The 56,781-nt window shown below is 41.3% G+C and carries 56 protein-coding genes and 6 pseudogenes (1 of these 62 only partly in view); 32 read left to right on the top strand and 30 right to left on the bottom strand.

Annotated elements, in window-relative coordinates; genetic code table 11:
- Together recF and hemJ are read right to left on the bottom strand one after the other, a co-directional pair.
- On the bottom strand, positions 1–374 hold the beginning of the coding sequence (recF, locus tag ACLFKQ_RS27170; RefSeq protein WP_449002776.1) for a DNA replication/repair protein RecF. It extends 781 nt beyond the left edge of the window; only the first 374 of its 1,155 coding nucleotides appear in the window; it begins with the start codon at positions 372–374; its stop codon lies off the left edge, out of view.
- 5 nt (positions 375–379) lie between these two features.
- Positions 380–967, bottom strand: a complete 588-nt coding sequence (gene hemJ / locus ACLFKQ_RS27165; RefSeq protein WP_449002775.1) for a protoporphyrinogen oxidase HemJ — start codon at positions 965–967, stop codon at positions 380–382.
- A gap of 160 nt (positions 968–1,127) precedes the next feature.
- Here hemJ and ACLFKQ_RS27160 point away from each other — a divergent pair, with 160 nt between their 5' ends.
- Entirely contained in the window at positions 1,128–1,523 is a 396-nt protein-coding gene (locus ACLFKQ_RS27160) for a metallophosphoesterase (protein ID WP_449002774.1), read from the top strand.
- Here the strand turns inward: ACLFKQ_RS27160 and radC are convergent.
- From radC to ACLFKQ_RS27145, 3 genes are all read right to left on the bottom strand, one after another.
- Positions 1,511–2,242, bottom strand: coding sequence for a RadC family protein (gene radC / locus ACLFKQ_RS27155; protein ID WP_449002773.1), 732 nt, complete (start codon positions 2,240–2,242; stop codon positions 1,511–1,513). The genes ACLFKQ_RS27160 and radC overlap by 13 nt on opposite strands.
- 279 nt (positions 2,243–2,521) lie before the next feature.
- A complete protein-coding gene (pyrR, locus tag ACLFKQ_RS27150) occupies positions 2,522–3,058 on the bottom strand; it encodes a bifunctional pyr operon transcriptional regulator/uracil phosphoribosyltransferase PyrR (RefSeq protein WP_449002772.1) in 537 nt (178 codons plus the stop codon).
- Between the two features lie 132 nt (positions 3,059–3,190).
- The gene (locus ACLFKQ_RS27145; RefSeq protein WP_449002771.1) at positions 3,191–4,075 is read right to left on the bottom strand and encodes a tetratricopeptide repeat protein; all 885 of its coding nucleotides are present in this window, start codon (positions 4,073–4,075) and stop codon (positions 3,191–3,193) included.
- A 610-nt stretch (positions 4,076–4,685) separates the two neighbouring features.
- Between ACLFKQ_RS27145 and ACLFKQ_RS27140 the strand changes: the two genes are divergently transcribed.
- The 5 genes from ACLFKQ_RS27140 to ACLFKQ_RS27120 all read left to right on the top strand — a co-directional run bounded on the left by ACLFKQ_RS27140 (position 4,686) and on the right by ACLFKQ_RS27120 (position 9,625).
- Positions 4,686–6,110, top strand: a complete 1,425-nt coding sequence (locus tag ACLFKQ_RS27140) for an efflux RND transporter periplasmic adaptor subunit (protein ID WP_449002770.1) — start codon at positions 4,686–4,688, stop codon at positions 6,108–6,110.
- Positions 6,111–6,167: 57 nt separating this feature from the next.
- Positions 6,168–7,385, top strand: coding sequence for an ABC transporter permease (locus tag ACLFKQ_RS27135; RefSeq protein ID WP_449002769.1), 1,218 nt, complete (start codon positions 6,168–6,170; stop codon positions 7,383–7,385).
- 101 nt (positions 7,386–7,486) lie between these two features.
- On the top strand, positions 7,487–7,714 hold the full coding sequence (locus ACLFKQ_RS27130) for a hypothetical protein (RefSeq protein ID WP_449002768.1): 228 nt from the start codon (positions 7,487–7,489) through the stop codon (positions 7,712–7,714).
- 702 nt (positions 7,715–8,416) lie between these two features.
- On the top strand, positions 8,417–8,923 hold the full coding sequence (locus tag ACLFKQ_RS27125) for a GNAT family N-acetyltransferase (protein WP_449002767.1): 507 nt from the start codon (positions 8,417–8,419) through the stop codon (positions 8,921–8,923).
- A gap of 105 nt (positions 8,924–9,028) precedes the next feature.
- Positions 9,029–9,625, top strand: coding sequence for a DUF6151 family protein (locus ACLFKQ_RS27120; protein ID WP_449002766.1), 597 nt, complete (start codon positions 9,029–9,031; stop codon positions 9,623–9,625).
- A 95-nt stretch (positions 9,626–9,720) separates the two neighbouring features.
- On the opposite strand, the gene ACLFKQ_RS27115 is transcribed toward ACLFKQ_RS27120, so the two are convergent.
- Positions 9,721–10,296 carry a Uma2 family endonuclease gene (locus tag ACLFKQ_RS27115; protein ID WP_449002765.1) on the bottom strand — a complete coding sequence of 192 codons (576 nt, stop codon included), beginning with the start codon at positions 10,294–10,296 and terminating at the stop codon, positions 9,721–9,723.
- 44 nt (positions 10,297–10,340) lie between these two features.
- Positions 10,341–10,718, bottom strand: a pseudogene (locus tag ACLFKQ_RS27110) (GNAT family N-acetyltransferase); the annotation flags it as partial.
- An 85-nt stretch (positions 10,719–10,803) separates the two neighbouring features.
- Between ACLFKQ_RS27110 and ACLFKQ_RS27105 the strand changes: the two are divergent.
- The 4 genes from ACLFKQ_RS27105 to atpC all read left to right on the top strand — a co-directional run bounded on the left by ACLFKQ_RS27105 (position 10,804) and on the right by atpC (position 15,578).
- Positions 10,804–12,456, top strand: coding sequence for a cation:proton antiporter (locus tag ACLFKQ_RS27105; protein WP_449002851.1), 1,653 nt, complete (start codon positions 10,804–10,806; stop codon positions 12,454–12,456).
- Between the two features lie 258 nt (positions 12,457–12,714).
- Positions 12,715–13,473, top strand: coding sequence for a PD-(D/E)XK nuclease family protein (locus tag ACLFKQ_RS27100; RefSeq protein ID WP_449002764.1), 759 nt, complete (start codon positions 12,715–12,717; stop codon positions 13,471–13,473).
- A gap of 110 nt (positions 13,474–13,583) precedes the next feature.
- Positions 13,584–15,038 (top strand): F0F1 ATP synthase subunit beta, encoded by a 1,455-nt coding sequence (gene atpD, locus ACLFKQ_RS27095; protein WP_449002763.1) that lies wholly within the window; start codon positions 13,584–13,586, stop codon positions 15,036–15,038.
- Between the two features lie 126 nt (positions 15,039–15,164).
- Entirely contained in the window at positions 15,165–15,578 is a 414-nt protein-coding gene (gene atpC / locus ACLFKQ_RS27090; RefSeq protein WP_449002762.1) for an ATP synthase F1 subunit epsilon, read from the top strand.
- A 102-nt stretch (positions 15,579–15,680) separates the two neighbouring features.
- On the opposite strand, the gene ACLFKQ_RS27085 is transcribed toward atpC, so the two are convergent.
- On the bottom strand, positions 15,681–15,983 hold the full coding sequence (locus ACLFKQ_RS27085; RefSeq protein WP_449002761.1) for a 30S ribosomal protein PSRP-3: 303 nt from the start codon (positions 15,981–15,983) through the stop codon (positions 15,681–15,683).
- Positions 15,984–16,098: 115 nt separating this feature from the next.
- On the opposite strand from ACLFKQ_RS27085, the gene ACLFKQ_RS27080 reads away from it, so the two are divergent.
- Positions 16,099–16,884 carry a TIGR01548 family HAD-type hydrolase gene (locus ACLFKQ_RS27080; protein ID WP_449002760.1) on the top strand — a complete coding sequence of 262 codons (786 nt, stop codon included), beginning with the start codon at positions 16,099–16,101 and terminating at the stop codon, positions 16,882–16,884.
- Positions 16,885–17,002: 118 nt separating this feature from the next.
- Here the strand turns inward: ACLFKQ_RS27080 and ACLFKQ_RS27075 are convergent, their stop codons facing one another.
- Both ACLFKQ_RS27075 and ACLFKQ_RS27070 read right to left on the bottom strand, forming a co-directional pair.
- Positions 17,003–17,284: a GNAT family N-acetyltransferase gene (locus ACLFKQ_RS27075; RefSeq protein WP_449002759.1), complete on the bottom strand. Its 282-nt coding sequence runs from the start codon at positions 17,282–17,284 to the stop codon at positions 17,003–17,005.
- A 12-nt stretch (positions 17,285–17,296) separates the two neighbouring features.
- The gene (locus tag ACLFKQ_RS27070) at positions 17,297–17,587 is read right to left on the bottom strand and encodes a hypothetical protein (protein ID WP_449002758.1); all 291 of its coding nucleotides are present in this window, start codon (positions 17,585–17,587) and stop codon (positions 17,297–17,299) included.
- Between the two features lie 206 nt (positions 17,588–17,793).
- On the opposite strand from ACLFKQ_RS27070, the gene ACLFKQ_RS27065 reads away from it, so the two are divergent.
- The gene (locus ACLFKQ_RS27065) at positions 17,794–19,941 is read left to right on the top strand and encodes a Tex family protein (RefSeq protein ID WP_449002757.1); all 2,148 of its coding nucleotides are present in this window, start codon (positions 17,794–17,796) and stop codon (positions 19,939–19,941) included.
- 24 nt (positions 19,942–19,965) lie between these two features.
- On the opposite strand, the gene gor is transcribed toward ACLFKQ_RS27065, so the two are convergent.
- The 4 genes from gor to ACLFKQ_RS27045 form a co-directional block, all read right to left on the bottom strand.
- Complete coding sequence (gene gor / locus ACLFKQ_RS27060) at positions 19,966–21,315, bottom strand: glutathione-disulfide reductase (protein WP_449002756.1); 1,350 nt, start codon at positions 21,313–21,315, stop codon at positions 19,966–19,968.
- Between the two features lie 231 nt (positions 21,316–21,546).
- Complete coding sequence (dps, locus tag ACLFKQ_RS27055) at positions 21,547–22,053, bottom strand: DNA starvation/stationary phase protection protein Dps (RefSeq protein WP_449002755.1); 507 nt, start codon at positions 22,051–22,053, stop codon at positions 21,547–21,549.
- A gap of 57 nt (positions 22,054–22,110) precedes the next feature.
- The gene (locus tag ACLFKQ_RS27050; RefSeq protein WP_449002754.1) at positions 22,111–22,884 is read right to left on the bottom strand and encodes a ZIP family metal transporter; all 774 of its coding nucleotides are present in this window, start codon (positions 22,882–22,884) and stop codon (positions 22,111–22,113) included.
- 62 nt (positions 22,885–22,946) lie between these two features.
- Positions 22,947–23,477, bottom strand: a complete 531-nt coding sequence (locus ACLFKQ_RS27045; RefSeq protein ID WP_449002753.1) for a redoxin family protein — start codon at positions 23,475–23,477, stop codon at positions 22,947–22,949.
- Between the two features lie 108 nt (positions 23,478–23,585).
- Between ACLFKQ_RS27045 and ACLFKQ_RS27040 the strand changes: the two genes are divergently transcribed.
- Together ACLFKQ_RS27040 and hemL are read left to right on the top strand one after the other, a co-directional pair.
- Positions 23,586–24,707, top strand: a complete 1,122-nt coding sequence (locus ACLFKQ_RS27040; protein ID WP_449002752.1) for an NAD(P)/FAD-dependent oxidoreductase — start codon at positions 23,586–23,588, stop codon at positions 24,705–24,707.
- Positions 24,708–24,883: 176 nt separating this feature from the next.
- Positions 24,884–26,185 carry a glutamate-1-semialdehyde 2,1-aminomutase gene (gene hemL / locus ACLFKQ_RS27035; protein ID WP_449002751.1) on the top strand — a complete coding sequence of 434 codons (1,302 nt, stop codon included), beginning with the start codon at positions 24,884–24,886 and terminating at the stop codon, positions 26,183–26,185.
- Positions 26,186–26,400: 215 nt separating this feature from the next.
- Here hemL and ACLFKQ_RS27030 read toward each other — a convergent pair whose 3' ends face one another.
- Positions 26,401–27,735 (bottom strand): TrkH family potassium uptake protein, encoded by a 1,335-nt coding sequence (locus tag ACLFKQ_RS27030; RefSeq protein ID WP_449002750.1) that lies wholly within the window; start codon positions 27,733–27,735, stop codon positions 26,401–26,403.
- 47 nt (positions 27,736–27,782) lie between these two features.
- A complete protein-coding gene (locus tag ACLFKQ_RS27025; RefSeq protein WP_449002749.1) occupies positions 27,783–28,781 on the bottom strand; it encodes a glycosyltransferase in 999 nt (332 codons plus the stop codon).
- Between the two features lie 178 nt (positions 28,782–28,959).
- Between ACLFKQ_RS27025 and ACLFKQ_RS27020 the strand changes: the two genes are divergently transcribed.
- The 3 genes from ACLFKQ_RS27020 (at position 28,960) to ACLFKQ_RS27010 (ending at position 33,797) form a co-directional block, all read left to right on the top strand.
- Complete coding sequence (locus ACLFKQ_RS27020) at positions 28,960–31,797, top strand: tetratricopeptide repeat protein (protein WP_449002748.1); 2,838 nt, start codon at positions 28,960–28,962, stop codon at positions 31,795–31,797.
- 181 nt (positions 31,798–31,978) lie between these two features.
- Positions 31,979–33,439 (top strand): tetratricopeptide repeat protein, encoded by a 1,461-nt coding sequence (locus ACLFKQ_RS27015; RefSeq protein WP_449002747.1) that lies wholly within the window; start codon positions 31,979–31,981, stop codon positions 33,437–33,439.
- Between the two features lie 232 nt (positions 33,440–33,671).
- Positions 33,672–33,797 (top strand): hypothetical protein, encoded by a 126-nt coding sequence (locus ACLFKQ_RS27010; protein ID WP_449002746.1) that lies wholly within the window; start codon positions 33,672–33,674, stop codon positions 33,795–33,797.
- Between the two features lie 117 nt (positions 33,798–33,914).
- Here ACLFKQ_RS27010 and ACLFKQ_RS27005 read toward each other — a convergent pair whose 3' ends face one another.
- Complete coding sequence (locus tag ACLFKQ_RS27005) at positions 33,915–34,067, bottom strand: hypothetical protein (protein ID WP_449002745.1); 153 nt, start codon at positions 34,065–34,067, stop codon at positions 33,915–33,917.
- Between the two features lie 657 nt (positions 34,068–34,724).
- Here ACLFKQ_RS27005 and ACLFKQ_RS27000 point away from each other — a divergent pair.
- From ACLFKQ_RS27000 to hpsU, 4 genes are all read left to right on the top strand, one after another.
- On the top strand, positions 34,725–35,297 hold the full coding sequence (locus tag ACLFKQ_RS27000) for a pentapeptide repeat-containing protein (RefSeq protein ID WP_449002744.1): 573 nt from the start codon (positions 34,725–34,727) through the stop codon (positions 35,295–35,297).
- On the top strand, positions 35,233–36,384 hold the full coding sequence (gene nagA / locus ACLFKQ_RS26995; protein WP_449002850.1) for an N-acetylglucosamine-6-phosphate deacetylase: 1,152 nt from the start codon (positions 35,233–35,235) through the stop codon (positions 36,382–36,384). Before ACLFKQ_RS27000 ends, nagA begins: the two co-directional genes overlap by 65 nt.
- 260 nt (positions 36,385–36,644) lie before the next feature.
- Positions 36,645–37,454, top strand: coding sequence for a DUF6671 family protein (locus tag ACLFKQ_RS26990; protein ID WP_449002743.1), 810 nt, complete (start codon positions 36,645–36,647; stop codon positions 37,452–37,454).
- Positions 37,455–37,561: 107 nt separating this feature from the next.
- On the top strand, positions 37,562–38,167 hold the full coding sequence (hpsU, locus tag ACLFKQ_RS26985; protein WP_449002742.1) for a hormogonium polysaccharide biosynthesis acetyltransferase HpsU: 606 nt from the start codon (positions 37,562–37,564) through the stop codon (positions 38,165–38,167).
- A 144-nt stretch (positions 38,168–38,311) separates the two neighbouring features.
- Here the strand turns inward: hpsU and ACLFKQ_RS26980 are convergent.
- Positions 38,312–39,264, bottom strand: a pseudogene (locus tag ACLFKQ_RS26980) (transposase).
- A 23-nt stretch (positions 39,265–39,287) separates the two neighbouring features.
- On the opposite strand from ACLFKQ_RS26980, the gene ACLFKQ_RS26975 reads away from it, so the two are divergent.
- A complete protein-coding gene (locus ACLFKQ_RS26975) occupies positions 39,288–39,659 on the top strand; it encodes a hypothetical protein (protein ID WP_449002741.1) in 372 nt (123 codons plus the stop codon).
- Between the two features lie 43 nt (positions 39,660–39,702).
- Here ACLFKQ_RS26975 and ACLFKQ_RS26970 read toward each other — a convergent pair whose 3' ends face one another.
- Both ACLFKQ_RS26970 and ACLFKQ_RS26965 read right to left on the bottom strand, forming a co-directional pair.
- A complete protein-coding gene (locus tag ACLFKQ_RS26970; RefSeq protein ID WP_449002740.1) occupies positions 39,703–40,344 on the bottom strand; it encodes a HepT-like ribonuclease domain-containing protein in 642 nt (213 codons plus the stop codon).
- Entirely contained in the window at positions 40,328–40,657 is a 330-nt protein-coding gene (locus ACLFKQ_RS26965) for a nucleotidyltransferase family protein (protein ID WP_449002739.1), read from the bottom strand. Before ACLFKQ_RS26965 ends, ACLFKQ_RS26970 begins: the two co-directional genes overlap by 17 nt.
- A gap of 310 nt (positions 40,658–40,967) precedes the next feature.
- Between ACLFKQ_RS26965 and tnpC the strand changes: the two are divergent.
- From tnpC to ACLFKQ_RS26950, 3 genes and pseudogenes are all read left to right on the top strand, one after another.
- A pseudogene (tnpC, locus tag ACLFKQ_RS26960) lies at positions 40,968–42,426 on the top strand (IS66 family transposase).
- Positions 42,427–42,604: 178 nt separating this feature from the next.
- Positions 42,605–42,847: an AbrB/MazE/SpoVT family DNA-binding domain-containing protein gene (locus ACLFKQ_RS26955; protein ID WP_449002738.1), complete on the top strand. Its 243-nt coding sequence runs from the start codon at positions 42,605–42,607 to the stop codon at positions 42,845–42,847.
- Positions 42,841–43,173: a type II toxin-antitoxin system PemK/MazF family toxin gene (locus ACLFKQ_RS26950; protein ID WP_449002737.1), complete on the top strand. Its 333-nt coding sequence runs from the start codon at positions 42,841–42,843 to the stop codon at positions 43,171–43,173. The genes ACLFKQ_RS26955 and ACLFKQ_RS26950 overlap by 7 nt, the downstream gene beginning before the upstream one ends.
- 84 nt (positions 43,174–43,257) lie before the next feature.
- Here the strand turns inward: ACLFKQ_RS26950 and ACLFKQ_RS26945 are convergent, their stop codons facing one another.
- Entirely contained in the window at positions 43,258–43,854 is a 597-nt protein-coding gene (locus tag ACLFKQ_RS26945) for a hypothetical protein (RefSeq protein WP_449002736.1), read from the bottom strand.
- Position 43,855: 1 nt separating this feature from the next.
- Between ACLFKQ_RS26945 and ACLFKQ_RS26940 the strand changes: the two are divergent.
- Positions 43,856–45,139 (top strand): annotated as a pseudogene (locus ACLFKQ_RS26940) (ISNCY family transposase); the annotation flags it as partial.
- A 370-nt stretch (positions 45,140–45,509) separates the two neighbouring features.
- Positions 45,510–46,853, top strand: coding sequence for an IS701 family transposase (locus tag ACLFKQ_RS26935; protein WP_449000580.1), 1,344 nt, complete (start codon positions 45,510–45,512; stop codon positions 46,851–46,853).
- Here ACLFKQ_RS26935 and ACLFKQ_RS26930 read toward each other — a convergent pair.
- Positions 46,823–47,755 (bottom strand): IS1634 family transposase, encoded by a 933-nt coding sequence (locus tag ACLFKQ_RS26930; RefSeq protein ID WP_449002735.1) that lies wholly within the window; start codon positions 47,753–47,755, stop codon positions 46,823–46,825. The genes ACLFKQ_RS26935 and ACLFKQ_RS26930 overlap by 31 nt on opposite strands.
- Before the next feature lie 107 nt (positions 47,756–47,862).
- On the opposite strand from ACLFKQ_RS26930, the gene ACLFKQ_RS26925 reads away from it, so the two are divergent.
- On the top strand, positions 47,863–48,105 hold the full coding sequence (locus ACLFKQ_RS26925; protein WP_449002734.1) for a WGR domain-containing protein: 243 nt from the start codon (positions 47,863–47,865) through the stop codon (positions 48,103–48,105).
- Positions 48,106–48,122: 17 nt separating this feature from the next.
- Here ACLFKQ_RS26925 and ACLFKQ_RS26920 read toward each other — a convergent pair whose 3' ends face one another.
- From ACLFKQ_RS26920 to ACLFKQ_RS26905, 4 genes are all read right to left on the bottom strand, one after another.
- Positions 48,123–48,719: a hypothetical protein gene (locus tag ACLFKQ_RS26920; RefSeq protein WP_449002733.1), complete on the bottom strand. Its 597-nt coding sequence runs from the start codon at positions 48,717–48,719 to the stop codon at positions 48,123–48,125.
- Positions 48,720–48,744: 25 nt separating this feature from the next.
- Positions 48,745–49,092: a hypothetical protein gene (locus tag ACLFKQ_RS26915; RefSeq protein ID WP_449002732.1), complete on the bottom strand. Its 348-nt coding sequence runs from the start codon at positions 49,090–49,092 to the stop codon at positions 48,745–48,747.
- Positions 49,093–49,233: 141 nt separating this feature from the next.
- A complete protein-coding gene (locus ACLFKQ_RS26910; protein WP_449002731.1) occupies positions 49,234–49,812 on the bottom strand; it encodes a Uma2 family endonuclease in 579 nt (192 codons plus the stop codon).
- 95 nt (positions 49,813–49,907) lie between these two features.
- Positions 49,908–51,251, bottom strand: a complete 1,344-nt coding sequence (locus tag ACLFKQ_RS26905; protein ID WP_449000580.1) for an IS701 family transposase — start codon at positions 51,249–51,251, stop codon at positions 49,908–49,910.
- 236 nt (positions 51,252–51,487) lie between these two features.
- Between ACLFKQ_RS26905 and ACLFKQ_RS26900 the strand changes: the two are divergent.
- Both ACLFKQ_RS26900 and ACLFKQ_RS26895 read left to right on the top strand, forming a co-directional pair.
- A pseudogene (locus tag ACLFKQ_RS26900) lies at positions 51,488–52,021 on the top strand (IS1/IS1595 family N-terminal zinc-binding domain-containing protein); the annotation flags it as partial.
- Between the two features lie 181 nt (positions 52,022–52,202).
- A pseudogene (locus ACLFKQ_RS26895) lies at positions 52,203–52,451 on the top strand (IS1 family transposase); the annotation flags it as partial.
- A 101-nt stretch (positions 52,452–52,552) separates the two neighbouring features.
- Here the strand turns inward: ACLFKQ_RS26895 and ACLFKQ_RS26890 are convergent.
- Positions 52,553–52,744 (bottom strand): hypothetical protein, encoded by a 192-nt coding sequence (locus tag ACLFKQ_RS26890; protein ID WP_449002730.1) that lies wholly within the window; start codon positions 52,742–52,744, stop codon positions 52,553–52,555.
- A 112-nt stretch (positions 52,745–52,856) separates the two neighbouring features.
- On the opposite strand from ACLFKQ_RS26890, the gene ACLFKQ_RS26885 reads away from it, so the two are divergent.
- Positions 52,857–53,051 carry a hypothetical protein gene (locus ACLFKQ_RS26885; protein ID WP_449002729.1) on the top strand — a complete coding sequence of 65 codons (195 nt, stop codon included), beginning with the start codon at positions 52,857–52,859 and terminating at the stop codon, positions 53,049–53,051.
- A 221-nt stretch (positions 53,052–53,272) separates the two neighbouring features.
- Here ACLFKQ_RS26885 and ACLFKQ_RS26880 read toward each other — a convergent pair whose 3' ends face one another.
- The 3 genes from ACLFKQ_RS26880 to ACLFKQ_RS26870 all read right to left on the bottom strand — a co-directional run bounded on the left by ACLFKQ_RS26880 (position 53,273) and on the right by ACLFKQ_RS26870 (position 55,566).
- Entirely contained in the window at positions 53,273–53,608 is a 336-nt protein-coding gene (locus ACLFKQ_RS26880; RefSeq protein ID WP_449002728.1) for a hypothetical protein, read from the bottom strand.
- A 70-nt stretch (positions 53,609–53,678) separates the two neighbouring features.
- Positions 53,679–54,869: a CapA family protein gene (locus ACLFKQ_RS26875; RefSeq protein WP_449002727.1), complete on the bottom strand. Its 1,191-nt coding sequence runs from the start codon at positions 54,867–54,869 to the stop codon at positions 53,679–53,681.
- Between the two features lie 307 nt (positions 54,870–55,176).
- Positions 55,177–55,566, bottom strand: coding sequence for a phospholipid-binding protein (locus tag ACLFKQ_RS26870; protein WP_449002726.1), 390 nt, complete (start codon positions 55,564–55,566; stop codon positions 55,177–55,179).
- Positions 55,567–56,287: 721 nt separating this feature from the next.
- Between ACLFKQ_RS26870 and ACLFKQ_RS26865 the strand changes: the two genes are divergently transcribed.
- The gene (locus ACLFKQ_RS26865; protein WP_449002725.1) at positions 56,288–56,719 is read left to right on the top strand and encodes a DUF4383 domain-containing protein; all 432 of its coding nucleotides are present in this window, start codon (positions 56,288–56,290) and stop codon (positions 56,717–56,719) included.
- Positions 56,720–56,781 lie beyond the last annotated feature (62 nt).

Below are 56,781 nucleotides of genomic sequence, written 5' to 3'. Positions count from 1 at the left end.
ACCAGATCTAAGTCCAAACTAGAAAACTGTACGGCATTGAGTACTCCTAAAAAGTCTAGCTGGCGGCGTAACCCTTCTCGGTTAAGAGCGACCGTTCTTCTTCCTTGGCGACGCAATGTAATGCTGAGTTCTGTCGTTCCGTAAGCACGTTCTAAAGTTGCTTCGATTTGCCCGACTAAACTATTTTCCAAAATTAATTCGCGATCGCGACTGGTTCGATGGCTTTTTAAAGTTGCCAGTAATTCTACTGCCTCTAATAAGTTAGACTTTCCCTGAGCGTTGTTGCCAACGATAATTGTTTTTTGTGCCGTAAAATTAATCTGGCGATCGTCGTAATTACGAAACGACCGCAGACGCAGATTTTTTAAATACATTAAATTTATTTGCCCACCGAACTAGAAGCTAGTTCAGGTTGTTGCTCGAGCCGCTCTCTGTCTTGGCGACGTTTTTTGGCGTAAAGCTGGATGGTTACTACCATTGTTAATACTAAGCCTGCTATCAGCCAGGTAGTTAAATCTAACGGCAAACTGTTTTTAAATACCGCGAGAAGAACGATGAGCACCAGAAAAATTGACGGAGCTTCATTTAAGGCTCGAAACTGCTGTCCCGTCCACTGACATTCGTTATTAGCCAGCTTTTTCATAATACGACGACAGTAGTGATGATAGCCAATGAGCAATAGAACTAAACCTAACTTGGCGTGTAGCCAGCCAGATTTAAGCACTTCTGGTTCTGTATATATCAGCCCCCCTGCCATTACTACAGTCAAAATCATCCCAGGAGTAGTAATGATGCTGTAGAGGCGTTTTTCCATCAACTCATATTGTTTTTTTAAAATACTTCTTGCGGGCTCGCTTTTCTGTTCTGCTTCGGCATGATAGACAAACAGGCGCACTAAATAAAATAATCCTGCGAACCAAGCTACGATTCCCACAAGATGAAATGCTTTAAACCAGTAATAAGCCATAAATAAATATTTTTAAGTTTTCTAATCGTGTATGTATTCTTCTGATGTGAGTTTATATTTTTCTCAGCTACTGGATACTGCTTTGCAATAAAATTTTAAGTCTGCAGTTAGAATAAGAAAGCTTTTGCTCGTTAAATAATCTAACAACAATAACTCGAATATGGCTTTAGTAATTAGCGAACCGCTCGAGGTCGAACGTATAGCGATCGGGATCGCTAATCTTCCTGCTTCATACCTAAGAACCAAAATCCTGCAGCTATCAGACTTGCATTATGATAGCGTTCACTTGTCTGAAGAACTATTAGCACGAGCGATCGCCCTAAGCAATTGGGAAAATCCCGACTTGGTAGTAATAACAGGAGATTTTGTCACTGACGATCCTCGTCAAATTGTCAGGCTAGCACGGCAGCTTCGATCTCTGATTAGTAACAAAGGTTGGCATCAGATCCGCAGAAACCAGCTTTATGTCAATCGGGGTTTGGGTACTTACGCTCCCGGTCGAATTTTTTGTCCTCCAGAATTAACCGTAATCACTTTAGAATCTCAATCTTCTTGAGGATAGCGAATCCATAAATCTGTTTGTTGTCTGAGACTCTGGTAATCACCATTACCTAAAATTAAATGATCTAGTAAGGGAATCGCCAGACAGTCTGCAGCTTTTAGTAATTGTTCGGTTAAATCGATGTCCGCCTCAGACGGTTCGAGATTTCCCGAAGGGTGATTGTGAGCGACAATTAATTTAGTCGCACCTTGGCGTACCACTTCCCGAAATACTTCGCGGGGATGCACCAAAGTTTCTGTAGCCGTACCAATGGTGATAGTTTTGCTAGCCATCAACCGATTTTTGACATCTAACAGCAGTACGGCAAACTTTTCGCGATCTTGCCACATCAAATCTTGACTTAATGCTGCTGCTGCTGCCGCACAATTATCTACCAAAACTCTTTCGTTGGGTCTAAATTGAAAAGTTCGTTTGCCTAGTTCTACAGCGGCTACTATAGTTGCGGCTTTGGCAGGTCCGATGCCGGGAATTTCCATCAACTCTTGAGGGTTGATATCACGCAGTACTTCGAGAGAAGAACGTTTGTCTGCCTCCAACTGTTTGAGAATATATTGTGCTAAACCGATCGCCGATAGCTTTCCTTTACCTTGACCCGTTGCCAGTAAAATTGCAATTAATTCGGCAGTGGCTAAATGTCTCGCTCCCAAAGCCAGTAATCTTTCACGAGGACGTTCGCCTACAGGAATATCGGCGATTCTCAAACTATAGCTCATGTCAGCGAACTGAGAACAGCAAGCAAAGACAAGTAAGCTTAGTCAGGGAAAAATTAATTATTAAACATAAATAGAATAAATAGAAGTGTATTTTCACGACTTGGCGCTCGTAGCTAAAAAATAGTTTATCGGCGTTATATTTAAGCGGTTTTACCTAATATTGATAATTTAATGCCAATATAGCCTATTTATTCTAAGTTCGCAGCTTTTTACAGCATATTTAAACTTGTTAATTACCTGTAGTCAATCAACTATTAACTATTAACCATCAACAAAAAATTAATTTCTAATTAGTTCGACTCCATCTTTGCCATCAGTATCTTTAAGATAGACTTTAACTTTTTCTTCAGAGGCAGTAGGTAGTTTTTTACCTGTAAAATCGGGGTGAATGGGTACCTCTCGATGTCCGCGATCTACCAACACCGCCAAGCGAATTGATTCTGGTCTACCATATTCAGTAACGGCATTAAGTGCGGCACGAATAGTACGACCTTTGAAAATTACATCATCGACTAAAATTACTGTTTTACCCGTCAGATCGACAGGAATTTTGGTTCTTTCCGGAGTACGAGTCCCAATCCGATCGAGGTCGTCGCGGTAAAAAGTAATATCAATTGCTCCAACTGCAATCGGCAAATCTTCTAACATTTCGATTTGTCGTGCCAACAAATGAGCTAAAGGCACACCTCTGGTGTAGATCCCAATTAAAATTACTTTAGACAGATCTCCAGTTTTTTCGGCTATTTGAGAAGCCATACGAGTTAAAGTACGGCGAATTTCTTCAGCAGAGAGGATTTCTACTATTTTGGCAGGCATTCTATTTAGTAAACAGCACTCGGCAAATGGTTGTCAGTTCGGGAGTTATAGTTTATTTGAGTTAGAGCTCGGAACCAAAAATCGACGGGAGGTAGGAAGTAGACAATCGAGATAATTTAGCTCTTACTTTTTTTAAGGAGTAAAAGTAGGTTCTGAGTTGGGATTTTGGCGACTGCGAACTACGATAGCCTGTATTCGGGGCGTATTTAATAATTTTCGCGTGTCTTCAATCAAGCGATCGCCCCAAAGATTATCTCTTAAAAATTGGATATCTGCATAACGTTCGTCTAAAGCCAAAGCTGCTTCGGCTAATTCGATACCTTTTTCTTCTTCACCTCTGGCATAGTAAGCTACTGCCAAAGCCAGGCGAGGTTCTGCTTGTTCGCTATCTACCTCTAAAACCCTCTGCCATTTATCGATTGCCGCTTCGGTTTTTCCTTGCTCGTACTCTACCAAACCCACGTTGTTCAAAGCAGGCCAAAAACTCTCTTCTAGAGCAAAAGCCCGTTCGTAAAAAGCGATCGCTTTTTCTGGTTGTTCTAACTTAAAATAGGTATTGCCTAAATCGAATAAGGCTTCAGGTGACTCATCGTTAATTTCTAGTCCCGATTCTAGTTTTTCTTTGGCTGCTTGATAATTCCCTTTTTGAAAATAAGCATTACCCAAACTAAACAAGATTCCTTCCTGCTCTGGTGCTAGAGATTCAGCTTTTTGTAAAACTTCAATACCGCGATCGAGGTTATCTTGCTGTAAGTATAAACTGCCTAGAATGAACCAAACTTCATGATTATTAGGAGCCAATTGAGCAGCTAATTCTGCTCTGGGTACTGCTAGTTCGTATTGTTGAAATCTGATTAGTTGAACCACATCTTGTAACAGCTGCAACCCCTGCAACTCTAGCTTTTCAGAATTTAATTTAGGTACATAGGGCAGCACGGCTTGCCCTCTAACTGGAAGAGCAATACTTGAAATACCAGCACAGGCTATTAATGATATGAACCAGTTAAGTTTCGGCACGATTTCGCCTCAATTGCAATTGAATAAAGTTTGGCTCTTGCGACCTTAATCATAATCGCTTCGAGCATGTTGTTTTAAGATAGTCGTTTTAACTTTCTAACCAATATATATATAATGAGCGTTCTTAGCGAGCGTACTTTCAAGAACGCAGACTTAAAACATTAGTATCTCTAACTGACAGGAGATGCCGAAATTAAGGCACGCGATCGTTAGTTAGATTAATTATTTTCAATCTTAAGTGCATTTTTCCCTGATTTAAACGTATAAATTTTTAGTTGACCGGTCATAACACGACTATTTGCGAATTTCACTCTATTAAGTTTTTATTTAAGTTAGCATATGTATATATGTACATATGTAAAGTTAACTTAGTTTGTCAAAGCTTAATTTGAGCGAACTCGAGAGCATAAATTGGGCATTTGTTTATTTTTTTATTATTAAATTTTTGACCAACGGTCAGAGGTTTCCTCCGATACGGGAATGTCCGTCAAGATAGGCTCCGTCGAGGGCGCGGAGTAATCTCTGACTCGCGCTGAAAAAGCTAGCTTGCCTTAGCTTCAGAACTTTTGCGATTAATCCCAAATCTTATTTTATTTTTATCAAGCTAACAATGGAAATTCCTGTTATCGGCAAAGTAAAACATCCCTTACCTTGGTTGTTGGGTTTGACAACTGCTGGTTTAGTTTTAGTCGGAGGAACCACTTACGGTATCTTACAAAATCGCTCCAAGCCCGATCTAGAAGCTCTAACCGTAGCCGCAACTCAGCAAGATTTAAGTGTAGAAATTGAAGCCAGTGGTAGAGTCGAGCCAGTTAAAAGCGTGAATATCAGCCCCAAAGAGCCAGGACGTTTAGTAAAATTGCTGGTAGAACAGGGCGACCGCGTCTCTGCCGGACAAACTCTAGCAATTATGGAAAACTCCGAACAGCAAGTAGAGACGGTTCGGGCTGAAGCCGAACTCAGGCAAAGTCGCGCTAACTTAGCTGAAGGTAGAGCCAAGATCGAAGCTGAAATCGCTCAAGCGCAAGCCAGACTGGAGCAAGCAGAGGCACGTTTGCAGCAAGCCAAAGCGAGAATTCCTAGAGATATCGAACAAACTAAAGCGCAACTTGATGCCGCCGAGTCCCGACTTCAATTAGTAGAAGAGCGTAAAAGACGCAATCAATATCTTTTAGACGAGGGCGCAATTTCTGAAGATACCTATGACGAAGCTTTTAACGACTATCAAAATGCTCTAGCGAATATTAATGAATTAAAGCAAAGATTACAACAGTTAGAAATAACTGGCAGTTCGGAAATCGGACAGCTAGAAGCCGAAGTAAACGAAGCCAGAACTGCTTTAGAACAAAGACAGCAAACCGCCGATGATGAAATCGCAGCTTTAGAGGCTAGCAGCGAGATTTCCCAGGCGGCTTTAGAAAGAAGCCAAATTCAATATGCCGACACCATCATTAAAGCACCTTTCGATGGCATTGTCACTCAAAGATATGCCTTTGAAGGATCGTTTGTCACTCCTTCTACTTCAGCATCTACTACCGCCTCAGCTTCTGCTACTTCAATTTTGGCGTTAGCACAGGGGTTAGAGGTAGTGGCAAAAGTTCCCGAACTAGATGTGGGACAGTTAAAACCAGGGCAAAAAGTTAGAATTATTGCTGATGCCTATCCAGATGAGGTGTTTTTTGGTGAAGTAGAGCGAATTGCTCCTGAAGCAGTTATCGAAGATAATGTGACTTCTTTTGAAGTTAAAATTCGTTTGCTAACGGATCAAGACAAGTTGCGCTCGAAGATGAATGTGGATGCGATTTTTCTCGGGCAAGAATTAAACGATACTTTAGTAGTTCCCACAGTGGCGATTGTTACTCAGGAGGGAGAAACGGGAGTGATGATTCTCAACGCCAACGACGAACCAGAATTTAAACCTGTCAAAATTGGACTGACAATTGAGGACAAAACTCAGGTTTTAGAGGGATTAGCTGCCGGCGATCGCGTATTTATCGACCTACCAGAAGAACGAGAGGACAACGAAGATAATTAGTAGCTAAAGCTTAATAGAAGCGATCGATAGTCGAAAATTAATTTTTATATTTTATCAATGAATCTAACAGAAACCTTTAAAATGGCGACTTCAACTTTGTTCGCCAATAAAATGCGTAGTACTCTAACTATGTTGGGAATTGTAATTGGTAATGCTTCGGTAATTGCCATGGTGGGGGTTGGAGAAGGTACGCAACAATTAGCCTCGGAGCAGTTCGAGTCTTTAGGTCCTAACACGATTTTTGTCGTACCTGGTGCAGAGGACGAAAGGCGAACCAGTTTCAATCTGCCAAAAACTTTAGTCTGGGAGGATGCGATCGCCATTGACGAACAGGTACCGACGGTAAGTAAAGTCGCCCCGCAAATCAGTGGCAATCAGTTAATTACTTATCGCAATCGCAACGCTAAAGAATCGGTTATCGGTACGACTCCAGAATATTTATCTGTCAGAAGTTTCGAACTCGCTGAAGGTAGATTTATTAGCGATAGCGACCTCAAACGCAACGGTCGAGTGGTAGTTTTGGGTTCGGAAATTGCCGATAAATTTTTTCCCCAACAAAGTCCTTTAGGCAAATCGATTCGGATTAAAAACATCAGCTTTAAGATTATTGGCGTGTTAGAAGCCAAGGGTGCTTTTTTAGGAGACAACCAAGACCGCAATGTTTATATTCCCCTCAGCACGATGGCAAGTCAAATTGTCGGGGAAACCTCTCCTTACGGTACGCAGCTGACCTTTATTTCCATTACGGCTAAAAACGAGCAGAGTATTCGCGCTGCTAAATTCCAAATTGAAAATTTACTGCGTCTGCGCCATCAAATTAGCGGTGAAGACGATTTCAGCGTCCGGACTCAAAAAGATATTTTAGAAGTCGTCGGTACGATTACCAATGCCTTGACGATTTTACTCGCGGCGATCGCGGGAATTTCCCTATTAGTCGGCGGCATAGGAGTAATGAACATCATGCTAGTAGCCGTTACCGAACGCACCCAGGAAATTGGCTTGCGTAAGGCGATCGGTGCTAAAGAAGGCGATATTTTAACCCAATTTCTCATCGAAGCGACTATTCTCTCCGCAGCAGGCGGCATCGTCGGCACGATTATTGGCGTGAGCGGTATTTTAATCGTCGGCGCCGTTTCTCCTCTCTCTGCTACGGTATCTCCTGTCGCGATCGTTCTTGCCATTGGGGTATCTGGCGGTATCGGTCTATTTTTTGGTGTTTTTCCCGCCAGAACAGCAGCTAAGTTAGATCCAATTGTGGCATTGAGGAGCGTTTAGGAGCAAACATTATCCCAATATCCTTGGTTTAGGTAATAAACAAAAAACTCATCGTCAAAATCCCATAATTAAAGTTTTATCGATCGATATATATAGAGCTTATGGATAATCTTAAAGGCTACGCTGTTATTCAAGACTTGCATATAGCGCAATCTCTTATTAAAAGAATTGAGGAACGTAAAAATTTTTCGGGCAGCTGGTCTCAGCCGATACCTCATCCGACTGATAATGAATACTTAATACTTGTTGACTGGGGACAGCTTAAAGGATGTGAAGAACTGTTTTCTGGCTTTGAAATAATTTCCAAAAAAGAAGCTAAAGATAGGTGATGGTACTTTGGTCCTTTCACTGGAACTTTTGCGAGAAAAATTCAAAAGATGGAGTCCAGTGGGAATTCATGAAGCAAAGTATGAGATTACTGTCTTAAACCCTCCAAAAACACATTTAGGTAAAACAATATCTGGTGCCTTATTGCTTCAAATGCTCCAACTCATTCGAGATTACTACGCAAATTTATTGTTTGAGGCACGATATTGTATTGGAGAAGGACATTCTCCTCAATCGGCGGGAGTCAATTTCACTGAGGACGCAAGCATGCGTGTTAAAAATACAGACCCTTGATTAATCCGGCACAGGCTTACACTTTTACTGCACCTGACTGGTGAGTGAAGAAATACTTGGTAAATATTTTATCTATGTCTGGTAAACTTAGTCGTAAAAATGAAGTCGCATTCTACCTAGAGAATATCAGCTAAATATACAATTAATTAGAAGCATTTATGGTCTTTTCAATTCTGAAAAATATTTTGATTCGGGAACGAAATATCTTGAATTGGGAAAGCTTTCAGCAAAGCACTCACAAAATACGGCCACAACATTTGTTGCAGGGCAACTTTTTATTTATCAAGCTGCTACTTTCACTCTATGGTTATTAGTCTGTCCTATTTCTAGGCTCTCTGCTAGAAACAAAGTTGATTTCATAGGCATTGTTTTTCATAGCTTAACTTCGACTGAGTAAGGAGCTACACATCATGCGAATAGAAACAGAGCGGCTTATTCTTCGAGAATTTCAGCGGGAAGATCTCCAAGAACTTGCACCAATATTTGCAGATCCTAAAGTTATGCAATTCTCTCCAACTGGGGTTAACTCAGTTAAGCAGGTACAGGAAAGGATAGAAGGTTTTATCGCCTGCTACAACCAGTTTGGCTTTGGAAAATGGGCTGTTATTCTCAAAGATAGCAAACAGTTGCTTGGGTATTGCGGAATAGCAGTAGAGCAAATCGATGGCAAGGACGAAAAAGAACTTGGCTATCGGCTCGATTCAAGGTATTGGCGACAGGGCTTAGCGACCGAAGCTGCATCAGCGTCAATTAAATGTGGATTTGAGCGATTTAATCTTCCATACGTTTTTGGTATTGTTGAACGGGCAAACACAGCTTCAGTTAGAGTTCTTGAGAAGATAGGTATGCAACATCAAGGAACAACGATATTCCATGAAACAGAGATGGAGCTCTATCGAATCGATGCCGCTGCATAACAACCTAGATGGAGCGGAATAAGAACGGAGCATGGGTTCGAGCCGCTCATCTGGAACCTTATACTTCAAGCAATAACAAATTTTTCATGAAGAGGAACAATAACTATGACTCATTTAATTCGTTGTAATTGTGGTAAGCTCAATGGCAAAGTCATGCGCACTAAAAATGTAAATAGGTGTGTATGCTACTGTGCAGATTGCCAAGCATTCGCCCGTTTTCTGAAACGAGAAAATGAGATCCTCGATAAAATGGGCGGTACTAGCATCATTCAAACCATCCCTAATAATGTCACCTTTTCCCAAGGAATCGAGAACCTAGCTTGTATGCGCCTTACGACTACGGGGTTACTGCGATGGTATGCCGCTTGTTGTAATACACCAATCGGTAATACACCTCCAGATCCCAATATATCCTTTATTGGTTTAATCCATAATTGCTTGAGTTCAGATCGAAATTCACTAGACAAAGTGTTTGGCGCTATACGTATGCAAGTAAATACCAAATATGCGATTGGAGAAGATAAGCCAAAACCGACGGGAGTTTTATCTGGCACCTTGCGCGTGATTGGCATGATACTTAAAGCACGTCTTGATGGTAGTTATAAACGTACTCCCTTCTTTGCTCCAGAATCTGGTGCTCCCATAGTTTCCCCAAAAGTGCTTAGCAAGCAGGAGTTTAAAGATGTAATGGATGCCGTATGACAAAGGTATTGCAGCGGATAACATCGAGCTCCGGGCACGAAAATAAAGTTGCTATCTGCTGCTGAACACGACCGTTAAATTTAGTCATGTCATATCTAGAAAATGTCAGCTAAATCTACAATTAATCCTGGCAATAACTCTTCCCCAGATAAACTATCAGCATTATTAATTATTTCTCCTTCGCGACCCTGACGATAAATTTCGACTTCTCTTGCATCGGGGTTAATCAACCAACCGAGTTTTACACCGCAACTTATATATTCCTTCATCTTTTGCTGCGTGGTTGACAAATCGTCAGTCGGTGAGATTAGTTCGATCGCAAAATCGGGGTCGATAGGTGCAAAACCTCGTTTTTGTTTGTCGCTTAAGCTGTTCCAGCGATCGCTCGTAATCCAACTTACATCGGGGGAACGAATCGCGCCATTGGATAATTTAAAACCCGTCGAAGAATCAAAGACAACTCCCAGCTTAGTCTGACGATTCCAGTACCAAATTTGTCCAAATAAATCTCCATTGCGTTTTCCGCTTTCGCTTCCTGTAGGGGACATAACGATTAGTTTTCCATGAGCATCGGTTTCAAACCTTAAATCGGGATTTTCACGACATAACTGCTCTAAGGCGCGATCGCTTATAGCATCAGTAAAGGCTCTGATATCGATGGTGTAAGTCATTTTGTCTGGCTCAAAGCGTTATTTAATAATTATAAAATTGGAAATTAAAGTGTAATGTTTTCATCCCGATCGACGCTCAGAGCGATCGCACCTTTAGTTTCCCAATCCGGTCGCTTCAAGCGATAAACAAAGTACTCATCTTTACCAAACCGCTGCTGCTCGACAAATTGGAAGCCGAGACGTTCGTAAAAACGGTGGGCGCAGGTATTGTTGGCAAGTGGATCGACAAGTACCGCCGTCACCAGCGGCTCTCTTAAACATCGCTTAAGTGCGAGCTGCATCATTTTCGTACGATAACCTTTACCCAAATCTCTCTCGTCCCCAATCCAAATGACAATAGCGTGAAGATTCGGTGTGACATTACCCCAATAGTGACTATCTTCAAGTGCTGGATCGATAATCTAGATAAATCCGATGGGACGATAGACGAAGGGAAGTCTTACAGCTTTGAACTATTATGGATTAGTAGCCTTAGCGAAAATCGACTGCTCCGCGAATGATTCAATGATGGAACTACTCACTAACCCCTTCTATGAAACAGCTTTTGTCTTAATGATTTCCGCTATAATCGGAGCAATTGGTTTAGGGCTGCGTCAGCCGTTGATTGTAGCGTTCATTGCAGTGGGCATTCTGGTTGGACCTTCAGCCTTCAGCTGGGTTATCCCCAGTGAAGAAATGGAACTGCTTGCCGAGTTGGGCATTGCCCTACTGCTGTTTGTGGTGGGGCTGAAGCTTGACCTACATCTGATTCAGAGCATGGGATCGGTGGCACTAGCGACGGGGCTGGGACAAGTAGCCTTCACCTCAATTGTGGGTTTTTTGATTTCCCTTCTGCTGGGGTTTGCTCCCCTAACAGCAGTGTATATTGCCGTCGCCTTGACCTTTTCCAGCACGATAATTGTTGTCAAACTCCTCTCGGATAAGCGAGAGATTGATTCTCTACACGGTCGTATTGCGCTAGGCTTTCTGATTGTGCAAGATCTGGTCGTGGTGCTGGTCATGATTAGTCTGTCGGCTTTGGGTGGTGAAGCCGATCTTTCTCCAGGGATGACCCTGCTGCAACTGTTGCTGAAGGGGGGACTATTGCTTCTAGGGGTAGGAGGCATGATGATCTTTGTGCTGCCGAAGTTACTCAACCATTTGGCGCGATCGCTGGAATTGTTGCTAATCTTTGCGATTGCTTGGGCTGTGACTCTTTCTGCTCTGAGTGAAATTTTGGGCTTCAGCAGCGAAGTAGGGGCGTTTCTGGCGGGTATTTCTATAGCTTCTACACGCTATCGAGATGCGATCGGGTCACGATTAGTCAGTATTCGAGACTTTCTGCTGCTGTTCTTTTTTGTTAATCTGGGTGCTCACTTGGACTTGCATCTGCTGGGGGCGCAGATTGTGCCTGCCCTGATGTTGTCACTGTTCGTGCTGATTGGCAACCCCACCATTGTCATGACTATCATGGGCTACATGGGCTATCGCAAGCGTACTAGTCTGCTTTCCGGGTTGACGGTAGCCCAAATTAGCGAATTTTCCCTGATTCTCGCAGCACTTGGACTAAGCCTGGGTCATATTGATGAAGAAACTGTAGGGCTGATCACATTAGTGGGTTTGATTACCATAGGCATATCTACTTACATGATCTTGTATTCCCATCTGCTTTATGAACAGCTATCACCCATGTTAAGTATCTTTGAACGTAGAATGCCCCACCGAGAAGAAGCAGGAGATACCAACTTCGATGCTACGGGAGCTGATGTGATTGTCTATGGCTTAGGTCGCTATGGTGGCTGGTTGGTGAATAGCTTAAGCAGCAAAGGACTAATTGTTCATGGTGTGGACTTTGACCCTGAAAACGTGAGGCGTTGGCGGCGACAGGGGTTCTCAGTCCACTACGGTGATGCAGAAGATCCAGAGTACCCTAGCCACCTTCCCCTCAACACGGTTAAGTGGGTAGTCAGCAGTATCCCAGGGCTTGAGGTTAACCTAACCCTGTTACATGCTCTCCAGCACTACGGCTATAAGGGTAAACTAGCAGTCACCATACATCAAAATCGCGAAGATGCAGCACTACAAACCTCTGAGGTGGATTTGATTCTGCGCCCTTTTGTAGATGCAGCAGAGCAGGCAGCAGAGGAGCTATCAAAGGATCTAAAACGACAGCGGGAGTAGTTCAATGTTTTTCTAGAGTGAACAACTTGGTTAATATCGGCTTAAATAATCCAGAAGCATCGGAATCAGGCAAAGTTCATGCCTTTTTCTTGTTATACCAATTGGACAAGTAATGAGAGACTTAAAATGAGCTAAATTTTGATATATTGTCATTTCAGCCTTACCATTCATCATTTGACCAATGAGTTCTCAACGGTAAATCAAGGTTTACAATGCTGAAGTGCGTAAGTCCTGGCTAAGTAATTTTTGAGATTGAGTATGACCGAAACATCTTCTTTAGTTCGCCTATCCCAAGCGCATTTAAACTTGTTAGAGATTTGTCCGCCCAAGTTTCAACAGGTTTATTTAGAACAGTTGAGTTCCCTGCCCAATACTCAAACGCAACAAAACATAGCTTGGGGTAGTCGCTTTCACCTGCTGATGCAGCAAAGAGAACTAGGTTTACCCATTGCTCCTTTATTGGATGATTCTTTAGAAACTGCGATCGCCACCGTCTCAGAACTTTTAGGCGACTTAGGAGATAGTTGGCGCGAGGCAGAACACTGCCGCACTCTAGGCTGGAATAATTTTCTCTTGACGGTAATTTACGACTTGTTAATTGCCGAACCCGGACGAGCCAGAATTTTAGATTGGAAAACCTATCGTCAGCCAGCTAAACCCCAACTTCTAGCAAATAACTGGCAAACTCGGCTTTATCTTTACGTTTTAGCAGAAACTTCCAACTATTTACCCGAACAGATTTCGATGACCTATTGGTTTGTCAACGGCACTCCTAGAAATCAAACCTTTAGTTACGATTGCGATCGCCACCAGCAAACCAAACGAGATTTAACCTACTTGCTGAGTAATCTCCAAGATTACCTCCAACGCAATCGAGCAGAAGGCATCGATTTTCCCCATCGTGCCGACTGTCAGAGCAACTGTCCCTACTACCAAAAACTGGTAGCGAGCGATCGCATCCAGAATAGGGACTCTGAGTTAACTTCCCTAGCGGCGATCGAAGAAATATCAATATAGCAGATGGCAAGATTAAATGATAATCTAAAAGATGGCAAAATTTTACACTTAAATAAGATTTTCCCTGCCAAATATAAATAAAAACAGCTAACCACCGAGTAAATTTAAGCATGGTAGCCACAACAGATAAAACAAACATTGGTAAAATTATTCAGATCATTGGACCCGTTGTCGATGCCGAATTTTCTAGCGGCAAAATGCCTCGAATTTACAATGCCTTGCGTGTAGAAGGTAAAAATCCCGCAGGGCAAGATGTTGCTGTTACCTGCGAAGTACAGCAGCTATTAGGAGACAACCAAGTTCGAGCCGTGGCGATGAGCGGTACTGATGGCTTGGTCAGAGGAATGGAGATTAACGATACTGGCGCACCCATTAGCGTTCCCGTCGGTAAAGCCACCCTCGGTAGAATCTTTAACGTTCTCGGCGAACCCGTTGACAATGCGGGTGAAGTTAAAACCGATGAGACTTCACCCATTCACCGTCCCGCTCCCAAACTGACCGAACTGGAAACCAAACCCAAAGTATTTGAGACTGGAGTTAAAGTTGTCGATCTGTTAACTCCCTATCGTCAAGGCGGTAAAATTGGTCTATTTGGTGGTGCTGGTGTTGGTAAAACCGTCATTATGATGGAATTGATCAATAACATCGCTATTCAGCACGGTGGTGTATCGGTATTCGGCGGCGTAGGGGAACGCACTCGTGAAGGAAACGACCTCTACAACGAGATGATTGAGTCGAACGTCATCGATACCGAAAACCCTGAAAAATCGAAAATTGCCTTGGTATACGGTCAGATGAACGAACCACCTGGAGCGAGAATGCGCGTCGGTCTATCGGCACTGACGATGGCTGAATACTTCCGCGATGTCAACAAACAAGATGTTTTGTTGTTTATCGATAACATTTTCCGCTTCGTACAAGCCGGTTCTGAGGTATCGGCTCTCTTAGGTAGGATGCCATCTGCTGTAGGATATCAACCTACTTTAGGTACTGACGTAGGAGACTTGCAAGAACGCATTACCTCTACTAAGGAAGGTTCGATTACCTCGATTCAAGCAGTTTACGTTCCTGCCGATGACTTGACCGACCCCGCTCCCGCGACTACTTTTGCTCACTTAGACGGAACCACCGTACTATCTCGTGCTTTGGCTTCTAAAGGAATTTATCCGGCGGTAGACCCCTTGGGTTCTACTAGCACGATGTTGCAGCCCAATATTGTTGGCGGTAAGCACTACGATACCGCTCGTGCAGTGCAGTCTACTTTACAACGTTATAAAGAACTGCAAGACATTATTGCTATTTTGGGTCTAGACGAACTTTCTGAAGACGACCGTCTTACGGTAGACCGCGCCCGCAAAATCGAGCGTTTCTTATCTCAACCTTTCTTTGTTGCCGAAGTATTTACCGGTTTACCAGGTAAGTATGTAACTTTAGAAGAGACAATTGCTGGCTTTGAAGCGATTCTCAGCGGCGAATTAGACGATTTGCCAGAGCAAGCCTTTTATCTAGTAGGCAATATCGACGAAGCTAAAGCTAAAGCTGAAAAACTTAAAGCTGAGGCATAGAAAGTTGTTGTAGGCGTTCTCAGTGAACGCCTACTCCGTTTTACTTAAAATAATTGGATTTCACTAACCGATAACTGGAAACCTCACAGGGTTTTACTATAAATTGATTGAGTAACAACAAAACAAATGGCATTAAGTTTGAAAGTCATTACCCCAGATAAAATAGTCTGGGACGATACAGTTGAAGAAATTGTTTTACCTAGTACTACTGGACAATTAGGAATTTTATCGGGTCACGCGCCTCTGTTAACTGCTTTAGATATTGGTGTAATGCGAGTGCGTCCTACTAAAGAGTGGAGCAATATTGCCCTGACGGGAGGTTTCGCTGAAGTAGATAACGATCGCATCAAAGTTTTGGTTAACGGTGCGGAAATGGGAGAGAACATCGATAAAGAAGCCGCCCGTAACGAGTACCAACAGGCTCAGTCTAAAGCACAAGAATTAAGTAGTAGCGACGATCGCGCTGCTAAACTACAAGCTGAGAGAGCTTTAAGAAGAGCGCGAGCGCGCTTTCAGGCAGCGGGAGGTATGGTTCAATAGTTGCTAAAAAAAATAGGGCAGATCTCAAATTAATGTTAATCTGTCCTATTTTCCTTACTTTCTTCTAACTAAAAATTTTAATTAAGTTACTTTGCCGTAACACTAATTAGTTCCACTAAATACGACATCGGGAAACTTAGTCTGTGCTTGAGACATGGGTGTGGTTTTACCCCGCTCTTGCCAAAAATTAATTACCTCTGTAGCTTTGTTGAGGATTTGAATTCGTTCTGCTTCTTCAATCCAATGCTTTGCTTCTAATTCGTCTTTTAGTTGTTGCCATGCATCATTGCGCGGCCAGAAAAAGTAAGCAGTTAAAGGACTGGTGCCTTTACCTACTACTTGGTCTACTGCAATGGCAACATCTTTATCTAACCAAAGAACTTTTAAGGTAAATCTTGACTCCAATTACGCCTCCAAATTTAACTCTAAATCAATAAATTTATGTTTCAAATCGCGATCGCCAATTGCTTTCCCTGAAGCCATGCGGTGTGCGATAATATTCCATCTTTTATCTTACCTCATGAAAACAGACAAATTAACCGCAATAGTAATCTTTGATATTGATGGTGTAATTAGAGATGTCAGTAATTCCTATCGTAGAGCGATCGCCGATACGGTAGAGTATTTTACTGACAGCGCTTGGCGACCCACTTTAGATGACATTGACGTATTAAAATCAGAAGGGATTTGGAATAATGACTGGAAAGCCTCTCAAGAACTAATTTATCGCTATTTTGAAGGTTTGGGTAAATCGAGAAGCGATTTAAATCTCAATTATTCAGCAATTGTCGATTTTTTTCAGGGACGCTATCGCGGTAAAAATTCAAAGCATTTTGATGGTTATATTACCCAAGAACCCTTGTTAGTATCGGTGGATTACCTGAGGCGATTGAGCGAGCGCCAAATCGGTTGGGGTTTTTTTAGCGGTGCCACTAGAGGTTCGGCAGAATATGTCCTCAAGCAGCGTTTGGGTTTAACCGATCCAGTTTTAATTGCCATGGAAGATGCTCCAGGCAAACCCGATCCTACAGGCTTATTTGCTACAGTTGCCCAAATCGCCCCTAATTCTAACTGTTCCGTATTTTATCTCGGCGATACGGTAGCGGATATGTATACTATAGTTCGCGCTAGAGAAGTCAACACCCAACTTCAATGGATCGGAGTTGGTATCTTACCGCCTCACGTCCAATCAACCCAGAGCAAAAAGGCGAGCTATACAGATAAGCTATTAGCAGCTGGTGCTACTCGGGTATTTAATAATGTAGAAGAATTAGATGTTAGGGCGATCGAGCAGTTGATAAAGTAATCTCAACGAGAATTGTGTAGTAATTGTAATGATTTTAGAGAAACTTTGCTCTCTAGTTCACTGTATTAAAAATTCCATGATGCTTATCTAACCGTTCGTCTGTTGAGTAGGATTTTAGTTAGCGTGGATAGCGTAGCATGGGAAAAATAGTTGGTGACTTTCCAGCTTGAATTTTACCAATTGCCTCAAACCCATGCCGCTCGTAGAATGGAATATTTTTCAGATTAGAAGATTCGAGATAAGCGATTGTATTATTGCGATCGCATTTTTTCAGGATATGCTCAATCAACCTCGAACCGTATCCTTTTTTTTGTTGAGTCGTTTCTACACCCAGTATCGCTAAGTACCAATAAGGCTCATGGGGATGGTAATTGTCTAACTGCTCAAAAACTGCAAACACTTCTTCTTGCTGCTATTGAGATATTGTTTGCTGTAACAATGCAGCTAATGCATTATCGTCAGGCTTACTCTGAGGAGAATACCAAAAAGCAGCCCCAGAATACCCCTCAGTATAGTATATAGTTTTTTCTTTTAATGCTCGATCGCCAATTGTCCTTACAAAATTGGGGAAATGTTTGAAGTATTGGTAAGTTGCAAGATACAACCAACGTACTACTGGGTCGGTACTAAATGCAAGTAAGATTGATTCGATTATTCGTTCTATATCGTCTTTTGCTGCAGTCTTTATCGCTGGTGTTGCCATAATTTCCCTTCACCCATTCTCACCAAGAATCGAGCGGTACCAACGCGCTGGTACTTAATAATAATATATATATACGTTAAATATGTAAACAAATAAACTGTTTTTATGTGAAGTTAAAAATAACAGGTAATTAGAGACTAGGAAATTTCAAAACCTAGCGGTAGTGTTACCTTCAGAGAAGACAGTTTACATATCAGATAAGTAATATGACCAAGATCGCACGAATTATTGCCCAGGAATTTTCACTTCCCCCGAGTAACATTAACAACGCTTTAGAACTTTGGCAGGAGGGGGGAACGATTCCATTTATCGCTCGCTATCGCAAAGAACGTACGGGTTCCCTAGATGAAGTTCGGTTGCGGGAAATTTTTGAACGCTATACTTATCTCGAAGAATTAACCAAGCGTAAGAAAGCAATACTTGAAGCGATCGCTTCACAAAACAAATTAACTAAAGAACTACAGGCTAAAATTGAGTCTTGTCTCAGTAAAACCGAATTAGAAGATCTTTATTTACCCTATAAACCCAAACGGCGTACCAAAGCGACGGCAGCGAGAGAAAAGGGTTTAGAACCTCTGGCAGAATGGATCGAGTCTCTAAATGAGTCTGGAGTTAAAGCAGAATTAATTAAAGAAGCAGAAAAATATCTCAACCCAGAGCAAGGCGTAAATACGGCAGAAGAAGCATTAAATGGTGCGGCAGACATCTTAGCGGAAATTGTTGCGGAAAAAGCAGAAATTAGGGCTTATTTGCGAAAATACCTCCTAAAAAACGGAATTTTTACTGCTAGCATCAAAGACGACTATCCCGAAGGCAGCACCAAGTATGAAATGTATCGAGAATATCGCTATAGCGTTAATAAAATTCCACCCCACAATATTTTGGCACTGTATCGCGGCGAAGCAGATGGAGTTTTAAAGGTAGATCTTGCTTTTGAAGAGTCGGAAGTAATGTCTTATTTAGAACGGCAGGTAATTAAAACTAAAGTAAGAGAAATACGGGATTTTTATCGGGTGATGCTAGAAGATGCCTTTAATCGGTTGCTCGAACCCGCTTTAATTAGAGAAGTGAAAAGCGATCGCAAAGATTATGCCGACTTAGAATCGATTCAAACCTTTGAGGCTAACCTGCGTAATTTGTTACTGGCACCACCTGCGGGAAGAAAACCCACGCTGGCGATCGATCCTGGTTTTCGTACTGGTTGTAAAGTAGCGGTGCTGTCCGATACGGGAAAGTTTTTAGAGAATAAAACCATTTATCCCCATTCGGGAGATAAACAAAGACAAGAAGCAGAGAGAATAATTAAAAAATTAATTAGTAGATATAAGATCGAATTAATTGCGATCGGTAACGGTACTGCTTCTAGAGAAACCGATCGCTTTATTGCCGACGTTTTGAAAACAATTAATCCCAAACCGATAAAGGTAATAGTCAATGAATCTGGCGCATCGATTTATTCTGCTAGTGAAGTAGCCAGAAGCGAATTTCCAGAACTCGATCTTACCGTAAGAGGAGCAATTAGTATCGGTAGGAGATTGCAAGATCCTCTGGCAGAACTGGTAAAAATCGATCCCAAATCTATCGGCGTGGGACAGTATCAGCACGATGTCGATGGAAAGTTACTCCAGCAAAAGTTAAGCGAAACTGTAGAAAGCTGCGTTAACTACGTGGGAGTGGATTTAAATACTGCATCTTCCCAATTGCTGACTTATGTATCGGGAATTTCCAGTGCGATCGCCAATAACATCGTTAGCTATCGTAACGAACGAGGCGCATTTAAAAATCGTCGCCAATCGTTAGAGGTTGCCAAGCTAGGCAAAAAAACTTACCAACAAGCGGCGGGTTTCTTACGGATCCGCGATGGCGAAAATCCTCTAGACAATACCGCAGTGCATCCAGAAAGTTATGGAGTAGTCAAGAACATGGCGGCTGCTTTACAAGTTCCGCTAGCAAAAATTATTCAAGTAGGCGATCGCTTAAAAACTTTAGACTTAAACCAGTTTGTTACTGAAGATACTGGTATACCGACTCTTGAGGATGCGATCGCCGAACTCGCTAAACCAGGTAGAGATCCCAGACAACAATTTCAATATGCCACCTTTGCCGAGGGAATTAATGAGATTGAAGATTTGGCGGAAGGGATGATTTTAGAAGGAGTGGTGACTAACGTAGTTAACTTTGGCGCGTTTGTAGATGTTGGCGTACACCAAGATGGCTTAATCCATATTTCCCAAATGAGCGATCGCTTCGTTTCCGATCCCAATCAAATTGTTAAAGTCGGAGAGATAGTTAAAGTCAAAGTTTTGGAAGTTAACCAAAAGTTAAAACGGATTAGTTTATCGCTTAAAATTTGAGAACCAAGCGATCGCTCTTCTAAACTACCGCATAGTCACAAATTCTTCAGCAGAACTCGGATGGATACCGACAGTAGCATCAAAATCAGCTTTACTAGCACCCATTTTCACGGCGATCGCCACTCCCTGAATGATTTCTGCTGCATCGTCTCCTACCATGTGCGCCCCTAAAACTTTATCGCTATTAGTATCTACAATTAACTTCATTAAAGTTTTTTCCTGAATATTCGGCAGAGTATAGTACATGGGGCGGAATTTGCTGCGATAGACTTTAACCCCATCGCCATATTTTTCTCTCGCCTCCTCCTCTGTCAAACCTACCGTAGCTGCTTCTGGACTAGAGAAAACTGCAGTAGGAATGTTGTCATAGGACATTTGACGAGATTGTCCTCCAAAATGACTATCGGCAAAAGCCCTACCTTCTTGAATGGCAACAGGAGTAAGATTGATGCGATCGGTACAGTCCCCTACTGCATAAATGTGTGACTCTCTGGTTTGACTGTAGGGATCGACTACTATTGCATCATTAGCTACTTCTACCTGAGTATTTTCTAATCCTAAGTTGGCGATATTAGGTATTCTACCAGTAGCAGCAAGACTGACTACGTCGGTAACGATGGTTTCTTCTTCTTCACCATAGATTTTAAAGTTAATTCCTCCATCACCATCTTCAATAGCAATTTTGGGTTTGTTAGTCAAAATGCGGATCCCGTGTCGGCGCATTCCTTCTTGAACTTCATCCCGCAAATCTTCGTCAAAACCGCGCAAGATTTTATCGCCGCGAATCACTTGGGTTACTTCGGTTCCCATACCGTTAAGAATGCAGGCAAATTCTACACCAATGTAGCCACCACCGATAATTACCATACGTTTGGGCTGTTCTTTGAGGTGAAAAATATCATCGGAGGTAATGGCGCGATCGATCCCTGGAATTTCACTAGGTTTGATGGGATGTCCCCCGACTGCAATTAAAATCTTGTCGGCAGTAACTTTTTCATCGCCGATCGCGATCGTATGAGAATCAACAAACTTACCACGACCTTCGTATACTTTGACATTAGAACTATCCAACATCCGCTGATAGATGCCGTTAAGTCTAGTTACTTCGTTGTTTACCGCCGTTATCATTTTTTCCCAATTAAAGCTGGTTTCCCCAACACTCCAGCCATAACCCCGAGCTTCTACAAAATGGTTGGGAAAATGAGAAGCATAAACCATCAGCTTTTTGGGAACACAACCGCGATTGACGCAAGTTCCACCAAGGCGATCGTACTCTACGATACCGACTTTAGCTCCATACTCAGCGGCGCGTCTGGCGGTAGCGATACCTCCCGAACCCGCACCGATTACAAATAAATCGAAATCATAACTCATTGATTTAAACCCGTTTATTTTTATCTTAAATTAATTACCAAGTCGCATCCGCGCACTATTTAGAAACAGAAATAGGGAACAGAATTGAAATTTAATTTTTTCGCTTCTATTCCCCACTAACTCAAATCTGCAAACAGAGGCAATTGACTGCTAATAGCACCGAGCGACAACAATCTATCATCTAATTAACAATAAGCTAGCAACGCTTGGTAACGAGCGGCTTAATCCTATTTATTTTTTAACCAAGTGTGCTTCTAAGAACCAAAGACGCTTATCGATAGTACGGGAAATCTCCGTATATAAATCGGCTGTATCGGCATCGTTGTATTCTTCACTAGTGCCAATTGCATCTCGTAAATGTTTGGCATAGGCGGAGTAGCGATCGGCTAAAGCGGTAACGTGTTCGACTCCTGTAACGGCATCTAGATCGTATTCTGGCAAGATCGAGTTCGAAGCAGCAATTCGTACCGTACCCGTTGCAGTACCTGCTAGAGCCGTGACTCTTTCTGCTACCATGTCGGTGTATTCTTCAAGCTCGGTTGCCATTTCGTCAAACAGTTCGTGAAGCTGGTAGAAGTCCATGCCTTTGACATTCCAGTGTGCCTGTTTGGTTTGGGTTTTTAAGTCCAAAGTAGCAGCTAGAGTTTGATTCAATAGTTTGACTAGTTCGACGCGATCGCCTTCTGGAAGGTCGATACGAGTTGGATAGAGTTTGGGTTTAGAAGCTGTAGAAACCATATTGTTCTCCTTTGTTGTTGATTTAACATCTATACAATTAGAATAACGAGCATCTAATTAGCTAAAAGCAAGATCTAAAAACATCATGGCGACAAAGCCGCTCATAATTCCTAAAGTGCCTTCTTGAGCGATACTTTCGCGGTTGATTTCAGGAATAATTTCATCGACGATGACAAACAACATTGCCCCCGCCGCGATCGCCATTGCCCAGGGTAAAAACGATTGACTAAAATTAACAATGGTAGCACCGAACAAACCGCCAATCGGTTCTACTAGACCAGTTAAAACTGAAATACCCAAAGCGTAGGAAATTGAATACTCTAATTCCCTCAGTGCTAGTGCCACGATCGCTCCTTCAGGCATATTTTGCAAGCCAATACCAATTGTTAAAGGTAAGCCGTGACCGATATTGCCATCTCCAAATCCTACTCCTACTGCCAAACCTTCAGGAAAATTGTGGATGGTAATTGCCAAGACGAATAACCAAATACGCTGGAAGTTGACAGTAATTTTGCCTTCTTTTCCTTTAATAAAATGTTCGTGGGGAAAATTTTCGTGCATCAGCCACAAGAGTAACCCACCTATTGCCATGCCCAGACTGATAACTAAAGCCGAACTCGATTGCGAATAACCAATGGCGATCGCGGCTTCCGTTCCGGGAACGATTAACGAAAATGCTGTTGCTGCTAGCATCACTCCACCACCAATTCCCAGTAAAATTCCCTGCCACTGTTTGTCAATTTTGGTAGTAAACAGAATCGTTAGAGCACCTATTGCCGTACCCATACCTGCGATTAAACTAGCAATAAAACCTAAATAAATCGTTCCCATAACTTTACTCGATCTGGGGACGCTGGTTTGACGCCCCCAATTATTCTAGAAATAAACCGAGGTTATTTCCCTTCTCCTTTCAAGTATTGCAGCATGGTATCGGCATCGGAAACTTCGAAAGGATCGGTAGGACAGTTATCGCCAAAATCTGGTTCGATAAACATTTTCTCGATCTTCATGTCGTTGACTAACATCGAGTAACGCCAAGAACGTAAGCCAAAGCCGAGGTTATCTTTGCTGACTAACATTCCCATTTTACGGGTAAACTCACCAGTACCATCGGGAAGCATAAAGACTTTTTCTATTCCTTGTGCCTTAGCCCACTGGAACATAACGAAGGCATCATTGACCGAAAGACAGATGACTTCGTCTACGCCTTGAGCTTTAATTTCGTCGTATAGTTCCTCATATCTAGGTAAATGAGTAGAAGAACAGGTGGGAGTAAAAGCACCGGGAAGGGCGAATAGAACGATTTTTTTGCCTTTGAAGATTTCTTCTGTGGTCATATCTTGCCAGCGATACGGATTTGGTCCTTCTACGGATTCGTCGCGGACTCTGGTTTTGAAGACTACGTTTGGTACTATATCTCTCATGGTTACTAAAATTAGCTATTAGTTATCTCGTACTCATTATGAGTTTTACCAGTTAAATCATACTCGTAATGATTATGAGTTGTCAAGGAAAAAGTTCTCGAATTTGGTATGAACAGCGCGAACCAAGTTGTCGTCATCGGCTGCGGTATAGTTGGAGCGACTATCGCCTACCAACTGAGCTTAAAAGCAGGATTACAGATAACGGTCATCGACAAAAATTTACCAGCATCTGGTTCGACGGGGGCAGCATTAGGAGTTCTAATGGGTGCCATTAGCCGCAAAACTAAAGGTCGGGCGTGGCAGCTGAGAGCGACCAGTTTAAAACGATATCAGACTTTAATCCCCGAACTAAAAGCGAAAACAGGATCGAGTATTGCCGTCAATCATCAGGGGATACTCAAGCTCTTATTTGACGGCGATCGCTTGGAGCGATGGCAGGAACTGCAGGCATTGCGCCGTTCCCAAGGCTGGGAATTAGAATTGGGCGATCGCTTCTATGTCGAACGTCATTGTCCCCACCTGGTTAACAACAGCATCATTGGGGCAGTATACTCCCCTCAAGATCTTCAGATAAATCCCGCCCAGCTTACTCAGGCATTAGTGACAGCAGGGAGGCTAAACGGCGTAGATTTTCGCTTCGGAGTCGAGTGTGAGAATTTTATTACTAGTAGAAAAGACGATAGTAATTTACTAAATTGCGATCGCCTACAAACTAATCTGGGGGAACTCAAAACCGACTGGCTGATTATCTCTGCGGGACTGGGTTCGACACCTTTGACGGCAAACCTACAGGCAACTATTCCCATTCGTCCCGTATTGGGACAGGCAGTAAGACTGAAACTGAATAAGAGCTTGAGTAGAGCGGACTTTCAGCCCGTAATTACTGGAGATGACGTTCACTTAGTACCGTTGGAAAACCAAGAATACTGGTTGGGAGCGACGGTAGAATTTCCACCAGCAACCGGAGAACCAGTTGCCGAGGTTACAATGTTAGAGGAAGTAATTGCTAAAGCGATCGCCTTTTGTCCGGCTTTAGCTGATGCCCAAATTCTAGAAACCTGGTCTGGCAAACGCCCTCGCCCCGAAGGAATATCCGCTCCAATTATCGATCGACTACCAAATTATGGTAACGTACTACTGGCTACGGGGCACTACCGCAACGGTGTATTGCTAGCTCCTGCAACCGCTTTGGCGATCGAGCAATTTATGAATCTTAGGGTAACGGTCTAAAAATCTTTTTAAAATTATTTATATAAAACTACCTTTTAATTTGACTTCCATAGGATAATAAAAAACCATCGATTTATTTTTATCACTCAAAAATCTGCCGAAGCTTCTTTTGGCAGCATTATCACTCTCGAGCGAATTTCAAGCAATTATTTAAGTTTCGACTAAAGGAGAACATATTGGTTAGTACAGCTTCTTTTAAAACTACTAAATCAGAACAAATTTTTACTGCGGCTCAAAAATTAATGCCTGGTGGGGTTAGCTCTCCCGTGCGTGCCTTTAAGTCTGTGGGCGGACAACCCATTGTCTTCGATCGCGTCAAAGGTGCCTATATTTGGGATGTAGACGGCAATAAATATATCGATTATGTTGGCACTTGGGGACCGGCAATTTGCGGTCACGCTCATCCTGAAGTCATTCAAGCCCTTCACCAAGCTTTAGAAAAGGGTACTAGCTTTGGTGCACCCTCATTACAAGAAAATGTCTTAGCAGAAATGGTAATCGATGCCGTTCCCAGTATCGAAATCGTCCGTTTCGTCAATTCGGGTACTGAAGCCTGTATGTCAGTGCTGCGTCTGATGCGTGCCTTCACCGGCAGAGATAAAATTGTCAAATTTGAAGGTTGCTATCACGGTCACGCTGATATGTTTCTGGTTAAAGCTGGTTCCGGCGTAGCTACATTAGGATTGCCCGATTCTCCAGGCGTACCCAAATCAGCAACTAACAATACTCTAACTGCTCCCTATAACGATCTCGAAGCGGTTAAAAAACTGTTTGCCCAACACTCTAAGGAAATTGCAGGAGTAATTTTAGAACCCGTAGTAGGCAACTCAGGCTTTGTAACTCCCGATGCTGGTTTCTTAGAAGGCTTGCGAGAAATCACCAAAGAACACAGTGCACTGTTGGTGTTTGACGAAGTAATGACTGGTTTTCGCATTGCCTACGGTGGTGCTCAAGAAAAATTTGGCGTAACTCCCGATTTGACTACTCTGGGTAAAGTAATTGGTGGCGGTTTGCCCGTAGGTGCTTATGGCGGACGCGCCGATATCATGTCGATGGTGGCACCTGCAGGACCGATGTATCAAGCAGGAACTCTTTCTGGCAATCCTCTGGCAATGACGGCAGGAATTAAAACTCTAGAATTGCTTCAAAAACCAGGCACTTACGCACAACTAGATCGCATTACTAAAAAATTGTCTGAAGGTTTACTTAACGCCGCTAGAGAAACAGGTCATCAGGTAACTGGAGGTAGTATTAGCGCGATGTTTGGGATGTTCTTTACTGGCGATCCCGTTCATAATTATGATGATGCCAAAAAATCCGATATGAAAAAATTTGCTAGCTTCCATCGGGGAATGTTAGAAAAAGGCATCTATCTCGCTCCTTCTCAATTTGAAGCTGGATTTACTTCTCTAGCTCATACAGAAGAAGACATCGAACAAACTGTAGCTGCGGCAAAAGAAGTTCTTAGCAATCTTTAAATTGCCATTGCCGAACAGTAACCAGTAAATTAATTTACTGGTTACTGTTAAGATCGAATTTCTTCAGATAGATAGCGGTACACTTATACTGACAATCAATGCTCCAATTGGATTAAAATTTTGGGACAATCCAGGTGATATTGTTAACCGTTCTATTTTTGATGACAATACTAATTTTGAAGAATTAAGTAACTCCTAACCACCAACGGCAGTTGCTATCCTACTAGCAAATTTTCTTCAGGATAATGGACGGTACTAGGAGGAGAATCGCCAATAATTGCCGCAATCAGAATTAAAATGCTAACTCTTCCGGCATACATTGCAAAAACTAAAATTAATTTGGATATAGTCGATAAACCGGCAGTTATTCCTGTAGACAAACCCACCGTAGCAAAAGCTGAAATCACCTCAAATAAAATTTGCAAAAAGAAGAAGGCAGGATCGAACCAGGAAATTAAAATAGTCGCCAGCACGATTGAAGTTCCCGTGCCAAAAACTACGGCGATAGCTTTTAAAATTAGAGTGTTAGGAACTTCTCTTTGATACAAGACGACCTGATTTTTACCGCGCAATACCGACTTGGTAGAGTTATAGAGAATGCGTAAAGTAGTAGTTTTAATTCCACCGCCAGTACCGCTAGGGCTGGCACCAATAAACATTAAGCCCATGGTAATAAATAAACCTGCCGCCGTCATTTCGTTAATATCAATAGTATTAAAGCCAGCGGTTCTTGTCGTCACCGATTGAAACCAGGCAGCCATGAGTTTAGCACCAAAAGGTGAGCCTTGTAGGGTTTGAGAATTTTGAAATTCGGTCAAGAAAAAAGCAACAGTTCCGAGCGATAACAGAAGTATCGTCGTGCTGGTAACTACTTTAAAGTTTAATGAAAAGCAAAATCGTCTCGGTTTGCGCTGCGCGAGATTGAGTATCCATGAATACAGCTCGACAATTACCTGATAGCCAATGCCGCCAAAAATGATTAAACCAGAAATAATTAAATTTAACGTCCAAGCACCGCGATAGCCGATTAAACTATCAGAAAACAAACTAAAGCCGGCATTATTCCAAGCACTGATACTGTGAAAAATTGACAGCCACAAACCCTTGCTCAAGCCGAACTCAGTGGCAAATATTCCCATTAATAAGAAAATTCCGGTAATTTCAAAAATCATCGTTGTGGCAATAATCGAGCGCACTAAATTAGTACTACCCTGTAAAAACGGGCGATCGAATGATTCTTGAATGGCAAATTTTTGTCTGAGATCGAATTTTCTGCCCAATAACAAAATTAAAAATGTGGTGCTCATCATGTAGCCCAAACCACCCACCTGAATGAGCAAGAGAATAATTAGCTGTCCCCAAAAGGAAAAATACTCGCCAGTATCTACTACCACTAAACCAGTAACGCACACGGCAGAGGTAGAAGTAAACAAGGCGACAATCGGATTATTCCAAGTACTATCAGCAGTAGCCAAAGGCAAGGATAATAATATAGTTCCGAGGGTAACTAGAGCCAGAAACCCAATGCAGATAGTGCGAGCGACAGTCATAATCGAAGACAGTAACCAATGTCTAATCTCTATTGTTGGAGCATAACTCAATTAGAACCAGTTTTGTCGGCATTCTCGATTATCTCTTCAACTAACTGTTGCCATTCATCAGAGACGCTCAGAGAATTAGCATCGAATTCTACTCCCCAGCGCTTAGAAAATCTGGCAAAACTCTCAATCCAGTTAACCACAGTTGCCATTGCCGAACTAGAACGATAAGTCCAAGCCTGTTTCAAATATGTCATGGCTTCGGCTCGAAGTCCCCTGGAATCTAGATACCACGCCGCCCAAATTAAAATGCGATCGCGAACCGTGTTGGCTTTCGCTTTGACTAGTGGCGGCAAATCCGAGCAACAAAAAAAACGATCTATTACTGCTGACAAAGATTCGGCTAATTGTAAACTTTCCTCTGTTGCCAGCTCGTTCTGCCTGCCCACGGTTACCTGACGTAACCAAGCGGTACGACAGCCTTTAAGAGCTAGTTTGAGAACTAAATCCCAGGCTTCAGCACCCCGAAAACCGAGAGCAAAGCCGCCAACATACTGCAGCCACTCGCGGCGAAACATCATAGTACTAAGGGTAATAAATTCTCTGTCGAGCCAAGATTCTAGGTTTAATTCGGGTAGACTCTCCCAAGGACAAATTTCGAGACGCTGTCGTTCGTCATCGCCTATTCTCTGCCATCCACTGTCAACCATGCCGAGCTCATTTCTCTGAACGAAAATTGCTGCTTGAGAAGCTAGCTTGTCGGGCAAAAAATAATCATCTGCTAGCAAAAAAGTCACTAAATCTCCCTCTGCCAGGCTAATTCCATGATTTAGTGCTGCTGCTAATTCTCGTTTTTGTTGCTGGAAATGCTGGAGATGCTGAGTGTAGGTTGCTAAAATTTCCAGAGTGCGATCGCTAGAACCGCAGTCGATAACTATAATCTCAAAGCGGACGTTTTCTTGTTGTAAGACACTTTCTAAAGTCCGTTCGATAAAGCGATCGCAATTATACGTGGGAATAATTACGCTAATGGTAGGTTCGACATCAGCAAAACCCATAAAAGTGGTTCGAGGTCTAATTCTAATTTGGCTTCAGTCTATTATAAATCTCCTGCCTATGAGGAGTCTTGCTGACAACTAAAGCAGCTCGAACAATCGGCTGGAAAATTCTGCTCAGACCGGAGTATTAAAATGTATGAATATACTCTAGCTGGAATTATTTTCTTTGGCGTTGACTATGAAAATGCAAGACGAACTTTTTATCGAACAGATCGAGTCTTACTCAGCCAAAGAGGAATGGAGTAACGTCGTTGCCGCTTGTACTCAGGCAATCGAGGCAGGAACAATCGGAGAGAAAGTTTACCCTTTTTTAGCTAAAGCCTATGCTCGCCAAGGTAAGTTGAACGAAGCAATTGCTACCTATCATCAAATACTCGATGCCGAAGTTGAGGAAGCCGAAATCCATGGCGAATTAGGTTTGTTATATAGTAGAAAGCACCAGCTTCAGGAAGCGGTTCGGCATTACCAGGAAGGGTTAGCTTTAAAACCCGATTGGACGCAACTACAATTTAACTTGGCCGTAGTTTTTCATCAGCTAGAAAACTGGCAAATGGCGGTAGCTGCCTATCAAAAGACTATAGAACTCGACCCTAATTATGCCCCAGCTTATTTCAACTTAGGACTAGTCTATCAGAGACAGCATAATTTAGCAGCGGCAGCGGAAAACTATCGACAGGCGATATCCCTGCAGCCAGATCGGGTGAGAAATTACAGTAATTTGGGTAAGGTTCTCTTCCAACAGCAGCGAGTTGCTGAGGCAATCGCCGCCTTCGAAGCGGGCTTGAAACTCGATCCTACTGATGCTAGTTTGCACGAGGCTTTGGGTTTAACTTACTGGTGGGATGGACAGCTAGAACTGGCTATTTCCAGCTTTGAATATGCGATCGCCGTCGCACCGGAAATGGCGGTAGCGCATCATAATTTGGGTAAGTTGTGGCAACAACAGGGAGATTATCCTGCTGCGATTGCCTGTTTTCGTAAGGTTATCGAATTAGAACCCCAGAATGTCTCAGCCTATAGTCACTGTGCCCATGCCTTACAACAAGTCGGACGACTCCAAGAAGCAATCGACTGTTGGCATCGAGTAGTCACTCTCAAGCCCACCGCGATCGATGCTTATATTCGACAGGGTATAGCTCTACAGCCTCGTGATTTGCCGACAATGGCAAAGTCATCCTGCGCTCGCTTTCTAGCAGTTTTACAGCAAAAATCGAACTACACCGAAATCTATCATTACCTTTGGCAGACCTATTGGCATTTAGGAGATATTTGGTTCGAGCGTGGTGAAATCGAGCGAGCCACAATGTATTACCAACAAGCTTTAGAAATTAAAACCGACAAACCAGAACTATATTTGCGTTTGGGAAACTGTTTGACGAGACAGGAAAGGCTGGATGCAGCTATAGCTATTTACCGGGCGGGTTCACTCTTTGAAGGCGATCGTCGCGAGCTGAGCGTTCAATTAAGCAAAGTTATTCGTCAGAAAAGTTCCCTACAGCTTTTTCCCGTAGACCAAAGTCTAGCCTGGTTGCCTCAAACAGTCTATTACCACACCCAAGATTGGGTTAGAGATAGTCAATTAGATAATTTTGATTACGCTACCATAGATTGGGAAGACACGTCGTCTCAAGCTCGAATAATGGGAAAAAGAGAGCCAGAGCCAATCTCATCTTTCGATTCTCAAGAATATCGAGAACGCGGTACCCCCAAACAACGAGCCGATTGGCTTGTTTCGGGTTTGGATACCAGTTCTGTCGCCTCTGAGGAACAGCTGGTGTCAAATACCGATCCTCTCCCTAATGTGGAGTTGACAGATTTCCCGAAACCTTCCTTTGCAGTTTCCAAAGAAACCCCCAGAACTACTAAGCTTCCTCCCAAGTCTCTATTTCCTCAGATAACCAGCACTTACGGTTATGACGGAGATAGCTATAGGAACGAATTAGTTAGCTACTTTACTGCCAAACAGCTAGATCGAAATGCTTATCAGTGTTGTTTCGCTCGCTCTGTGCCCATAAATCCTCTGACCCCTTTTGTGGTTACCATTCCCAACGGTAGAATCTGGATTGCACCTCAAAAAAGTTCCTGGCAAATTTGTCATGCTCTAGCGGTTATCACTCCTGATGGTTATTTACTTAAGGACTTATCCTATCACTATCGTTGGTTTTTACCGATATCTCCCAATGAAACAAGCAACATTCGCCATGCTTTATTTCGTCTAGAGGAAATTCCGCCAGCCGCCAAAATTAAGGGCAGAGTTGCTATTTTATCGGGATTAGCAGGTCATACTTACGAGCGTTGGATGTTAGATATTTTACCTCGAGTCGAATTAATTCGACGTGGCGGTATTGAATTAAACTCAATTGATTGGTTTGTCGTAAATAATATCAATCGACCATTTCAAAAAGAAACTTTGGCACTGCTAAAAATTCCCCCAACCAAAACTTTATCGAGCGATCGCTATTCTCACATTACAGCTACAGAATTAATCGTAGCTTCTCTGCCTGGATATTTAGATTGGATATCTTCGGGAACGATTGAATTTCTGCGAGCAACTTTTTTAGCTCAAAGTAGCTTATCCCCGGAGCAATACGCTGCAAGAATTTATCTCAGTAGCGCGCGGGCTAGTGAGAGAAGGGTAATTAATGAATCCGAAGTGGTTGAATTATTAGAGCGATACGGTTTCCAAACGGTATTTTTAGAAGAAATGCCCGTCGTCGAGCAGGTAGGCTTGTTTGCCAAAGCTGAAATAATTGTCGCTCCTCATGGTTCGGGGATGGCTAACTTAGCTTTTTGCAAACCCAACACTACAATTATCGAACTTTTTTCTCCTAACTATGTCAGGACTGACTACTGGGCAATTTCTCGCCAACTACGATTACAACATTACTATCTTATCGGCGATCGCTTCGATTGCGACCACTTACGCTATTTAATGTATCAAAGTTCCGGGGCAGAAGATATTTTAGTCGAGCTGAAATCTTTAGAGCTAATTTTAAATACAGTCCAAAACCAGTAGTTGGTATGAAAGACATTTTAGACAACGATCGACCATTGAATTATATTGGAGAAAAGATCTATAAAAACTGCTTTCGATCGTCCGTAACATCTGAATTGAATTTGGGCTCGCCAAGTCCCATCTGCAAATTGGCGAGTGCTCCTTACCCTATGACTAATCTCTAATCGATCTTTTATTTGTGGTGTCTAGTTATTTAAAACAAGCGATATTGGAGTGTGAACGGGCTATAGAAACCAAACTAGTCCAGCCTCAAGTTTGGCAAACTGCTTTTAAAAATTTGGGCAATGTTCTTCAAGGTATGGGGCAGTTTGATGCAGCCATCTGTTGGCATTCTTTCGCTTTGGAAGAGCAACTCGATCTAGGAGAAGTCTACTATGAATTAGGACAACTCTATCTATTTATCGAGTACGCCGATGCTGCCTTAAAGTCTTTTGAAAATGCTTTAAAATATCGACCTGATTCAGTGCGAATTCTGTCGAGTTTGGCTCGAGTTTACGCCCAGTTAGATCGCAAAGATGCCGAAGTGATGACTTGGTATCGAACGATCGAAATTAGACCCGATTTTGTCAACCCCAGTGGCTATTACAAACTGGGTAGAGCATTACAAGAAAAAGATTGGCAAAAAGCAGTGAACTGTTATCAACAGGCGCTGTCAGATAAAAAATTCTTTATTCTGGCAAGTTACGAACTAGCAAGGATTTATTGGCAACAGAACGAGTTAGAAAAGGCAAAATCTTATTACCAGCAGATTTTGGCGATGGATTCGACTCAAGCTGAAGCACAATATCAACTAGGAACGATTTATCTGCAGCAGCAATGTTTGACTGAGGCGATTGAATATTTTCAACAAACAATTGACAATGCACCAGAATTTCCTGGAGTACATTACGATTTAGTCAAAACTTATTTGAGGCTGCAACGATGGGACGAAGCGATCGCTACTTGTCATGCAATTATTAATTTACTCGAGCCATATCCTTGGGTTTACTCGTTTTTAGGCACTGCTTTAAGGGCAAAAGGCAATCATGCTGATGCCGCAGCCAATTTTCAACGAGCCTGCCAGGGTAGAGGCTGGGATGAATGCCTTACCAACGATTATTTCTTTAGCGTTGATACTTTTAGCGAGCGAATTCCGGTCTGGAAAACTCAGCTTCAGCCGCTTTTAACGGGAAAAAAGCAGATTGCTCTATTAGAAATTGGTACCTATCAGGGAATGTCTGCCTGTTGGCTATTAGATAAAGTACTCGTTAAACCTAAAGACCGCCTAACCTGTATTGAGGAAACTTGCGATCGCCTGTTAGTTGAAAATATAGCTAAAACTGGCTCGCAGCATAAAGTAACCATATTAGAAGGAGATATTTCTTCACAAATAGCATCTCTTCAACCTGAAAGTTTTGACTTAATTAATTTTCAAGATCGACATAAGCTAGCAGATAGTATAGAACGAAATGCAATTTTAGCTTGGAAGCTACTCAAATCGGGAGGAATATTTATTTTTAATGACTATGGCTGGGCTAACTCAGCATACCCTCAACTCAATCCCACCGAGGGAATCGAGCGGTTTTTAATTGCCACGAAAGAGCGATGGAAATCGATCCATCATGCTGCTACGACTTTCCAACTGATAATTCGCAAACTGTAGTTAACTCTCCTCATGCTTGCTACATTGGCGAAAAAGCGATCTCGATCGAGGAATTTCAGCTAAAGTTCCAATAAAAACAAGCTAATTTGACCAACACTCAGAGCAGGCTGCTCTGACTCCGCAATCGAAGAATCTGCACATGATTCTTGCCCTCAGCTTGTATTGGTTTAATTCTTGTCTACTGTAGAAGATAATTCAATTGCTCTCTAGTAACAGTAGTAACTAAATTCGATTGAATATTCGAAGCAATGCGATCGCGCAGCACGATACTTGTCTGTTACAGTCAATTAAAAAATTCCAATTTTTTTCGCTCGAGCTAGAAGCGATCGCCCCTTTAAGAATGTTGCAAATATTCTAATGGGATCTATAAAATAATTGATGAACCTACTGACCGTTATTAAAGTTGCTCTAGCAAGTTTTTACTTATTATTCTAAAAACTAGATTAACGACTTATTCAGTCATGCCAATTCTTGTTTAAACGACAGCGAATAAAGTAATCAGTGTCAACAGGCAAACTCCTCCTAGTAATAATGCGACGATTAATTGGTAAGGAGCGTGATTAGTTTGCTCTAAATATTGGTTTACTCTTCGATCTTTTTTTTCGGGATGCCAAATCATGCCTTTCATAATTTTCACCTCTGCTAAATAAAATCTACACAATCTATTTAAGATGTCATTTACTTTAACTGTAAGATATATAATTGGTTGACTAACTCGCTCTCTGAATTTTGTTGACAAAATTATAATTATCTCAAACTTAAGAATTAAAAAGTCAAAAAACTTTAGTTAATTTTTTTTAAAGACTTTGCCGCTTACCCTATTTAAGTTTAGTAGTTTGATTTTTGTAAGTAGTAAGTTTTAATACTAAACCAAACTATTATGTAGAGTGAGTTATTCAAAATACAATCAAAAATGACGTTGCTGATTAGGTAATAGTATCTGGTTTCAATGGCATCTATAATTCATATTTTTCGTAGACAATCAAAGCTAAATCATTACGTATTCAGCAAAGCCTCAAAAATAAAATAATTAATCATAGCTCGGTGTTAAAAATATAATTTAGTAGTCAGAATAAAGCTATTTTAATTAACAATCCCAGTAAAGCAAAAATTACTTAAACTTTTCTTGCCTAAATACTCGCTCGGGATTACTTTATGTTTCATTTAATTAAGAAACATTACTATATGAGTTCAAACTTCAAGACCCTCACAATTTTCTCAAAGTTATTACTTACTCTTTAGAATAAGTAGCTTAACTTAACAGGCAATTGATAGATTTACGTTTATGCTAAACATCAATAGTTCGACTACGAGAAGACAACTGTTCTGGCAAAAACCAACTTTAGAAGTTAATGAGTTAAAAAGGCTGTTTGATGCTGGAGTGAGAAATTTTTCCCAAGCTGCTCTTCAAAACGCTAATCTTCAAAAGGCTGAACTGACTGGAATTAATTTGAGCGATGCCAATCTCTATCAAGCTAATCTGAAGAAAGCTCAACTCAATCTGGCTTTTTTGAACCATACCATTTTTTATGGTGCCGACCTACGAGATGCTAACTTGTATCGAGCGAGTTTAATCGAGGCAGATTTTTATAAAGCCAACCTCAGTAAGGCTGTGTTAAACCATGCTAATCTAAGTGGGGCAAATTTACAAAATGCCAATCTCTGTCGCACTCAGTTAATATGGGCAAACTTACGCGATGCTAACTTAAAAAATGCTCGGCTCGATGGCGCTAACCTAGAAGGTGCTAAGTTTTGTTGCACGATTATGCCTGATGGTAGTATCAGAAATGACGATTGTTCGTATTATCAATGCTCGCTTACTAAGCAATCCCAATTTACAACATATCGAAATAGATAGTGCAGGCATAATTCGAACTGTTACTTCTTTAGAATTAGAAACTACTCGAAAAACTACTTCAGAGCAGCTAATCGATCTAGCTGGAGATTGGTTGACTTTAGGAGGAATCGATCTCCAAATTAATGGTGGATTGGGTTTAGCTTTCCCCGACTTAGAAGTTAGAGATCTCGATCGTTTAGAGAAAATTTGTGACTTTTTATGGTTGCAAGGAATAGATGGATTTCTGCCGACAATCGTTACCACTTCAGTAGAAAAAATACAGCGATCGCTATTAGCCATAGCACGGTTTATCGAACTACAAACAACGAGGCTAAGTACGGCTAGAGTTTTAGGAGTACATCTAGAAGGACCATTTCTCAACCATCAAAAGCGCGGCGCACATCCAGCCCAATATTTACTACCGTTAACCATTGAAAATGTTAAGCAAGTCCTGGGAGATTACAGTCAGATAGTCAAAATTATCACCCTCGCTCCAGAATTGGCTGATGACGACCAGGCGATCGACTATCTAGTAAGCAAAGGCATTACAATAAGTTTGGGACATTCTCTCGCAACGGCAGAGCGGGCAAAAGTAGCCTTTGACAGAGGAGCGACGATGGTAACCCATGCCTTTAATGCCATGCCTAGTTTGCATCATCGCCAGCCAGGACTGTTGGCAGAAGCAATCATCAATCCCAAGGTATTCTGTGGCTTAATTGCCGATGGCAATCATGTCTGTCCAACAATGTTAAAAATTCTGTTTAGGGCGAGTAATAATCTCGGTATCTTTTTGGTTAGTGACGCATTGGCACCTATAGGTTTACCCGACGGAATTTATCCCTGGGATGAACGGGAAATCGAGGTAATTGAAGGTACTGCCAAACTAAGAGATGGAACTCTAGCAGGAACTACTTTACCTTTGTTGGTAGGGGTAAAAAATTTAGCCCAATGGGATGTTTGCAATCTAGAGACCGCGATCGCTACAGCTACAGAATTTCCCAGAAAAGCGATCGGTTTACCGTGTCTTGCTGTCGGACAACCCGCCAACTTGCTACGCTGGCATTGGGAGGAAGCCAAACAGAATTTAACTTGGTCGAGATTGGGTTGAGAACTAAATAAATTTGCCACTAATTATCCCCGTAAAGTGCCAAAGTCAGCTGCTGAAATCGGTGATTGCTCGAGCATTCTTCAATTATCTTCTGGCAGAAAGTAAGCAGCTTCAAGCAGCTTGTTTGAGTAAGCTTGCCAAAGTTTAGATAGACTTTAAGTTAATCTAAATGCGCGCAATTGTATTATAGCTGACTCAAAATGATAAGTGATTCATCATCTCCAAGTTTATTCCATAACAGAACTGCTGTCTTGGCGACTATGCATCAAAAGGAACGGGTCATCGCTCCAATCTTAGAACCCAATCTGGGAATAGAAATTGTCGTACCTCAAGGAATAAATACCGACGATTTTGGCACTTTTACCCGGGATATCAAGCGTCCTGGAGAGCAACTGTATACAGCCAGACTCAAAGCGGAAAAAGCAATGAGTTTGACTGGATTAGCCCTCGGGTTTGCAAGTGAGGGAAGTTTTGGTCCTCACCCATCACTTCCCTTCCTAGTCTGCGATCGCGAAATTGTCTTGTTGCGCGATTGCAGTCATGACTTAGAAATTATCGGTCAAGCAATTTCGACAGAAACAAACTATTGCCATCAGGAGATATCAAGTCTCGAAGCAGCTCTAGTCTTTGCTGAGAAGATTGGCTTTCCCGAGCATGGTTTAGTGGCAATGCCCGAGGCACAAACAGTTGAATCGTCTTTCATTTTTAAAGGCATCACTAAAGAAGCTCAACTAGAAGAAGCAGTGACCTGGCTATTGAAAAAATTTGGACGGGTACACCTAGAAACTGATATGAGAGCCATGTATAATCCAACGCGGATGAAGGTAATCGCTCAAGCCACTAACGATCTTATCGACAGGAGCGCTCAATGCTGTCCTCAGTGTAGCTGTCCGGGCTTTGTTGCTGTCGAACACAAAGCTGGATTACCCTGTGCCTGGTGTCGATTTCCTACCAATTTGACTCTGGAAGTTATCTATCGTTGCCAAAAATGTAACTTTAAAAGTGTAACTTTTTTCCCAGATGGGCAAGAGTTAGCCTCTCCCGGAAAGTGTTTGCGCTGCAATCCTTAAGGGATGCAAAGGAGACAGAAGCGTTCAAAAAGTAGATAGTTTTCGTTTTCTGATGCCAATGTTAAAGTTGTGACGGAACACACTTAAATGTTTGAGTTTGCTACTAAATGACTACTAAGAGTACCGACGCAGCAACCGCAACTCCAATTCTAGATGAGAAACCAGTACTCGATCTGCGTCTGTACGATTCTTCTAAGTGCGATCGTGGCAGACCTAGTTGGTATGTAATTCTGTGGTGGTTGGTACAGGCGATCGTCTTTCCTCTCAGCTTGCATAATTTTAATGCCTTTCGCTGTTGGTTATTGCGTTGGTTTGGAGCAAAGATTGGTAAGGGGGTGATAATTCGTCCGACAGCACGTTTCACTTATCCTTGGAACGTAACCATTGGCGACCATAGCTGGATCGGCGACAACGTAGTTTTGTATAGTGTCGATCGCATTGAAATTGGCTCTCACACAGTTATTTCTCAAAAGTCTTATCTTTGCACTGGCAGCCACGATTTTAATAAAATTTCTTTCAACCTAATTACCGCACCGATCTGTATTGGTAATGGAGCTTGGATTGCTACGGATTGTTTTATTGGTGCGGGAGTAGCTATCGGTGCCAACAGCGTTATTGGTGCTAGAAGTAGCGTATTTCGTAACATTCCTGCTGGTCGGGTAGCTTGGGGTATTCCCTGTATTGCTCGTTATCCAAGAAAAACAAAAGAATGAAAAAAGATAAGTATCTACCCCAGTTAACTATCTAGACATCAGTTCGACGCCAGATTTTTTAGAGACAATCACAATTTGAGGAAATAGAATAATTGTTAGAACGAAAAATATACCTTTTCCCTTTGTTTTATACTTTAACGGGACTTAAACAAAAATCAAGCCCAAACTCGCTTTATAAGCTGTGAATAGGTCAGGATTTTGGTTGAGCCATCGAACGAAACCAAAAGACATAGCAGTACGAAACGCTTCTAATGCTTCAGGAAAAGTCTTAATTTCTTTATTAGCCCAGCGTCTTCTTAACCCACCAGTTAGCTTGTGCCAAAGGATAAAAATGTAAGCACAAAAGACAAGGATTAAATGTCTATCTAAGCTTCTTTTACCTCTTGTTTGATATTCTTTTAGCCCTAACCAACCTTTGGCTTCACGATAGAAAACTTCTTTTCTAAATTTAGAATTACTTCACTAACAGCCTCTTTGGGTAACGACCGTGCTAAATCATCTAATCTTATGTCTTCTCTATCCTCTAATTGATTAAGAAGTTTTACCTTTCTATTTTTGGCTAATCCTCCAATATATTTTAACTTTCTCTTCTCTAATTCCTTCAACAAGGTTGTATTGTTACCATATACAGATGAGTTGTAACAACAACATTGCCATTATCTGTTTTCCCGATTTCTCCAATATACTGACGACCTACTCCCGCAGTGAAATTGCGCACCGCCCGCGCTGAGGTTTCCTCAGCGTATAGGACGGAGCAAGCACCCACTTTTTCTATGACCACTATCATCAACAATTAAGCTAAAACCGCTACAAATTCTAGTCTGATGACACTTGTTCATTACTTGTAAACGTCGCTCATTAACCATGTCTGATGACCAAGGTGCTTCGGTTAAAAAGTGATGTAAGCGGTGATATGTGAGTTCTACAGCATCTGTTGCGATTTGAGATCGGTTTTTTTTTCTCTCGCTTTCGCCCAATAATCCCCCTAAATAGTTTCTAAATTCCCTTTTCTGCGATTTGTTTTTGAATAAATCATCAAATTTTTGAGACCATCTATCAAAACACGGTGGCATTGCTGCGGGAGTTGTTTCGTTCATAATGGCGAACGCTGTTAATAATAATGCTAAAGTTAATCAGCAAAAGCATTTTACCTCATTTTAGCCACCAAAATTGTCTAAGTACCGCTAATCAAAGACAACAGAACATGGAGACTTTTTTAGCCGACCAAAACTCTCAATTAGCCGAAATCGATCGCAATCAAGAATTACAGATTAAACAGTTAATTGAAAAAGAAAATCGGCAAAGATTGAGAAGCAGACGGGGAATGACACGGATTTACATACCTGGTTTATTTGAGAATAATGCAGCTAAGGACAACACAGTTGAAAGCGGTGGAACCCAAAATGGCGAAGCACAAAATGACCTAGATGTCATAACAGCATCGACAGATAGTAATTTCTTCCAGAATTTGTCTACAATTTTAAATCAGTAAGATTTACCTTTGGCGAGGGATTTAAAGTAAGCCAAATCGCTCGCTAAGAATCTTTCCTTTTAGACGGCGAGCGCTTGATGTCTGAAGACTGGGTAGAAGATTCTGGTTTTAGTTCGCCCTCTACTTCAGCTTGTTGGATGATTATCTTTTCAGTTGTCTCCTTGCCAGCAACAGCTAGTAAATCTCGATAAGCGGAATTATTCTGAGTTAGCATTTCGACGACCGTTTCTCGTTTAACTCCATCGGCTAGAGCATTTTTAGCAATTTCAACTGCTCTAGCCAAACCTTTTTTATCAGAATTTTTAGAGTAAAGTTCGTAAGAATCTACTAGTTCGCTTGAAGATTCTTGAGGTAAAAAATCTTCGATCTGTTCGAGTAATTTGGGAATTTCTTGCGTGGCTACTTCCCAAACTATGTTTAAGTCGATTTTATTATACTCGTGAACTATTTTGTCTCTCATTCCCGCGATATCCCTCCAGGGAATATGAGAGTTAGCTTGACGAAATTCTAATGAAAGTCGTTTTGTGGCTTCTCCTACGATTTGAATACTATACAGTGTCGCATTACGCTTTTCTCGGTCGAGTTGCAAATCTTCTTTATTAATTCCATCTGTAAATGCGAGAATATCTGACCCTGCATTATAGATATCTATGAGAGATTCTAGATCTCTATTCTTTTTGCTCATAGATCGATACAGCACTACTCAAAATATTTTGACGACGAAGCCAATTATCACTTTCTTCAATTCCTTTTTTGGTAGTTAGATCGACTTTACGTCTGAAAATTGCTTCTAGCTCGTCATTCATCGTCACGATTTTCCAACCTACATTGGCATCGGGAAAGAACTCTACCATTACATCGATATCACTTTGGTCGGTAAAATCATTTCGCAATACAGAGCCAAACAGATAAAATTGCTTGACTCTCCAGCGTTGACAGAATTTGGCTATCTCTTCGTAAGGAATTTTTACGGCAAATAATCGCTTTAGATAAGTCATATTAAATGAGGACTGCCAAAATTTATGTTCGGTCGGCGCAGTCTTAATTTATCGTTAAGGAAATTATAGTAGCTACAACCAATACCATTGGGTACATTGATGCCAGCAAACATACCTAGTAATATCTCTAGCATAACAGCCTCAACCAATAATAATTTCTTTCAAGATTTATCTACTGTTTTAAATCAGTGAGATTTACTTTCGTTTGACACAAGCGTAAACGTTCGGCAAGGGTTTAAAGTATGCTAAAACCGTAAGGATTCAGGTATCAGGGTTGACAAAAAGGAAAAAGAGATTAAAGTAGCCAATAATGAGCGAAGCTAATCACCCCTTCAAAGCCGAAGAACTGCGCCAGTTGTCCAATGAGAAACTGGCAGAAATCGTGACTACCCAACAAAAGCTGATTGAGAAGCTAGAAAAAAGAATAGAACAACTGGAACAGAGCCTCAACCTCGACAGCCAAACCTCATCGAAACCCCCTTCAACTGACTTGCTGAAAAAAAGCGAGAGAAAACCAGAAGTAGGGTTGGAAGAAGCCAAAAAAGAGACAAAAAGAAAACCAGGAGGACAACCAGGACATCAAGGGAAGACGAGAAAAGGATTTGGGCGTGTAGACCGCTACGAAGTATTGAAACCGACCATCTGCTCCAACTGTGGAAATCAACAATGGAAGACTAAGGGGGTACGAGTAGATACTCAACAGGTAGCCCAGTTGGTGGCAAAACCGATACAAGTCGTAGAGTACCAACGTCATCACTGTCAATGCGGCAAGTGTGGAGCAATAGAGGCAGCTCGACGGTCTCCCACAATGATTCCAGGTCAAGACTTGGGAGTCAGACTACAGGGGTTACTTTCCTGGCTGGGAAACTATGCTCATATGTCCTATGCTAAACAGCAAGAACTGTTGTGGGAACTGGGAGCAATAGAAATTAGTAGGGGAACTTTAGTTGCCACCAATGAACGAACGAGTACAACAAGCGAGTATCAACAGTGTTGAAGGGTTGAAAAAGTCGATTAATTCAGAGCATCCTCCTCTACATTGTGACGAAACCCCCTGCTCAGTTAAAGGAGTCAAAGAATGGCTCTGGGTTTTAGCTGGGTCAGAGTTCTGCCTGTTTCATGCCGGCGATACTAGAAAACGCAGAGAATTGGAAGCTGTATTAGGAGTATTCTATGATGGAGTTTTGATTAGCGACGATTTTAGTGTCTACAACGGCTATTCAGTAGCAGGACAACAAAAGTGTTTGGCTCATCTACGTCGTCATTTTCAAAAACTGTTAAAGACTAAAGGGGTAGATAACCAAGAAATTGCTACCACCTTTCTGTCTCTAATTGATGAGGCATTTAAGCAACATCGGGTTTGGCGACAGACCCATCAGGAAAGCCACTATCGAGATTGGGCAGAGGATTTCCGAAGGCGAGTGACTAGCGCAATTAAGACTTGGCTCAAGAATGCTGGTCATGAAGCTGGAAAACTGCTACGTTCGCTGCGTGATAAGGCGGAGCAATGGTGGTATTTTCTGACACATCCTCAGATACCCCCCGACAATAATCTAGCTGAACGATGTTTGAGAACTGCTGTAACCAAGCGGAAAGTTTGTGGTGGCTCTCGTTCCATCGAACGGTTTCAACATACAGCCAACCTGCTGAGTGCAATTCAATCTTGTCGTTTGCAAGGACGTTCGGTGATTACTTTTTTTCAACAGACTTTACAAGCTACAGTTGGACATTGTTCTTATCCTTCTCTTATTCCTCATGCTTGCACCTGAATCCTTACCTAAAACCTTTTCTCTTAGACGGCGAGCGCTTGATGTCTGAAGACTGGGTAGAAGATTCTGGTTTTAGTTTTATTTCTACATCAAGTTGTTAAAACTTTCTGGTTAGCTTGGGGTAAATGATATACTATGTATATCATATTATGCTAAACAATCTAGTTGTAAGATATTCATGAACAGCCAAATTGGGCAGTGGGGTAATTCTCTTACCGTGCGACTACCAAAACATATTTCACAATCTTTAGGCTTAAAGGTTAACGATCGTCTATCTATTACAGAAGACAACGGTAGGATCATCCTCGAACCGATTGAAGAATTAGAGGAACTATCGTTAGACGAGCTTTTGTCGCAGGTAATCGAACCACCAGAACCAGAGGTGGATTGGGGAAAGCCAGAAGGAGATGAGATTTGGTAGATATTCCCAAACGTAGTCAATTTGTCTGGCTTAATTTCGATCCGCAAACGGGACACGAGCAGCAAGGACATCGCCCCGCCTTAGTGGTTAGCAAGACCGAGTTTAATCAGAAAATGGGCTTTGCTTTAGTATGTCCCGTTAGTACTACAGAACGAAAAACCCCTTTCTACGTTTCTATACCAGATAATTTGGCAGTCAAAGGAGTCATTATGTGCGACCAAATAAGATCTCTTGACTACAGAGCTAGAGAAGCTAAATTTATCTGTGAATGTCCGAATTTGCTTCTGCAAGATGTTTTGCGAAGGATCAAACCCATTCTCTTTTAGACAATACGAATAACTAAACTCATCATTCGCGTAATTAAAGATAGGAAAAGATACTTACGGACTTAAAAACTGAATTCACATAGCTCACGTAGAGTTTTCTACCAAACCCGAATAAATATCAGGAGACAGCCCTAAACCAAGCAAAATCTGGCTCTGCAAAGGATTAAGCTCAGTAACATCTCCGTACCATTCTCCCTTAACTCGGAAAAGGGTCAGAGTAAGATGTTTAAAAACTGCCAGTAATTTTTCCGCAGTAGGTCGCTGTGTGGTCTTATTCGGATTACCAGGATAAAGTCCCAAGAGCGATTCTCCCGACTCTTGTAAGTTACGACGTACGACAAATTCAATTAGGGTCAGGATTCGCACTGCTAAAGTCAACAAATGCACTAACCCTTTAACCTGGTCATCTCGTTGGACAAAAAAAGGAGAAATAGAGAGAGGGCAACCTTTGAGACGATGAAAACTGCGTTCTGCTATCCATTCGTCTCGGTAGGTCAGAACCCCTTGGGGGAGAGACAGTCGCCTTACAGGAGCATTGGTCACATAAGCTCGCCAGCCTAATTGTGGTTCAACTTCTTGAATCTTGGTCTTGTTAGAGGTAACGGTGGTAATTTGGTATCGTCCTAATCGAGAGCAGGTGGGGACTTCGTAGTCATAATCATAGTCTAATAATCCTGACACCCGAGCCGAGTTAAATAATCTTCCCGAGGAACGAAAACCAAGCAATAATACTAAATATACGGTTGAAGAAGCTCACTTAAGTGCATTTTCTGTATTTTTTATGCAATCTCCTTCTTTTTTAGACCATCAACGTTTGATGAAAAGTCAGAAAGGGAAAAATAATGCCCAGAGTTTGTTTGGCATCGAGAACATCCCCTGTGATCCTCAGATTCGCACCCTGCTCAATTTGGTGCCAGCTTCGACGGTATTTGGCGTTTTTCGCTCAGTCTATAATGGTTTGTCCAAGACAGGGAACCTATCGCCCTATCGTTGCTTCGGTGGAGGATTTTTGCTGACACTTGATGGAACTGAATATTTCTCCTCCAAGAAGATTCACTGTTGTCATTGTTGCCATCGGACTCATAAAAACGGCAGTACTACCTATTTTCATGCTGCGGTTACTCCGGTACTGGTGGCTCCAGGACGACCACAGCTCATCAGTTTAGAACCAGAATTCATCACTTCCCAAGATGGTCATGATAAACAAGACTGGGAGAACGCTGCCGCTAAGCGTTGGATTGCTGCTCATCCCCGCGACCCAGAAGACCTCCCTGTAACTTTACTTGGGGATGACCTCTACTGCAATCAACCCATCTGTGAAACGGCTTTGGCTCATGGTTATCATTTTATCTTTGTCTGTAAGCGTACATCTCATTCAGAACTTTATGAGTGGGTGGATTACCTCGAACGAGTCGGGGAGGTGAAAACTCTAACCCAGTTGGAGATTCGAGGACGAAAATGTTTGTCTTACTACTACCGCTTTGTGAATAAAATTCCCCTCAGAGCTACCCAACCAGCCCTGGACGTAAACTGGTGTGAGGTAACGGTTACAGATACCAGCGACGAGAAAACCTTGTATTACAATGCCTTTGCTACTTGCCATGAAATCGAGCGACAGAATGCGATCGAGATTGTCACTGCTGCTCGTGCGCGCTCGAAGCTCGAAAATGAAGGGAATAATATTCTCAAAACTAAAGGCTATCATCTCGAACACAACTTGGGTCACGGTGAAAACCACCAGGCGGAACTTCTATTCTGCCTTAATTGGTTAGCTTATCTCTTCCACACCAGTTGGGATTTAGTCCACATCACTTATCGTGCCGTTCGCTCGATGTTAGTTACTCGCCAAACTTTCTTCAATGATGTTCGGGCACTAACCAGATATTTATGGTTTGAGAGTTGGCAGACTTTGTGGGAGTTTATGCTGAGGGAGGGAAAAGCAACTGACAGGGTTAATTCTAGCTAAATTTCGCGACTGTTGAACCAGAACCAATTCGCGCCCTTTATAGCTCTACAGAGTAATAGGTAGTCGTTCCAAGTATTACTCGGCTTTTTCATGGCTCAAAATGAACTTCCTCGGAAATGATGGCTGCTTCTAAGCTTACTTTGGCTCACAATTAATTAACTCTTCGCTTTGTGCGCAAAAATTTTTCGCGCACAAGTTCCTGTTTCTCATTTTTCATTCTGTATTTTCTTTCGTTCAGGTTTCAAAATGAGAATTGCTGGTTAATCCATTGATGGTGGTCTCTGGCTCACGCTCTAACCCTCTTATGTCACTCTCCGAGTAGTAAAATAAAGGACTAGAAAAACAAAATTGCTAGAGAGTACATAGTGCAATGGATGTAGAGTTACAAATTCTCAAACATTTAGCCAGAGATGCACGACCGACAGTATCGGTGATTGACGAATATTGTAGCAGCTACAAAGACTTATTCCCTGAAGTAAGAAGTTACGAGTGTTTTAAGTACTTACATTTAGGAATTGTCTCACCAATTAAGAGAAAATCACTCCCAGAAATAGCGAAAATAGTAGGTATTAATTCAGCGCAATCACTACATCATTTTTTAGCTAAGTCCCCTTGGTCAATAATTGAGATTCGAAAACGAAGATTATCAAAAACACTTTCGGCATTATCAGGGAAGAAAATAACAGTAGTCATTGATGAAACAGGAGATAGAAAGAAAGGAAAAAAAACCGACTACGTAGCGCGGCAATACTTAGGAAGTATTGGCAAGATAGACCAGGGGATAGTTACAGTAAATAGCTATGGGATATACGACAATATTACTTTTCCTTTAATGTTGAAAGTTTTTAAACCGAAAGGAACATTAAAACCAGGGGATAAATATCAAACCAAGATTGAATTAGCTGCCGAAATAATCGAAGAACTAATAGATTTTGAGTTTGAGATTGAATTAGTATTAGCAGACAGTTTGTATGGAGAAAGCAGTTATTTCATACAGACATTAGACAAACCTAAATTGCCTTGGGTCTTAGCAATTAGGAATAATCACGGGGTTTGGATGCCTCATAATCAAAAAGTTAGAGCTAATAAATGGTGTGAATTTGAAAGAATTTTTAGTAATCAAAATTCAGAAATCAGATATGTTAGAGAAATTGTTTTTGGTCGCAGATGTTGGAGAACCTACTGGGAATTAACTACTAACCCCGAAACCATGCCAGAGAATTCTACATCCTTTGTTATGACTAATCTTACTGACAAAAGAAGTCAAATTAAGCAACGTCTTGGTAATCTTTATGGATTGAGAACCTGGGTTGAATATGGATTTCGACAGTGCAAACAAGAGTTAGGTTGGACAGATTACCGTTTCACTAAATTCGAACAAATTGAAAGGTGGTGGGAAATTATTTTCTCAGCTTACTGGATGATTAGCTCTCAAACAAAAGTGCTTTGTAGTCTCAATTATTCAGCAACTCACTCGAATTTTTCTGATGGTAAAGATGAGTTTGAGGCAAATTTTACTCGTCATCAACAGTGGTCTAATCAAGGTGGATGGAAAACTACTTTAAATAACCTTCGTTTAATTATTCAACCAATTACTTTACTCTGGTTAATTGTTCCCTGGTTAGACATTTTTCCCAATCGTCAGTTATTGTTGGGTTTTCATCAACTAATTGCCTTGATGAATCAATTTTCACCATACTTTCTCAGTAGATAAACTACGTTTCTACTATTTTTTATTTTCGGAGAGTGACAGAAGAGGGCTAATTCATATCCAGTCCCCAGTAATTGTTCCTGACCATCATCGCAATATCGCACAATTTTGACACTCTGGAGTTGCCCACTCAAAGCCAGCTCGATCCATTCTGAGAAAAATTGAGGAACTTGACCCACTTTTGACAAGGGAGTTAGATAGTAATGATTTTCTGCATGAATCAAACCACGAGTGTTGAGAGCACTCATCTTACAATCTCCCACACAGACTAATCCTGGGTTATTCAGAGTTGAGAAAATTTGCTTCAATGCTGGCACATAGAGTCCATCATCCGCTTTCTCTCCTGACACTACCTTGGTCACTAATGGCATCCCCAAAGGCTCGAGGCTTGCCATCATGGTTTTAATCTGTGGCAGGTTGGGATTATCTTTGCTGTGACCGAATTGAAATATTCCCTCTTCAGTGACCAGATGATAACCACTATTAGTTGTAGCATCTATTCTGACTTGGCTGACAGGTAATTGATATACAGAGATAGTGTCTCGGTTCAGGTTTGTTTCTATTTCTGACCAGGTATAAGTTGGACTCAATCTTCTCAGGAGGATACTCAGGCGGTCATCGGTGAAGTCAGTTTCCCTTAGTGACACATCACACACTGTTTCTAGAGTATAACTTCTTTGGTTCACCCACTCCCTTACCTTCACTTTTCGATGGTCTCCCTGAGAAAGAATATACGATAGCCAAATGGTTGTTACCCATCCCCAATCCAGTCCTTTTTCTTTCCAATGACGAGGTAGATGCTGATTAATAATTTTTGGCAATCCCATTTCTTTCATGACGTTAAGCAGAAGCACTACATCATCGATGCGCTCGGAGGTAATCTGGCAAGAATTGTTATTACTCATTATCCAGATTTATCACGTTTGGCACATCTAGCTTAATTCTAGGTATCTTTTCTTAGTCTCTATTACGCGAATGATGAGATATAAGTTAGATTTCCAAAAGAAATACCGTGTTGAGTTATCAATTGGAAAAGTATCTATATTCTTCTTGGCAAAAAGACACACGCTATTACATCATTGAGGTTTGCCAGGACTTGTGGGGAAACTGGCTACTCAAAAAGACCTGGGGTTCGGCAGCGAAGAGAGATTTTGGTCGCTCGGTCTCCACTGTTTGTTCTGACTATGAAGCAGGAGTAGAACTTTACAATAAAGCTGAAAAACGCCGTCTTTTGCGAGGATACGAGCTTGTATAAGCACAAACTAAGAATATCTATTGAGGTTTGGATTTCACGCAAATCTCAAATCCGTCATAAAAGTCTCCTGTCCGATTGAGTTCAAATTCGCCAAATAGTAAAGAAATGAAAACTTGAGCTACGGATAAATTGGTCGCTCTGACAATCTGAGCCAAGGTGTTAACTTGAGGATTACTTCTCAGACATCCTAATACTTTGTTTATCCAAGCATTGATATTTTCATCATAAGCCAGGGAACTAACTTCCGAACTTATTCGCTCCTTACTATATTTTTCTATTGCTTCGCCAGATGTTAGAGCTTGAATTGCGACCGACGATTCGCGTTGGTATTCTGCTCTGACTGGGGGTTGGAGATATTTCTTTAGGAAATTAGTGTTAATGCTTTGTTGTGTCAAAGAAGCTAAAAATAGACTAAAGCTACTATCTATTTCGGTGTCGGTTAGATCTATTTTTGGTTGTCGAGAATCTTCTAAAGCTGCCTCTACTCGTGCCAGAATACTCAGACTACCCTGGTAAAACAACTCACCCGCTCGCCGTAGTTTGATTTCATCTCTCAACCCAGCTCGATCGATTTGGTTAACTTGTTGAATGATACTGCCAAATGAGTAGTTCACAATACTTCAATTCAAATTCTCGTTGCTACATAACATTGGTTTTGCATTCGGGACAATCAATAGGATTGAGCCAATAAATCAGTCCAAAGCAATCGATCCCGTACTCGGTTTCCAGATAAGCCAGTAGTTTTTGGATATATTCTTCTAATTCAGGTTGTCTCAATCCGCCGACGTGCTGGGGTAGCATTTGATGGGATAGCTTGTTGCCCTGGTAGATTTTAAGTGCGATCGCATGAACGAACTGATTTTCTTTGCCATATATTTCTAATTCTGTACGATAGGCTTCGGGTAAGACTGGCTCTACTGTTTCAATACCTTTGGCTCTAGCAGTGTATGAGCGACGTTTGGCGTTTACCTTGCTGCTATTTCGCAACCGATAGCGTTTGTGATAGCAAAGACGATTTTTAGCAACATAACATTACATTCTGGATGCTTGGCTCGTGCCTCTTCTTCCGTGACATAGTTCCTGGCGCAGTACGAACATTTAGGAGCGGCTTTTCTTCCCACAATTTAATCAATCAGCAAAAATATCTGTCAAATCTACTGTCAATCCTGGTAAAATATCTTCCCCAGACAAACTACTAGGATTATCTAAAACTTCCTTTTTCTCTCCCTGACGATATATTTCTACCTGCTTCTCATCGGGACAAATCAACCAACCCAACTTTACTCCGCAATTAATATACTCGTTCATTTTATTGCGTAGCTCATCCAAATCATCGGTAGGGGACATTAACTCGATGACAAAATCGGGGTCGATGGGAGCAAATTTACGCTGCTGGGCTTTAGGTATGGCTTGCCAGCGACTAGATTCAATCCAGCTTAGGTCAGGAGAACGAGTAGCCCCATTAGATAGTTTAAAACCTGTAGAAGAATCAAAAGTGACTCCTAAGTTGTTTTTGACGTTCCAAAGTTCTACTTGAAATACCAATCTGGTATTTTTTCTTCCACTTTCACTGCCCGTTGGCGACATAATTATCAGTTTTCCTTCTGGAGTAGTCTCGAATCTCGCTTCTGGATTATCCGCACAAAGCTGTTCGAGTTGGGTATCGCTGATTCGGTCGGTAAAAGTAGCCAAATTTATTGCTGTCATGGTTTTTCCAACTTATGCGTTAACCGACAAATTGTTAGTTATAGTATAACCCTCTTCTGTCATTCTCCGAAAATAAAAAATAGTAGAAACGTAGTTTATCTACTGAGAAAGTATGGTGAAAATTGATTCATCAAGGCAATTAGTTGATGAAAACCCAACAATAACTGACGATTGGGAAAAATGTCTAACCAGGGAACAATTAACCAGAGTAAAGTAATTGGTTGAATAATTAAACGAAGGTTATTTAAAGTAGTTTTCCATCCACCTTGATTAGACCACTGTTGATGACGAGTAAAATTTGCCTCAAACTCATCTTTACCATCAGAAAAATTCGAGTGAGTTGCTGAATAATTGAGACTACAAAGCACTTTTGTTTGAGAGCTAATCATCCAGTAAGCTGAGAAAATAATTTCCCACCACCTTTCAATTTGTTCGAATTTAGTGAAACGGTAATCTGTCCAACCTAACTCTTGTTTGCACTGTCGAAATCCATATTCAACCCAGGTTCTCAATCCATAAAGATTACCAAGACGTTGCTTAATTTGACTTCTTTTGTCAGTAAGATTAGTCATAACAAAGGATGTAGAATTCTCTGGCATGGTTTCGGGGTTAGTAGTTAATTCCCAGTAGGTTCTCCAACATCTGCGACCAAAAACAATTTCTCTAACATATCTGATTTCTGAATTTTGATTACTAAAAATTCTTTCAAATTCACACCATTTATTAGCTCTAACTTTTTGATTATGAGGCATCCAAACCCCGTGATTATTCCTAATTGCTAAGACCCAAGGCAATTTAGGTTTGTCTAATGTCTGTATGAAATAACTGCTTTCTCCATACAAACTGTCTGCTAATACTAATTCAATCTCAAACTCAAAATCTATTAGTTCTTCGATTATTTCGGCAGCTAATTCAATCTTGGTTTGATATTTATCCCCTGGTTTTAATGTTCCTTTCGGTTTAAAAACTTTCAACATTAAAGGAAAAGTAATATTGTCGTATATCCCATAGCTATTTACTGTAACTATCCCCTGGTCTATCTTGCCAATACTTCCTAAGTATTGCCGCGCTACGTAGTCGGTTTTTTTTCCTTTCTTTCTATCTCCTGTTTCATCAATGACTACTGTTATTTTCTTCCCTGATAATGCCGAAAGTGTTTTTGATAATCTTCGTTTTCGAATCTCAATTATTGACCAAGGGGACTTAGCTAAAAAATGATGTAGTGATTGCGCTGAATTAATACCTACTATTTTCGCTATTTCTGGGAGTGATTTTCTCTTAATTGGTGAGACAATTCCTAAATGTAAGTACTTAAAACACTCGTAACTTCTTACTTCAGGGAATAAGTCTTTGTAGCTGCTACAATATTCGTCAATCACCGATACTGTCGGTCGTGCATCTCTGGCTAAATGTTTGAGAATTTGTAACTCTACATCCATTGCACTATGTACTCTCTAGCAATTTTGTTTTTCTAGTCCTTTATTTTACTACTCGGAGAGTGACATAAGAGGGATAAGTTAAAAATATCTCTAGGAGTTTTCAATACTTTGAGCATAGTTATTAACACATAAGTTGAAAATAATTAACTCATAAAATGAAAATATCCGGGTAGTCCTGTAGAAGTAACGATCTAAAATAAACGTCGAGCTTAAATAACTCGAGAGCAAAGCCTACTTGTCCAAGCTGCCATTCTGAGAAAATTGTCAAAAATGGTCGGATTCACAACGGAAAACAAAGGTTTAGATGTAATCAATGTCATCGTCAATTTGTAGAGAAACCGCAAAAAATCGTCGTTAATCAAGAGAAACGGGAGTTGATTGACAGGCTCTGATTAGAAAGAATTTCTTTGGCAGGTATTGCACGAGCAGTTGAAGTGTCAGAAAAGTGGCTTCAAACCTATGTTAACCATAAATAAATATGCTCTAGTTCCCAGAGAAATAAAAGTCACACCCAAAAAAAGGGGAAATTGACGAAGCAGTGTGATGCAATGTGGAGGGGCTGTGTGCGGACACAGGTTCCGCACCTTGAAAGCCCCGTGTCATTTGTAGACCATCAAGGAAATAAACAATGGGTCTGGTTAGCTTTGGATTCCAAAACTCGTGAAATCGTTGGGGTAACAATTGGCGATTGGCTTTGCCACTGCGCGGAGCGCAATCGCAGCGAACAAGCAGCGCCAGAACTGTGGAATTCGCTACCTCCTGTCTATCGGGACTTTGACAAAAAACTGGGTTCAAAAAGGGGTGAAAGCCTGATATATCAATTATTTAACCTCAAAACAGCTAAATTCTTAATATATCTGGGTTTCAGGCGATTTTACCTCGTCGAGGTAAAATCGCCGTCTGGTGAGGCTTTCACCCCTTTTTGATAGGTAAAAATTGTCAAAGTCCCGCTATGGTCAATGTGCGGTTGCCTACACTGATTTTTGGACAGTTTATGAGACGGTATTTCCTCAACAACCCCATCAAGCAGTGGGAAAAGAAACAGGAAGAACAAGTTATATTGAACGGTTTAACAATACTCTTAGACAAAGAGTATCTCGATTAGTGGGAAAAACCCTATCATTTTCCAAATCATTAGAGAATCATCTAGGTGCTATCTGGCACTTTGTGTATTACTATAATGCTTCATTACATCTTTAGCACTACCAGAAATAATTCTGGCATTTCGCTCTTCTTTGGTGTTGAACTAGCTATTCACGAGATAGAAAGATGCGATCGCGCTTCTGTAAATTACAAAAAATTCAGTCCAGCCTTAGCAAAGGATAGCGTTGTAAATCTTCACGAGTCCAGCAGGAAAGTCCCGCCTTTTGACCTACAGTTTCTAGCACTAAGATCGCATCTAGGACATTCTCAAAGTCGCTGATGTAAACTGTCCCCAATTTTTGAAGTTTTAAATAAGCTCGGCTGAAGCCATGTTCGTATACTTTAATCACCACATTTCAGTGAAACATCCTACCTCTCCTAAAGTACTTAACCTAAATTAGTGAAAGGGATTCAATTGCTCGGGAGTTTATGATAAAAAATATAGTTGAGGCAAAGAAAAAAATGGAACTATCAAAAACTGAAGTCAAACAAATCACTACTGAGATCCTCTCAGGAATGCTTGCTAATCCTCATATATATCAAATGTTAAGTGATAACTTAGGTAGAGGACCGCAGGAACGAGATTTAGTTGTTGCTGCAATTGAAATGGCAGAAAGCTTAATTACTAAAGTCGAAGAGAAACACAACCAGAAGTAAAATTGAAGCTGCGATCACGACATTGAGACAGAAACAGAGCCGAATGCGGAATGTTGCCCATAATTCTACAATTGATAATTCACGAATCGTTTTGCGCTCTCTGAGTAATCTACTGATGTAGTAAGATCTTGCCCTCAACTTTCTGAAGCTCTTCGCAGCGCATTTATTTCGTGAGTAAACTTGTTGCGAGCGACAGATAGCATGGTTCAATATCAGTGCTTTTAGCTGTCACCAAAAAACTCTCCAAAGTAGTGTATTTGGTTTAAAGTCATCCAGGCCAATATGCGATCGCCGCTTTTAAAAACCAAAGAGTTGGCCAAACCTAGATAATGAGAGGAGTGTACCAATAGCTGGGCAAATTCTTGCCATTCTTTTTTGTTCATTTTTAGCTCTTGAGGACAATTGGTAAAATCTAGGCATAATACAGTAAAACGACCGTTAAGTTCCCTGAAGACTTGGCATTCTGGGTTAAGAAAAGGAGCGAGGTGACGAAAACGCCTAATCGCTTCTAGTTCCAAGTCAATACTCGTACAATTGAGCGGTGATTTAGATGCCATAATAACCTCCTTTCACCTTGCAATTTCTACTCCTATCTTTTCTTTATTGTAAAGAGTAGTCAATCGCAGGTTAGATTGTAGACATATCTCTTGATGATGGAAAGTGGGAAAGCTTTTCTAGAATTAAAGTTTTGTTGCCGTCCCATTTTACTTGAGTGCCCAATTTTTTGCCTTCTCGATTTAAAATTTCTCTCAACCAGAGAAGATCTTTAGTTGAGGCTCGTTGTATTCTCAAGCGTTTAATTTGAGTTGGTAACATTTGCAGATTTACCAGTTTCCCCGTAAAACAGTCGAGGGTAGCAAAATACATTAAGCTTAGATCGTCTCGAAATGCTTCATAACCGCTGATTCCTTCATAATCATCGAGCAAATCGCCACAACCGTAAATAATTAGGCGATCGCGATAAATTTCTATCCCTTTAACATGGTGGGCAGAATGTCCGTGGATTAGATCGACTCCAGCAAGATCGATGAGCTGATGGGCAAATTCAATTTGTCGAGCGGAAATTTGATAACCCCAATTGCTTCCCCAATGAATAGAAGCAATTACCACATCACCCCTTCGTTTAACTTGCCGAACTTGCTTCTGGATAGAGCAAACCGTTTGCTCGGATAAGTCTGGCAAGAGATTAATTCCAGGCTTGTTTTTATCAGCCGCCCAACTTAGAGGAATACCGCTAGTGGCTACGCCATAACCAAAGGCGATCGCTCTACCTTTACCTTCCACTTCCATAATTGCAGGAGTTTCAGCCAATTGCCGATTTTGTCCGGCACCAGCGATTTTAATCTCTGCCTTTTTCAAGGTGCCTATGGTTTCTACTAAACCCGAATATCCCCAATCGAGAACGTGATTATTTGCCAGGGAACAACAATCAATGTTAGCTACTGTAAGACAATCAATATTTTCAGGATTCATGCGATAGTTAATCCCTTTACCTCTCCAGTAATTGTTACTAAGGGTGATACTAGTTTCTAAATTGATTAGCTTGATATCTGGTGCTACTCGCTTCCATTCCTCTAGAGCATCTCCCCAAATGTAACTAAAGCTTACTGGGGTAGGAATCGAACCGTTAGCTCCCTCGGCAAGTTCGACATATTTCCTAGCATCATTCAGATAAACTTCAGGGATAAAGGGATCGCCGGGATGAGGTAAAATTTGGTCGATTCCCCTTCCTGTCATCACATCACCACCAAGAAAGATGACGATCGAATTATCTGCTGTGGGTGTTCGATTTTTAGCTTGAAATTGAGTCTTTTCCATGATTTTGAGTAGGTTGAGAAACTGCCGCTCTCAACAGGCATAGGAAACCACAATGAGCGTTATCAAAGGTTTAGGTTATGGCACTCCCAATTTCTGTAGAGGAATCTATCCTACTGCTTACTTCCTAATTTGGTCGAAAAAAATGAGGAACTTGCGATTGACCTCGTTCGTTGGCCCACGAGAAATATAGGGCGCTCGCTTTTCACCGATTTATTGATTACAGGTACCGATTGCATCATGAGTTTCTCATGATTCGCCACTTTCTGTTTGATGAAGAATTATGCTAATAGTTTTAATTAACAAGCTTTTACCAGGGCAGCGTACGAATTTCTACTTGGCTAATATCGACTTCACTAACACCTCGAACATTTCGAGCGACAGTTACTAATCTGTTATAAAAAGTTTCATTCGATACTTTACCTTTTAAAATAATTTTACTGTTGTTTTGTGCGACGTAAACAGTAGATATCCCCTTTAAAATAAAGTCTTTTTCAAATGCCTTGGCGACTCTTTTGGCTAAGCCATTGGGATCGTATTCTCCATCTAATCCAGTTCGTTCTATAGGAATAGAGGAACTAGAATTTTTGACTAAGAGTGCGCTTCGATCTCTTGGATCTTTACAAGCACTAAATGTTATCGCCAAAGTAATAATAAAAAATATGGGTAGAATCTTCCCAGAATTAAATTTTATTTTCATGACCGTCGTTCTCACTCACAATAAGAACAGAGATTTTTTAAAGAACTTCAGCAGCTTTTCAGCGATCGCAGAGAAAAAAATTGAGTAACTTAAATAGACAATCGAGCGATCGAACTAACCAGAACCAATCTAGTTAGGCGTATCTCTACCAATTACAACTTCGAGGGTAGGTCGAAAAAAATGCACCGACAAAAATCGATCTATCAAGTAGCTTAAATGTAGCTTTTGTGGTTCATATGCTTATGGAGGATACGATTTATTGCTTAGACAACAACCTTATGTAACAGCAAGTTTTTTAAAACCAATAGTCTTTATGAGGTGCATTTCTTGCTAAAAGACAAATCGGTTAAATAAATATTTGGTTGCTACCAACAAATTAATTTTTCTCCAATTACTATTTTATCTCGGCTATTTGACTTCTACGCTCAGTTAATACAATTGTTTAAAAAGTAGCATAGCAAAATAAAATTGATATTAGGCTACTCGATTTTATAATTAGTCTTCTAATGGCAAAATATTAATAATTTCACCTCTAGTTCATCTGTCGTGCTTTTAAAAAATAATGGTTGTAGCGCTCGTTGCAACTATTTGAAACTTCATTCTTCACAAATTCCTCAAATTATTATTCTAAATTAAGAATTAAGCTAGCAAAGATTGCTCGGCTAGCAGAATTTAGTAGTGTTGATTCTTCTTACTCTCTAAGAGGGTGGAGGTATTCGTTATGAAATTACGTTATTTTGCCTTGGTAGTTGGCATTCTCTTTTTAATTTTAGGTATTCTAGGATTTATCCCTGGTTTACTTACATTACCTGCCAGCGCACCAGTTCTTAAAATCGGACTGGGATATGGTTATCTGTTAGGTTTATTCCCAGTCAACCTCGTACACAACTCGATCCATTTAGCAATCGGTGTATGGGGCATTATTGTCTATCTCAGCCAGTCAAACGCGCGATTATTTGCTCGTAGTATGGCAATTGGCTTGGGATTATTAGCTGTTTTGGGTTTGATTCCAGTAACTAAAATGCTCTTTGGTTTAGTACCTCTGTTCAGTCACAATATCTGGCTTCATGCTCTAATAGCAGCGATCGCGGCTTATTTTGGTTGGTTTAGGACACGCAAAGTAGAAGATATTGGTATGAACACAGCAGCTTGACAACAAGCTCAATCGGTCGCTGGATGTAAAATCCAGCGCTGCGATTGAGAAGGAGGCGGTTG

The sequence above is a fragment of the Myxosarcina sp. GI1(2024) genome (assembly GCF_053543375.1).
The sequence above is the reverse complement of the archived record's forward strand: the minus strand, read 5'-3'. Positions and strand labels throughout refer to the sequence as shown.

Bases quoted from the DNA above. Each gene is read 5' to 3' on its own strand.
- hemJ (WP_449002775.1), bottom strand. From the start codon at position 967: ATGGCTTATTACTGGTTTAAAGCATTTCATCTTGTGGGAATCGTAGCT.
- ACLFKQ_RS27160 (WP_449002774.1), top strand. From the start codon at position 1,128: ATGGCTTTAGTAATTAGCGAACCGCTCGAGGTCGAACGTATAGCGATC.
- radC (WP_449002773.1), bottom strand. From the start codon at position 2,242: ATGAGCTATAGTTTGAGAATCGCCGATATTCCTGTAGGCGAACGTCCT.
- pyrR (WP_449002772.1), bottom strand. From the start codon at position 3,058: ATGCCTGCCAAAATAGTAGAAATCCTCTCTGCTGAAGAAATTCGCCGT.
- ACLFKQ_RS27140 (WP_449002770.1), top strand. From the start codon at position 4,686: ATGGAAATTCCTGTTATCGGCAAAGTAAAACATCCCTTACCTTGGTTG.
- ACLFKQ_RS27135 (WP_449002769.1), top strand. From the start codon at position 6,168: ATGAATCTAACAGAAACCTTTAAAATGGCGACTTCAACTTTGTTCGCC.
- ACLFKQ_RS27130 (WP_449002768.1), top strand. From the start codon at position 7,487: ATGGATAATCTTAAAGGCTACGCTGTTATTCAAGACTTGCATATAGCG.
- ACLFKQ_RS27125 (WP_449002767.1), top strand. From the start codon at position 8,417: ATGCGAATAGAAACAGAGCGGCTTATTCTTCGAGAATTTCAGCGGGAA.
- ACLFKQ_RS27120 (WP_449002766.1), top strand. From the start codon at position 9,029: ATGACTCATTTAATTCGTTGTAATTGTGGTAAGCTCAATGGCAAAGTC.
- ACLFKQ_RS27115 (WP_449002765.1), bottom strand. From the start codon at position 10,296: ATGACTTACACCATCGATATCAGAGCCTTTACTGATGCTATAAGCGAT.
- ACLFKQ_RS27105 (WP_449002851.1), top strand. From the start codon at position 10,804: ATGGAACTACTCACTAACCCCTTCTATGAAACAGCTTTTGTCTTAATG.
- ACLFKQ_RS27100 (WP_449002764.1), top strand. From the start codon at position 12,715: ATGACCGAAACATCTTCTTTAGTTCGCCTATCCCAAGCGCATTTAAAC.
- atpD (WP_449002763.1), top strand. From the start codon at position 13,584: ATGGTAGCCACAACAGATAAAACAAACATTGGTAAAATTATTCAGATC.
- atpC (WP_449002762.1), top strand. From the start codon at position 15,165: ATGGCATTAAGTTTGAAAGTCATTACCCCAGATAAAATAGTCTGGGAC.
- ACLFKQ_RS27080 (WP_449002760.1), top strand. From the start codon at position 16,099: ATGAAAACAGACAAATTAACCGCAATAGTAATCTTTGATATTGATGGT.
- ACLFKQ_RS27070 (WP_449002758.1), bottom strand. From the start codon at position 17,587: ATGGCAACACCAGCGATAAAGACTGCAGCAAAAGACGATATAGAACGA.
- ACLFKQ_RS27065 (WP_449002757.1), top strand. From the start codon at position 17,794: ATGACCAAGATCGCACGAATTATTGCCCAGGAATTTTCACTTCCCCCG.
- gor (WP_449002756.1), bottom strand. From the start codon at position 21,315: ATGAGTTATGATTTCGATTTATTTGTAATCGGTGCGGGTTCGGGAGGT.
- dps (WP_449002755.1), bottom strand. From the start codon at position 22,053: ATGGTTTCTACAGCTTCTAAACCCAAACTCTATCCAACTCGTATCGAC.
- ACLFKQ_RS27050 (WP_449002754.1), bottom strand. From the start codon at position 22,884: ATGGGAACGATTTATTTAGGTTTTATTGCTAGTTTAATCGCAGGTATG.
- ACLFKQ_RS27045 (WP_449002753.1), bottom strand. From the start codon at position 23,477: ATGAGAGATATAGTACCAAACGTAGTCTTCAAAACCAGAGTCCGCGAC.
- ACLFKQ_RS27040 (WP_449002752.1), top strand. From the start codon at position 23,586: ATGAACAGCGCGAACCAAGTTGTCGTCATCGGCTGCGGTATAGTTGGA.
- ACLFKQ_RS27030 (WP_449002750.1), bottom strand. From the start codon at position 27,735: ATGACTGTCGCTCGCACTATCTGCATTGGGTTTCTGGCTCTAGTTACC.
- ACLFKQ_RS27025 (WP_449002749.1), bottom strand. From the start codon at position 28,781: ATGGGTTTTGCTGATGTCGAACCTACCATTAGCGTAATTATTCCCACG.
- ACLFKQ_RS27020 (WP_449002748.1), top strand. From the start codon at position 28,960: ATGAAAATGCAAGACGAACTTTTTATCGAACAGATCGAGTCTTACTCA.
- ACLFKQ_RS27005 (WP_449002745.1), bottom strand. From the start codon at position 34,067: ATGAAAGGCATGATTTGGCATCCCGAAAAAAAAGATCGAAGAGTAAAC.
- ACLFKQ_RS27000 (WP_449002744.1), top strand. From the start codon at position 34,725: ATGCTAAACATCAATAGTTCGACTACGAGAAGACAACTGTTCTGGCAA.
- ACLFKQ_RS26990 (WP_449002743.1), top strand. From the start codon at position 36,645: ATGCATCAAAAGGAACGGGTCATCGCTCCAATCTTAGAACCCAATCTG.
- hpsU (WP_449002742.1), top strand. From the start codon at position 37,562: ATGACTACTAAGAGTACCGACGCAGCAACCGCAACTCCAATTCTAGAT.
- ACLFKQ_RS26975 (WP_449002741.1), top strand. From the start codon at position 39,288: ATGCTAAAGTTAATCAGCAAAAGCATTTTACCTCATTTTAGCCACCAA.
- ACLFKQ_RS26970 (WP_449002740.1), bottom strand. From the start codon at position 40,344: ATGAGCAAAAAGAATAGAGATCTAGAATCTCTCATAGATATCTATAAT.
- ACLFKQ_RS26965 (WP_449002739.1), bottom strand. From the start codon at position 40,657: ATGACTTATCTAAAGCGATTATTTGCCGTAAAAATTCCTTACGAAGAG.
- ACLFKQ_RS26955 (WP_449002738.1), top strand. From the start codon at position 42,605: ATGAACAGCCAAATTGGGCAGTGGGGTAATTCTCTTACCGTGCGACTA.
- ACLFKQ_RS26935 (WP_449000580.1), top strand. From the start codon at position 45,510: ATGGATGTAGAGTTACAAATTCTCAAACATTTAGCCAGAGATGCACGA.
- ACLFKQ_RS26930 (WP_449002735.1), bottom strand. From the start codon at position 47,755: ATGAGTAATAACAATTCTTGCCAGATTACCTCCGAGCGCATCGATGAT.
- ACLFKQ_RS26910 (WP_449002731.1), bottom strand. From the start codon at position 49,812: ATGACAGCAATAAATTTGGCTACTTTTACCGACCGAATCAGCGATACC.
- ACLFKQ_RS26905 (WP_449000580.1), bottom strand. From the start codon at position 51,251: ATGGATGTAGAGTTACAAATTCTCAAACATTTAGCCAGAGATGCACGA.
- ACLFKQ_RS26885 (WP_449002729.1), top strand. From the start codon at position 52,857: ATGGAACTATCAAAAACTGAAGTCAAACAAATCACTACTGAGATCCTC.
- ACLFKQ_RS26880 (WP_449002728.1), bottom strand. From the start codon at position 53,608: ATGGCATCTAAATCACCGCTCAATTGTACGAGTATTGACTTGGAACTA.
- ACLFKQ_RS26875 (WP_449002727.1), bottom strand. From the start codon at position 54,869: ATGGAAAAGACTCAATTTCAAGCTAAAAATCGAACACCCACAGCAGAT.
- ACLFKQ_RS26870 (WP_449002726.1), bottom strand. From the start codon at position 55,566: ATGAAAATAAAATTTAATTCTGGGAAGATTCTACCCATATTTTTTATT.
- ACLFKQ_RS26865 (WP_449002725.1), top strand. From the start codon at position 56,288: ATGAAATTACGTTATTTTGCCTTGGTAGTTGGCATTCTCTTTTTAATT.